Origin of the sequence: Zavarzinia sp., from assembly GCF_041650655.1 — a bacterium.
Taxonomy (GTDB): Bacteria; Pseudomonadota; Alphaproteobacteria; order Zavarziniales; family Zavarziniaceae; genus Zavarzinia.
On the sequence record NZ_JBAZKR010000028.1, the window covers coordinates 1 to 46,429 of the forward strand.

At 68.2% G+C, this 46,429-nt stretch carries 38 protein-coding genes; 8 read left to right on the forward strand and 30 right to left on the reverse strand.

Going from position 1 to position 46,429, the window contains the following annotated elements; translation table 11 throughout:
* The coding region (rimP, locus tag WC493_RS08405; protein ID WP_373064501.1) for a ribosome maturation factor RimP at positions 1–562 on the reverse strand (562 nt) is incomplete at its 3' end.
* A 344-nt stretch (positions 563–906) separates the two neighbouring features.
* On the opposite strand from rimP, the gene WC493_RS08410 reads away from it, so the two are divergent.
* From WC493_RS08410 to WC493_RS08420, 3 genes are read left to right on the forward strand one after another with little or no spacing between them, the layout of a single operon-like run.
* On the forward strand, positions 907–3,054 hold the full coding sequence (locus WC493_RS08410; protein WP_373064503.1) for a hydantoinase/oxoprolinase family protein: 2,148 nt from the start codon (positions 907–909) through the stop codon (positions 3,052–3,054).
* 19 nt (positions 3,055–3,073) lie between these two features.
* On the forward strand, positions 3,074–5,401 hold the full coding sequence (locus tag WC493_RS08415; RefSeq protein ID WP_373064505.1) for a hydantoinase B/oxoprolinase family protein: 2,328 nt from the start codon (positions 3,074–3,076) through the stop codon (positions 5,399–5,401).
* Between the two features lie 25 nt (positions 5,402–5,426).
* Positions 5,427–5,933 carry an acetone carboxylase subunit gamma gene (locus WC493_RS08420; protein WP_373064507.1) on the forward strand — a complete coding sequence of 169 codons (507 nt, stop codon included), beginning with the start codon at positions 5,427–5,429 and terminating at the stop codon, positions 5,931–5,933.
* A 63-nt stretch (positions 5,934–5,996) separates the two neighbouring features.
* Here the strand turns inward: WC493_RS08420 and WC493_RS08425 are convergent, their stop codons facing one another.
* The 17 genes from WC493_RS08425 to WC493_RS08505 all read right to left on the reverse strand — a co-directional run bounded on the left by WC493_RS08425 (position 5,997) and on the right by WC493_RS08505 (position 23,080).
* Complete coding sequence (locus tag WC493_RS08425) at positions 5,997–7,922, reverse strand: sigma-54-dependent Fis family transcriptional regulator (RefSeq protein ID WP_373064509.1); 1,926 nt, start codon at positions 7,920–7,922, stop codon at positions 5,997–5,999.
* A 220-nt stretch (positions 7,923–8,142) separates the two neighbouring features.
* Complete coding sequence (gene trmB, locus WC493_RS08430; protein WP_373064511.1) at positions 8,143–8,859, reverse strand: tRNA (guanosine(46)-N7)-methyltransferase TrmB; 717 nt, start codon at positions 8,857–8,859, stop codon at positions 8,143–8,145.
* A 1-nt stretch (position 8,860) separates the two neighbouring features.
* Positions 8,861–10,033 carry a methionine adenosyltransferase gene (gene metK, locus WC493_RS08435; RefSeq protein WP_373064513.1) on the reverse strand — a complete coding sequence of 391 codons (1,173 nt, stop codon included), beginning with the start codon at positions 10,031–10,033 and terminating at the stop codon, positions 8,861–8,863.
* Positions 10,034–10,128: 95 nt separating this feature from the next.
* Entirely contained in the window at positions 10,129–10,536 is a 408-nt protein-coding gene (locus WC493_RS08440) for a helix-turn-helix domain-containing protein (RefSeq protein WP_373064515.1), read from the reverse strand.
* Positions 10,537–10,613: 77 nt separating this feature from the next.
* Positions 10,614–12,176 carry an apolipoprotein N-acyltransferase gene (gene lnt, locus WC493_RS08445; protein ID WP_373064517.1) on the reverse strand — a complete coding sequence of 521 codons (1,563 nt, stop codon included), beginning with the start codon at positions 12,174–12,176 and terminating at the stop codon, positions 10,614–10,616.
* A 12-nt stretch (positions 12,177–12,188) separates the two neighbouring features.
* On the reverse strand, positions 12,189–13,085 hold the full coding sequence (locus WC493_RS08450; protein WP_373064519.1) for a hemolysin family protein: 897 nt from the start codon (positions 13,083–13,085) through the stop codon (positions 12,189–12,191).
* Positions 13,082–13,681, reverse strand: coding sequence for an rRNA maturation RNase YbeY (ybeY, locus tag WC493_RS08455; protein ID WP_373064521.1), 600 nt, complete (start codon positions 13,679–13,681; stop codon positions 13,082–13,084). The genes WC493_RS08450 and ybeY overlap by 4 nt, the downstream gene beginning before the upstream one ends.
* Positions 13,563–16,028, reverse strand: coding sequence for an HD family phosphohydrolase (locus WC493_RS08460; protein WP_373064523.1), 2,466 nt, complete (start codon positions 16,026–16,028; stop codon positions 13,563–13,565). The genes ybeY and WC493_RS08460 overlap by 119 nt, the downstream gene beginning before the upstream one ends.
* Positions 16,028–17,023 (reverse strand): PhoH family protein, encoded by a 996-nt coding sequence (locus WC493_RS08465; protein WP_373064525.1) that lies wholly within the window; start codon positions 17,021–17,023, stop codon positions 16,028–16,030. Before WC493_RS08465 ends, WC493_RS08460 begins: the two co-directional genes overlap by 1 nt.
* Positions 17,024–17,040: 17 nt before the next feature.
* Entirely contained in the window at positions 17,041–18,396 is a 1,356-nt protein-coding gene (gene miaB / locus WC493_RS08470) for a tRNA (N6-isopentenyl adenosine(37)-C2)-methylthiotransferase MiaB (RefSeq protein WP_373064527.1), read from the reverse strand.
* 184 nt (positions 18,397–18,580) lie between these two features.
* Positions 18,581–19,540: a lysophospholipid acyltransferase family protein gene (locus WC493_RS08475; RefSeq protein ID WP_373064529.1), complete on the reverse strand. Its 960-nt coding sequence runs from the start codon at positions 19,538–19,540 to the stop codon at positions 18,581–18,583.
* The gene (locus tag WC493_RS08480) at positions 19,537–20,007 is read right to left on the reverse strand and encodes a Fur family transcriptional regulator (RefSeq protein WP_373064575.1); all 471 of its coding nucleotides are present in this window, start codon (positions 20,005–20,007) and stop codon (positions 19,537–19,539) included. Before WC493_RS08480 ends, WC493_RS08475 begins: the two co-directional genes overlap by 4 nt.
* Positions 20,008–20,165: 158 nt before the next feature.
* The gene (locus WC493_RS08485; RefSeq protein WP_373064531.1) at positions 20,166–20,594 is read right to left on the reverse strand and encodes a MucR family transcriptional regulator; all 429 of its coding nucleotides are present in this window, start codon (positions 20,592–20,594) and stop codon (positions 20,166–20,168) included.
* 199 nt (positions 20,595–20,793) lie between these two features.
* On the reverse strand, positions 20,794–21,243 hold the full coding sequence (locus tag WC493_RS08490) for a GNAT family N-acetyltransferase (protein ID WP_373064533.1): 450 nt from the start codon (positions 21,241–21,243) through the stop codon (positions 20,794–20,796).
* Positions 21,240–21,890, reverse strand: coding sequence for a tRNA (adenosine(37)-N6)-threonylcarbamoyltransferase complex dimerization subunit type 1 TsaB (gene tsaB / locus WC493_RS08495; RefSeq protein ID WP_373064535.1), 651 nt, complete (start codon positions 21,888–21,890; stop codon positions 21,240–21,242). The genes WC493_RS08490 and tsaB overlap by 4 nt, the downstream gene beginning before the upstream one ends.
* Positions 21,891–21,914: 24 nt before the next feature.
* Positions 21,915–22,505, reverse strand: coding sequence for a malonic semialdehyde reductase (locus WC493_RS08500; protein WP_373064537.1), 591 nt, complete (start codon positions 22,503–22,505; stop codon positions 21,915–21,917).
* A gap of 23 nt (positions 22,506–22,528) precedes the next feature.
* Positions 22,529–23,080, reverse strand: coding sequence for a NifU family protein (locus WC493_RS08505; RefSeq protein WP_373064539.1), 552 nt, complete (start codon positions 23,078–23,080; stop codon positions 22,529–22,531).
* Between the two features lie 111 nt (positions 23,081–23,191).
* Between WC493_RS08505 and WC493_RS08510 the strand changes: the two genes are divergently transcribed.
* The gene (locus WC493_RS08510; protein WP_373064541.1) at positions 23,192–24,490 is read left to right on the forward strand and encodes an adenylate/guanylate cyclase domain-containing protein; all 1,299 of its coding nucleotides are present in this window, start codon (positions 23,192–23,194) and stop codon (positions 24,488–24,490) included.
* A 12-nt stretch (positions 24,491–24,502) separates the two neighbouring features.
* Here the strand turns inward: WC493_RS08510 and WC493_RS08515 are convergent, their stop codons facing one another.
* Positions 24,503–24,991 carry a universal stress protein gene (locus WC493_RS08515; RefSeq protein ID WP_373064543.1) on the reverse strand — a complete coding sequence of 163 codons (489 nt, stop codon included), beginning with the start codon at positions 24,989–24,991 and terminating at the stop codon, positions 24,503–24,505.
* 49 nt (positions 24,992–25,040) lie between these two features.
* Positions 25,041–26,015, reverse strand: a complete 975-nt coding sequence (locus WC493_RS08520; RefSeq protein ID WP_373064545.1) for a DUF2333 family protein — start codon at positions 26,013–26,015, stop codon at positions 25,041–25,043.
* 297 nt (positions 26,016–26,312) lie between these two features.
* On the opposite strand from WC493_RS08520, the gene WC493_RS08525 reads away from it, so the two are divergent.
* Positions 26,313–26,936, forward strand: coding sequence for a HigA family addiction module antitoxin (locus WC493_RS08525; RefSeq protein ID WP_373064547.1), 624 nt, complete (start codon positions 26,313–26,315; stop codon positions 26,934–26,936).
* A 207-nt stretch (positions 26,937–27,143) separates the two neighbouring features.
* Here the strand turns inward: WC493_RS08525 and WC493_RS08530 are convergent, their stop codons facing one another.
* The 10 genes from WC493_RS08530 to WC493_RS08575 all read right to left on the reverse strand — a co-directional run bounded on the left by WC493_RS08530 (position 27,144) and on the right by WC493_RS08575 (position 42,093).
* Positions 27,144–28,679: an ABC transporter ATP-binding protein gene (locus WC493_RS08530; protein WP_373064549.1), complete on the reverse strand. Its 1,536-nt coding sequence runs from the start codon at positions 28,677–28,679 to the stop codon at positions 27,144–27,146.
* Positions 28,676–29,353, reverse strand: coding sequence for a cysteine hydrolase family protein (locus WC493_RS08535; RefSeq protein ID WP_373064551.1), 678 nt, complete (start codon positions 29,351–29,353; stop codon positions 28,676–28,678). Before WC493_RS08535 ends, WC493_RS08530 begins: the two co-directional genes overlap by 4 nt.
* A gap of 12 nt (positions 29,354–29,365) precedes the next feature.
* A complete protein-coding gene (locus WC493_RS08540; protein WP_373064553.1) occupies positions 29,366–30,289 on the reverse strand; it encodes an ABC transporter permease in 924 nt (307 codons plus the stop codon).
* The gene (locus tag WC493_RS08545) at positions 30,286–31,332 is read right to left on the reverse strand and encodes an ABC transporter permease (protein WP_373064555.1); all 1,047 of its coding nucleotides are present in this window, start codon (positions 31,330–31,332) and stop codon (positions 30,286–30,288) included. The genes WC493_RS08540 and WC493_RS08545 overlap by 4 nt, the downstream gene beginning before the upstream one ends.
* A 13-nt stretch (positions 31,333–31,345) precedes the next feature.
* Positions 31,346–32,473: a BMP family ABC transporter substrate-binding protein gene (locus tag WC493_RS08550; protein WP_373064557.1), complete on the reverse strand. Its 1,128-nt coding sequence runs from the start codon at positions 32,471–32,473 to the stop codon at positions 31,346–31,348.
* Positions 32,474–32,897: 424 nt separating this feature from the next.
* Positions 32,898–33,896: a tryptophan--tRNA ligase gene (gene trpS / locus WC493_RS08555; protein ID WP_373064559.1), complete on the reverse strand. Its 999-nt coding sequence runs from the start codon at positions 33,894–33,896 to the stop codon at positions 32,898–32,900.
* Positions 33,897–33,949: 53 nt separating this feature from the next.
* The gene (gene murJ / locus WC493_RS08560) at positions 33,950–35,494 is read right to left on the reverse strand and encodes a murein biosynthesis integral membrane protein MurJ (RefSeq protein WP_373064561.1); all 1,545 of its coding nucleotides are present in this window, start codon (positions 35,492–35,494) and stop codon (positions 33,950–33,952) included.
* 9 nt (positions 35,495–35,503) lie between these two features.
* Complete coding sequence (locus WC493_RS08565) at positions 35,504–38,299, reverse strand: [protein-PII] uridylyltransferase (protein ID WP_373064563.1); 2,796 nt, start codon at positions 38,297–38,299, stop codon at positions 35,504–35,506.
* A gap of 102 nt (positions 38,300–38,401) precedes the next feature.
* Positions 38,402–41,119, reverse strand: coding sequence for a DNA mismatch repair protein MutS (gene mutS / locus WC493_RS08570; protein WP_373064565.1), 2,718 nt, complete (start codon positions 41,117–41,119; stop codon positions 38,402–38,404).
* A gap of 305 nt (positions 41,120–41,424) precedes the next feature.
* Positions 41,425–42,093: a GntR family transcriptional regulator gene (locus tag WC493_RS08575; RefSeq protein ID WP_373064567.1), complete on the reverse strand. Its 669-nt coding sequence runs from the start codon at positions 42,091–42,093 to the stop codon at positions 41,425–41,427.
* Positions 42,094–42,201: 108 nt separating this feature from the next.
* Between WC493_RS08575 and WC493_RS08580 the strand changes: the two genes are divergently transcribed.
* The 3 genes from WC493_RS08580 to WC493_RS08590 form a co-directional block, all read left to right on the forward strand.
* Positions 42,202–43,365: a benzoate/H(+) symporter BenE family transporter gene (locus WC493_RS08580; protein ID WP_373064569.1), complete on the forward strand. Its 1,164-nt coding sequence runs from the start codon at positions 42,202–42,204 to the stop codon at positions 43,363–43,365.
* A 133-nt stretch (positions 43,366–43,498) separates the two neighbouring features.
* Complete coding sequence (locus WC493_RS08585) at positions 43,499–45,760, forward strand: NADP-dependent malic enzyme (RefSeq protein WP_373064571.1); 2,262 nt, start codon at positions 43,499–43,501, stop codon at positions 45,758–45,760.
* Between the two features lie 19 nt (positions 45,761–45,779).
* Positions 45,780–46,429 (forward strand): PAS domain-containing protein (locus tag WC493_RS08590; protein ID WP_373064573.1); only part of this gene is annotated, 650 nt, incomplete at its 3' end.

A 46,429-nucleotide genomic window follows, 5' to 3' on the forward strand; every position in this document is an offset into this window, starting at 1 on the left:
CGGTATCGTCAATAGTCTCTTCGTCGCCATCATCCGCGACGGCGGCAACCTTGGCCACCTCGTCGGCGCCCGGCGGCAGCAGCGTGCCCTTCAGGCTGGCGGCGATCAGATCGTCGGTCAGCACGAGGCGCGCCTCGCCGATCAGCGGGAAGGGCAGGCGGTAATCCTGGCCATCGACCGTGATCAGCACATCCTCGCCGTCGATGCCGACCAGACGGCCGCGGTAGCGCTTGCGCCCCTCGACCGGCATCACCGTCTCGACCTTGGCTTCATAGCCGGCGAAACGGCGGAAATCGTCCAGCTTCATCAGCGGCCGGTCGATGCCGGGCGACGAGACTTCGAGGACATATTCGCTGCTGATCGGGTCTTCGACATCGAGAATGGCGGAGACCGCGCGGCTGACGTCGGCGCAATCCTCGACGGTCATGGTGCCGTCGGGCCGCTCGGCCATGATCTGAAGCACGGGACGCTTGGCCCCGCCGAAACGCACGCGCACGAGAAGGAAGCCCATCGCGAGAAGCGACGGCTCGATCATGGCGGCGATGCGGTTGGTGAGTTCCATTCCTGTCCTCAAACGACGAAGCGGGCCATCGGGCCCGCTTCGATCTCATCCCGAGGGTACCGTCGGGCTATGTGAGCTGTGATGTACAGCGCGGGGGCGAGACTTTCAAGTCCTAACCGCAACGCCCTGGCCCCGCCGTGTCGCCGCGTGACCGGAATCCGGTCACGCCTGTCCGACGTGACCAGAGCCCGGACATCGGACCTTGCCGCCGGACACGGCCCGTTTCGGCGCTTTTCCGCGCTTTCGCGCCCCGGCGGGGCCCGCGGGCCGGGCTGGCACGGCGCTTGCCCCTGTCGTCCGGCGCGGTCGGGAAAAAAAGCGGCCGCCGGAAAACGGGAGGAACCATGCAAAGCCAAGACAGCACCGTTCAGGTGATGGGCATCGACGCCGGCGGCACGATGACCGACACATTCTTCGTCCGGGCCGACGGCCGTTTCGTCGTCGGCAAGGCCCAGAGCAATCCGGGCGACGAATCCCTCGCCATCCTCGAATCCTCGCACGATGCGCTGGCCCAATGGGGCCGGGAGGTCGACGAGGTCTATCCGGAACTCGTGACCTGCGTCTATTCGGGCACGGCCATGCTGAACCGCGTCGTGCAGCGCAAGGGGCTCGACGTCGGCCTGATCTGCAACAAGGGCTTCGAGCAGATCCATTCCATGGGCCGGGCGATCCAGTCCTATCTCGGCTATGCCCTCGAGGAGCGGCTGCACCTCAACACCCATCGCTACGACGAGCCGCTGGTGCCCTATTCGAGGACGCGCGGCGTGACCGAGCGCACCGACGTCCAGGGCGAGATCGTCATTCCCCTGCGCGAGGATGAAGTGCGCCAGGCGACGCGCGAGCTGGTCGCCGCCGGCTCGAAGGCGATCGCCATCGTCCTCCTCCAGTCCCACAAGAACGAAGCCAGCGAGAAGCGCGCCCGCGACGTCTGCCGTGACGAGCTGAAGGCGATCGGCGCCGACATTCCCGTCTTCGCCTCGGTCGACTACTACCCGTCGCGGAAGGAAAGCCATCGCACCAACACGACGATCCTCGAGGCCTATGCCGCCGAGCCGTCGCGCCAGACCCTGAAGAAGGTCTCCGACCGCTTCAAGGCGCATGGCGCCAAATTCGACCTTCGCGTGATGGCGACCCACGGCGGCACCATCTCGTGGAAGGCGAAGGAACTGGCGCGCACCATCGTCTCCGGACCGATCGGCGGCGTCATCGGCTCGAAACTGCTGGGCGAGCGGCTGGGCTACGAGAATATCGCCTGTTCCGACATCGGCGGCACCTCCTTCGACATGGCCCTGATCACCAAGGGCAATTTCGCCATCGCCTCCGATCCGGACATGGCGCGCCTCGTGCTGTCCCTGCCCCTCGTCGCCATGGACTCGGTCGGCGCCGGCGCCGGCTCCTTCGTCCGGCTCGATCCCTATTCGGGCTCGATCAAGCTGGGGCCGGATTCGGCGGGCTACCGCGTCGGCACCTGCTGGGAAGGCAGCGGGCTCGACACCGTCTCGGTCTCCGATTGCCATGTCGTGCTCGGCTACCTCAACCCGGACAATTTCCTGGGCGGGGCGATCAAGCTCGACGTCGAACGCGCGCGCAAGCACATCAAGGCCCAGATCGCCGATCCCCTCGGCCTCTCGGTCGAGGATGCGGCGGCGGGCGTGATCGAACTGCTCGACCTGAACCTGCACGAATATCTTCGCTCGAACATCAGCGCCAAGGGCTACAACCCGACCGACTTCGTCTGCTTCTCCTACGGCGGCGCCGGTCCCGTGCACACCTATGGTTACACGGAAGGTCTGGGCTTCAAGGACGTCATCGTGCCGGCCTGGGCCGCGGGCTTCTCGGCCTTCGGCTGCGCCTGCGCCGATTTCGAATATCGCTACGACAAGAGCGTCGATATCGCGGTCGGCCCCGAGTCGGGTGACGAGGTCAAGGTCGAAGCCTGCAAGACCGTGCAGGAAGCCTGGGCCGAACTGGCGGCCAAGGTGATCGACGAATTCGTCATCAACGGCTTCCGGCCGGAGGACATCACCCTGCTGCCCGGCTACCGGATGCAGTACATGGGCCAGCTCAACGACCTCGAGATCACCTCGCCGATCACCGCGGCCTCGACCGCGGAAGACTGGCAGAAGATCACCGAGGCCTTCGAGGAGACCTATGCCAGGGTCTATGCCTCCTCCGCCAAGTCGCCCGAACTCGGCTTCTCGGCGACCGGCGTGATCATGCGCGGCCTCGTTGCCACGCAGAAGCCCGTGCTGCCGGAAGATCCCGACGGCGGGCCGGTGCCGCCCCAGGAAGCCTTCCTCGGCAAGCGGCCGTTCTACCGCCACAAGCGCTGGGTCGAGGCCGAGGTCTGGCAGATGGAAGCCCTGCTCGCCGGCAACGAGATCACCGGCCCCGCCATCATCGAATCCGCCTCCACCACCTTCGTGGTGCCGGACGGTTTCGCCACGACCCTCGACAAGCACCGCCTGTTCCACCTGCGGGAAGTGAAATAAGCACAAGGGAGGACGAGAGATGAACAAGATCCTGAACAAGGGTGCCGACCTCAACATCGGCCTGCTCGGCAACGGCAAGACGCTGAAGCAGTTCCGCGCCGAGGTGATGGCGCGCACCGCGACGAACGGGCATTACAACGGCCTCGAAAGGCTCGAGCTGCGCGAGAAGGACCCGATCGGTTACGAGAAGCTGTTCTCGAAGATCCGCGGCGGCCTCGTCCATGCCCGCGAGACGGCGAAGAAGATCGCCGCCTCGCCCATCGTGGAGCAGGAGGGCGAACTCTGCTTCACCCTCTACAACGCGGTCGGCGACTGCATCCTGACCTCGACCGGCATCATCATCCATGTCGGCACCATGGGTGCGGCGATCAAATACATGATCGAGAACAATTGGGAGGACAACCCGGGCATCAATCCCGGCGACATGTTCACCAACAACGACTGCTCGATCGGCAACGTCCACCCCTGCGACATCGCCACCATCGTGCCGATCTTCTGGGCCGGCAAGCTGATCGGCTGGGTCGGCGGCGTCACCCATGTCATCGATACCGGCGCGGTCACTCCGGGCTCGATGTCGACCGGCCAGGTCCAGCGCTTCGGCGACGGCTATCAGGTCACCTGCCGCAAGACCGGCGTGAACGACACCCCGCTGCGCGACTGGCTGCACGAGAGCCAGCGTTCGGTGCGGACGCCGAAATACTGGATCCTGGACGAGCGCACCCGCATCGCCGGCTGCCACATGATCCGTTCCATGGTCGAGGAGATCATCGAGGCCGAAGGGCTGGAGGCTTACGAGAAATTCGGCTTCGAGGTGATCGAGGAAGGCCGCCGCGGCCTGCAAAGCCGGCTGAAGGCCATGACCCTGCCGGGCAAATACCGGAAGGTGGCCTTCGTCGATGTGCCCTACGCCCATCCCGACGTGCAGACGCCGTCGGCCTTCGCCAAGATCGACACGATCATGCATTCGCCGGTCGAGATGACGATCCGGCCGGACGCGAGCTGGCGCCTCGATTTCGAGGGCGCGAGCCGCTGGGGCTGGCACAGCTACAACGCCCATCATGTCGCCTTCACCTCGGGCATCTGGGTGATGATGACCCAGACCCTGGTGCCGACCCAGCGCATCAACGACGGCGCCTATTTCGGCACCGAATTCAGGCTGCCCAAGGGCACCTGGATGAACCCGGACGACCGGCGCACGGGCCATGCCTATGCCTGGCACTTCCTGGTCTCGGGTTGGAGCGCCATGTGGCGGGGCCTCGGCCAGGCCTATTTCAGCCGGGGCTATCTCGAGGAGGTGAACGCGGGCAACGCCAATACCTCGAACTGGCTGCAGGGCGGCGGCATCAATCAGGACGGTGAAGTCCATGCCGTGAATTCCTTCGAAGCCTCGTCCTGCGGCACCGGCGCCGGCGCGATCAAGGACGGCCTGAACCATGCCGCCGCGATCTGGAACCCGGAAGGCGACATGGGCGACATCGAGATCTGGGAGATGGCCGAGCCGCTTCTCTATCTCGGGCGCAACGTGAAGGCCAATTCGGGCGGCTACGGCAAGTACCGGGGCGGTTGCGGCTTCGAGACCCTGCGCATGGTCTGGAAGGCGCAGGACTGGACCATGTTCTTCATGGGCAATGGCTACATGAACTCCGACTGGGGCTTCATGGGCGGCTATCCGTCCGCGACCGGCTATCGCTTCGAAGCCCATGACACCGGCCTGAAGGAAGCCATCGCGGAAGGCCGGCCGCTGCCGCTGGGCGGCGATCTCGACCCCTCGCATCCGACCTATGAGGCCTATCTCGCGGCCAAGGCGCGGGTAAAGCGCGACAAGCAGTGCATGACGACGGAGGACTGCTACGACAATTACGATCTCTATCTCAACTACCTGCGCGGTGGTCCCGGCTTCGGCGATCCGCTGGAGCGCGAGACCGACGCCATCGCCAAGGACCTGAACGAGGGCTGCCTGCTGCCCGAATTCGCCGCCAAGGTCCATGGCGCGGTGGTCGCCAAGGGGGCCGACGGGGCCTGGACGGTGGACGAGGTCGCGACCACCGAGCGGCGCGCCCATATCCGCAAGGAACGCCTCGCCCGCGCCAAGCCGGTGAAGCAGTGGATGGCCGAGGAACGCGAACGCATCCTGGCCAAGGATGCCTCGGTCCAGGTCCGGCACATGTTCGCCACCTCCTTCTCGCTCTCGGAGAAGTTCCTGAACGAGTTCCGCAGTTTCTGGAACCTGCCGGCCGACTGGACGGTGACCGAGGACGAGCTCGGCGTGCCGTCCTACGGCGCCAAATACCGCATGGACCTCTCCCTGATGCCGGATGTCACCACCGTCGTCCAGGTCGAGGAATGAGATCAGAGGAACAGGGAGAGTTACGATGTCCACCTATACCCGTGAACAGGTCGCCAATCTGGTCGACGGCAAGCTCGACTGGGACACCACGACCCGCATGCTGACCATGCCCAAGGACCAGGAGAGGTTCGAACTCTACCTCTCCGTCCTGCAGGGACGCGTGAAGTGGCACGACCGCATCGTCCTGCCGCTCGGCCCGCATCTCTACATCGTGCAGCAGGCCGCGACCAAGCGCTGGGTCACGAAGTGCGGCTGCGGCCATGTCTTCTGCGACTGGAAGGAGAACTGGAAGCTTCACGCCGCGGTCTATGTCCGCGACTCGGCGGAAGCGATGGCCGACGTCTATCCGGCCCTGATGGCGCCGGATACCGCCTGGCAGGTCTACCGCGAATACTACTGCCCCGAATGCGGCACCCAGCACGACGTCGAGGCACCGACCCCCTGGTACCCGGTGATCCACGACTTCGAGCCGGACATCGACGCCTTCTATGGCGACTGGCTCGGCCTGCCGGTGCCCGAACGGGTCGGCTGACGAAGCGAGACGAAGCGGTCGCCCCGGTGAAAGCCGGGGCGATCTTCTTTTGGGGGAGAGGGATCAGCCGCGCCCCTGGCGGGGCCGTGGAACGCCGTATTCGGCCAGGCGGACGTAGAGGGTGGAGCGGGCGATGCCGAGCAGGCGGGCCGCTTCGGCGCAATTGCCGCCGGTCTTTTCCAGGCAGGCGATCACCGCCGCCCGTTCGACGGCGCGGAGATCGCCGTCCGCGCTCTGGGTCGCCGGGCTGGCCGGCACGGGGGCGGCATATTCTGGCGGAATATCGTCGGCGCCGATGCGGTCGCCCCTGGTCAGCACCACCAGGGTGTCGACCATGTTGCGGAGTTCCCGCACATTGCCGGGCCAGGGATAGCGGAGCAGGAGGTCGAGCGCGCGGGGCTCGAAGCCGGTCGCCGGCAAGCCGAGGCGCGTTGCCGCCTTGGCCGCGAAATGCTCGGCCAGCAGGGCGATGTCGTCGCCGCGGGCGCGCAGCGGCGGCACCTGGATGCGGGCGGCGGCGACGCGGTAGTAGAGGTCGCGGCGGAAACGGCCGGCCTCCACCTCGTCGGCCAGGTTGCGGTTGGTCATGGAGACCAGGCGCATGTCGACCGGCCGGCCCTCGTGGGCGCCAACGGGGAAGACTTCGCCGTCCTCGAGCACGCGCAGCAGATAGGGCTGGAGGTCGAGCGGCATTTCGCCGATCTCGTCGAGGCAGAGGGTGCCCTGGTCGGCCGCCACGATCTTGCCGGTACGGCCCCGCTCGTCCGCCCCGGTGAAGGCGCCCTTGGCATAGCCGAAGAGTTCGCTGGCGATCAGGTCGCGCGGCATGCCGCCGCAATTGACGGGCACGAAGGGCTTGCCCGCGTCGCGGCTGGCGGCGTGGATGGCGCGGGCGAAGAGTTCCTTGCCGACCCCGGTTTCCCCCTCGATCAGGATGGGCAGGCCGCTCGCCGCCAGGCGGGCCGCCTTGTCGCGCTTGCGCCGCATGATCTCGCTCTCGCCCAGGATCTCGGCGAAATCGACGCGGCGGGGTTCCCGGCTGTTGCTGATTACGGCCGGGGCCGCGGGTTCGGCCGGGCGGCGGCGGGCGGCGCCGCGCGCCGCCATGACGACGATGGCGCCCAGCGCCTCCTCGCCCTCGCGCACGATTTCGGTGCGGGCGCCGGGCAGGCTGCGTTGCAGGATCTCGGGCCAGAGTTCGATCGGCACCGATTTGACCAGCTCGACCCGGTTGCCGATCACCAGCCCGCCGCCCGGCTTGCCCGCGGCATGGACCAGGAAGCCGCGCGGGTCCAGCACCAGCATGTCCTCGCTCGCCCAGGCCGGGCGCTTGGCGATGAAGCGGCGGAGCAGGGCCTCGTGGCGCATGCGCACGGCCCGGTCGAGGGCGGCGTTGACTTCCTGGGCGAGGGTGCCGGCCAGTGCCAGGCTCTGCGGATTGAAATGCTGAGCGGGACCGGAAATGTCGATCACGCCCATCACGTCGCCGCCGAGCGGGTCGCGCACCGGCACGGCGGCGCAGGTCCAGCGCTGCGCGCCCTCGCAGAAATGCTCCTCGCCGTGGATCTGGATCGGCCGGCCCTCGGCCAGGGCGGTGCCGATCGCATTGGTGCCGATGACGTCTTCCGACCAGCGGCCGCCACGTTCGAGGTGGTTTTCCCGCCCGCTGTCGATCACCCGGGGATCGCCTTCGGTCGCGATGATCGTCCCGCCCGCATCGGTCAGCACCATCATGGAGCGGGCGCCGCTCAGGAACAGGCGGGAGCGGTCCAAGGCCGCGCCGGCGGCTTCGAGCAGGGCCAGATTCTCGTGGCGGCGGCGATGCACCTCGGCCTCGCTGGCGAGCGGGGCCGTGCGCTTGTCGCTCTCGATCCGGAAGGCGGACGAACGGCGCCACGAGGCGGCCACCAGGCGGCGCACGCCTTCCTGCGGCTGTTCTCCCGTTTCGACGAAGGCTTCCCAGGCTTGCCTGACACGGCTTGCTTCCATCACGCCCTTCCCCCATCACGCCCTTCTCCGGGCCGTGGAGTTGTCGTGTTCAAAGCTCGAGTAAGCGGGATACGGTGCCGGTGCCGGGCCCTCTGCGGGCGGCGCGGGAAACATCTCGTTTCCCTCGCGGAATCCTGGCGTTACGGCCTCGAGCTCCTCCCATTTTTATGACCGAAATCTATCACGGGAGTTTCCGGGGCGCCAACCGGATTGCGCCGGCTCAGCGCCGACGGAAGCGCAGATAGGCGGGCTTGCGACCGGCGGCGATCGCCTTGGCTTCGTAGCGGGTGGGCGGCCAGTCTTCGGTGCGCGCCTGCCAGTCGGCCGGGCGTTCCGCCGTCCATTCGAAGGCGGGGTGGCGCATCACCTCGGCCAGGGTCCACTGGATGTAACCCATGATGTCCGACGCGACGCGGAATTCGCCGCCGGGGCGGAGTGCCCGGGCGATCAGGTCCAGGGTCTCCTGCTGGACGAAGCGGCGCTTGTGGTGCCGGCTCTTGGGCCAGGGATCGGGGAAGAGCAGGAAGACGCGGCCGAGGCTGCCCTCGGGCAAAGCGGCGAGCAGCAGGCGGGCGTCGTCCGCCAGCACCCGGACATTGCCGAGATTCTTTTCGTCGACATGGCGGAGCAGGCTGGCCATGCCGTTGACGAAGGGCTCGGCGCCGATCAGGCCGATCTCGGGATGGGCTTCGGCCTGGGCCGCCAGATGCTCGCCGCCGCCGAAGCCGATCTCGAACCAGACGTCTTCGACCGGAGCCGGGAACAGCGTCTTGGGGTCGAGGATGGTGCCGGCGGGCGGCAGCGGTACGGCCAGCCGGGCGAGGCCGGTTTCCAGGATGTCGGCCTGGCGGGCGCGCAGCTTGTGGCCACTGCGCCGGCCGAAGACCTTGCGGCGAAGCGCCGGCGCTTCGCCCGACGCTTCGTCCGCGTCGCTCATGTCAGGCGCCGAGCGCCGTCTTCAGGGCGGCGACGAGGTCGAGCTTCTCCCAGGAGAAGCCGCCGTCGGCTTCGGGCTCGCGGCCGAAATGGCCGTAGGACGAGGTCCTGGCATAGATCGGCTTATTGAGCTGCAGATGGGTGCGGATGCCGCGGGGCGAGAGGTCGATCACATCCATGATCGCCTTGCCGAGCTTGTCCTCGTCGACAGTGCCGGTGCCATGCAGGTCGACATAGAGGGCGAGCGGCTTGGAGACGCCGATGGCATAGGCGACCTGGAGGGTGCAGCGGTCGGCGAGCCCGGCGGCGACCACATTCTTCGCGACATAGCGCGCGGCATAGGCGGCCGAACGGTCCACCTTGGTCGGGTCCTTGCCCGAGAAGGCGCCGCCGCCATGGGGTGCTGCACCGCCGTAAGTGTCGACGATGATCTTGCGGCCGGTCAGGCCGGCGTCGCCGTCCGGGCCGCCGATGACGAATTTGCCCGTCGGGTTCACATAGAATTCCGCCTCGGGGCACATCCAGCCTTCGGGCAGGACCGCGAGCACATGCGGGCGCACGATCTCGCGCACTTCTTCCTGGCTCAGCGCCTCGTCGTGCTGGGTCGAGACCACGACCGAGGTGGCGCGCACCGGCTTGCCGTTTTCATAGGCGAGCGTCACCTGGCTCTTGGCGTCCGGGCCGAGGCCCGACTTCGGGTCGGCATGGCGGAGGTCGGCCAGGCGCTTCAGGATGCGGTGGGAATAGACGATGGGCGCCGGCATCAGTACGTCGGTCTCGCGGCAGGCGTAACCGAACATGATGCCTTGGTCGCCCGCGCCCTCGTCCTTGTTGCCGGCGGCGTCGACGCCCTGGGCGATGTCGGCCGACTGACCGTGCACGCGGCAGACCACTTCGGCGTTCTTCCAGTGGAAGCCGTCCTGCTCGTAGCCGATCTCCTTGATGGCCTGGCGGGCCTTTTCGATCAGCGTGTCGTGGGCGACCGGGCTGGCGCTCCGCACTTCGCCGGCGAGGACGACAAAATTGGTCGTCGCCAGGGTCTCGACCGCGACCCGGGCCTGCGGATCGGCGGCGAGGAAAGTATCGACGATGGTATCGGAGATGCGATCGCAGACCTTGTCGGGGTGGCCTTCCGAGACCGACTCCGACGTGAACAGGTAGTTAGAGCGCGCCACAATCAACCCCTGAAATTTGGGAAAACGGCCGATAGGCCGTCCAAGAAGGTCGATTTATTGGCAGGTGCGCGCGCCCCGGTCAAGCGCCGCCAGGATCATTCGGCGGCACTGCGCGCCGTTTCGGCCAGCGTGCGGATGAGGTCGATCACCTTGCGGCGCAGTTTGGGATCGTCGATTTCATAATAGGCTTTCAGGAGATCGATCGATTCCTTGCGGCTCAACTGCTCGTGTTCGAAAGCGGGGGCCGCCGGTTCCGCCAGGCCGGTGGCCGGTACCTCGCCGTCGCCGGCATAGCCGTCGAAGAAATAGGAGATCGGCACGTCCAGCACTTCGGCGATACGATGCAGCTTCGATGCTGAGACGCGGTTGGCGCCGCGTTCGTATTTCTGGACTTGCTGAAAGGTCAGGCCCAGAGCCTCACCCAGGCGTTCTTGACTCATGCCCATCAGGGTACGGCGCAATTTCACCCTGGCGCCGACATAAACGTCCACAGGATTAGGCATCGTCACTCCCGGTCCCCCTGCGTCACCTACTGATTTAGATGCGCATATTCTTGTATGCCGGTTGTGACGGGTGGCGGTCAAGCGGTGCCGCGGCGGAAGGCGAGGCCCGCGGCGATCAGGATTGCCGATAGGAGAAGCGGCAGCCACAGGCCGAAGCGAGCATAGGGCGTCGGCGGCAGGGCGGCGGGGAGTTCCCCGTCGATGATCCCCGCGACGCCGAGGCCGAGGGATTGCTCGACCCGGCCGTAAGGATCGACCAGGGCGGAAATGCCCGTATTGGCGGCGCGCGCCAGGGGCAGGCCCTGCTCGATGGCACGCAGCCGCGCCTGGGCCAGGTGCTGGGGCGGGCCGTTGGACGTGCCGAACCAAGCATCATTGGTGACATTGACCAGCAGTCCGGGCCGTTCGCCGGCCACCGCGGCCGCTTCCGGGAAGATCGCCTCGTAGCAGATCATGGGCAGCACGCGGGGCAGGCCGTCGCCGATGGTCAGCACGCGGGGCCCGGGGCCGGGGCTGAAATCGACCGGGCCGGCGGCCAGTTTGTCGAGGCCGACGAGGCCGAGCAGGCCGCGCAACGGCAGATATTCACCGAAGGGCACAAGGTGATGCTTGTCGTAGACCTCGGCCACCGTGCCATCATGTCGCAGGGCGTAGAGGGCGTTCCAGGCCAGGAACTCGTCTGCCATCCGGACCACGCGCACGGCGCCGATCAGGGCGATGCCGTTCTCCGCCACGATCGAGCCGAGAATGCCCGGCAATTGGGGCGAGGCGTCGAGCAGATAGGGCAGGGCCGACTCGGGCCAGACGACGATGCGCGGCCGCTTGCCGTCGGCCGTCGGCTGCAGGGAAAGGTCCATGTGGCGGCGGAAATTGTCCGCCCGCTCACCGTCGGCATGTTTCAGCTTCTGGTCGATCGCGGCCTGCACCAGGCGGATGGTCACCGCCGGCTCGAGCCGGGCCGCCGGCCCGCCGGGCAGCCGCCCGTAGCCATAGAAGGCGACGGCGAAGGCGGCACCGAGGCCGAGCACCAGCACGGCCAGCCGGGCCGCCATGAGATCCCGCGGCCGGCCGAGGAAGAGGGCGGGCAGGCCGCCCAGAAGGACGGTGAGACCGGACATTCCATAGGCGCCCAGCAGCGCGGCACCCTGGGCCATGACGGGCTCGTCGATCCAGGCGACCGCCAGGGGATTCCAGGGAAAGCCGGTGAGCACATGGCCGCGGGCGATTTCGAGCAGGGCCCAGCAACCGGCCAGGGCGAGCAACAGGCCGGGGCCGCGGCGCAGCAGGAGGCGGGCCAGACCGGCGGCCACGGCGGGGAACAGGGCGAAGACGGTGGGCAGGCCGAAGACGGCGAAGGGCAGCATCCAGCCGAACTGGGCGATGTCGACCAGCAAGGCCTCGCCGATCCAGTAGCAGCCGGCGACGAAATGGCCGTAAGCCCACCACCAGCCGGCGGTCGCGGCACGCCAGGGCGAGCCCGCCCCTTCGACCAGCAGGAAGAGCACCGGCAGGCCGACGAAAAGCGCCGGCCAGAAGCCATAGGGCGGCAGCGCCAGGACGGTGACGGCACCGGCGGCGGCGGCCAACAGGGCGCGCCGCCAGCCGGCGAGGCCGGCGATCTTCGCGACGGAGAGGGCCATGACGGGGGTCCGTTAATCCTCGACGGCGTCGGGGGCGATGCTGCGATAGATGCGCAGGCGCCGGATCAGGCGCGGATCGGCATCCACCACTTCGAATTCGAGGCCGGGGCTGAGGCCGATGCGCTCGCCCGCCTCGGGCACGCGGCCGGCCAGCGAGACCACGAGGCCACCCACGGTGTCGACTTCCTCCTCGAGGTCGTCGGGCACGAAGTGGAGGCCCAGCGCGGCCTCGACTTCGTCGAGCGGGGCCCTGCCGTCGGCGTCCAGCACGCCGTCCGGGCCGATCGAGAACATCGGTTCTTCGTGGATGTCGTGCTCGTCCTCGATGTCGCCGACGATCTCTTCGACCAGGTCTTCCATGGTCACCAAGCCGTCGGTGCCGCCGTATTCGTCGACCACGATGGCGAGATGGGAGCGTTCCGCCTGAATCCGTTCCAGGACGTCGCGGAGCGAGAGCGACGGCGGCACGAAGAGCACGGGGCGCAGGATCGCCGCGACGCTGAATTTCTCACGCGAGTTCCAGAAGCGCAGGACGTCGCGGACATGGACCATGCCGATCACGTCGTCGAGCGAATCGCGATAGACCACGAGGCGGGAATGGGCGCTGTCGAGGAACAACTCGATCAGTTTGTCGAGGCCGATGGTCTCGGGCACGCTGTGGATGTCCGCCCGCGGCACCATGACGTCGTCGACCGTCATCTCGCCGAATTCGAGCAGGTTGCGGATCATCTCCCGCTCGCCCTGGTCGGGGCCGTCGTCGTCGGCCGCGTCCTCGTGTTCCTCGATGATGTCTTCGAGGCTCTCGCGCAAGCTCTGCTCGGGCTTGCTGCGGGCCAGGTTCTTCAGCCAGCTCAGCCAATTGGCCGAGCCGGCATCGCGCGGAGATCGGCTGCTGCCGTTTTCGCTCATGGCAGGGCCTCCGCGCCGGGGGCATCGCCCGCCGCGTAAGGATCGGCAATGCCGAGCCCCGCCAGAATACGCACTTCGAGGGTCTCCATCTCCGCCGCCTCGGCCTCTTCCTCGTGATCATAACCGAGGAGATGCAGGACGCCATGCACGACGAGATGCTGCACATGGTCGCCCAGGCTCTTGCCCTGGTCCTGGGCTTCCTTGGCGCAGGTTTCGTAGGCCAGCACGATGTCGCCCAGCGGGCGCGGCGCCTCGGGCGGCAGCAGGCCGGCGACGGCGCCTTCGAGCCCGGGGAAGGAGAGCACGTTGGTCGGCTTGTCCTTGCCGCGGTAGTCGCGGTTCAGCGCGCGCACGGCGGCATCGTCGGACAGGCAGAGATCGATTTCGACCGGGCCGGCGGCGCCGGCCAGTGCCGCGCAACGGGAACGGCCCGCCGCCAGGGCCGCCTTGGCGGCTCGCGGCAGCGACTTGCGCAACTCAGGAAGCGCGGGCGCCCAGGCCCGGCTTTCGCTCCGCAGGCTCAGCTTCGGGCGAAGCGGCCTGGCCGGTGGTTTGACCGGCGCCGATCGGTGTCGGCTCCGCGGGGCGGGGGACATCGGGCGCGCCCTTGGCGGCGTTGGCGTCGTCATGGCGGCGTTCCGGGGTCGGCTCCTTCTTGGGGCTGGGCAGCGGCGGATATTCGATACGGGTGTGATAGACGCCGAGGGTGAGCACGCGCACGAAGGCGGCCTCGACCGTGGCGAGATCTTTCATGGTCAGGGCGCAGTCGTCGAGCTGGCGGTCGGCGATCTTCTCGGCGATCACTTTGGCGACGCGCTCGCGCACATCGGCCGGTTTCGGGTCCTTCAGGGCGCGGGTCGCCGCCTCGACCGTGTCGGCCAGCATGAGGATGCCGGATTCCTTGGTCCGCGGCCGGGGGCCGGGATAGCGGAATTCTTCCTCGTTCACCGTCTCGCCCGTGGTCTTGGCACGGTCCAGGGCGCGCTGGTGGAAGACGCGGAGCAGGGTGGTGCCCTGGTGCTGGGTCACGGCGTCGAGCACGGGGCGGCCCAGGCGATGCTTCCGGGCGATGTCGATGCCGTCCTTGATGTGGGCGAAGATGATGCGGGCGGACAACTCGGGCGGCAGGCGGTCGTGGACGTTGCCGCTGTGCTGGTTCTCGGCGAAATAGCTCGGCCGTTCCATCTTGCCGAGGTCGTGGTAGAGCGCCATCACGCGGGCCTGCAGCCCGTTGGCGCCGATCGCCTCGGCCGCCGCCTCGGCCAGGTTGGCCATCATGACGGAATGGTAATAGGTGCCGGGCGTGCGCAGCGCGAGCTGCTTCAGCAGGGCGTTGTCGGCCGAGGCGAGCTCGAGCAGGCGCATGTCCGTGGTCTCGTCGAACAGCCATTCGAGCAGCGGCAGGCCGGCCGTGGTAAAGGCCGAGATCAGCAAGGCGCCGACCGCGCCGGCGATCGCCGTGGCGATGAAATAAGACACTTCGTCCGGCGGCACGGTCGTGTCCAGCACCACCATGATGGGCACCAGGACGAGCTGTGCCGCGGCGATCGAAAGACCGATCTTGATGATGTCGGAACGGCGCCGGCAACGCCTGGCGGTCATGCCCGCAGCGAGCACGCCGACCAGGTAATGGGCCACGACCCAGATGTCGCCGTCGACCCGATAGGCCATGAGCAGCGACAGGCCGATACCGACCAGCAGGCTGGTCCTGGTGTCGATCACCAGGGCGACGATCACGGTCGCCAGGGCGACCGGCGGCAGGAAGGCCGCCGCGTCGTCCGGCACGCCGAGGCCGAGGGCGACGCCGCGTGCCGCATACCAGCAGGCCAGTGTGATCGTCGACGTGCCGAGCAGCACGGCCAGGGTGATGTAGATCTGCTTCCGGCCCAGGAAGGACGAGCCCCGGTTGGCCCGGAAGAAGGAGCCGCCGAGCAGGGTGAGGCCGAGCACCAGGGCGCCGACCGCCAGCGTCTCCGAGATGAAGGAGCGCTGGGCGCCGCCCTCGTTCAGCAGGCGCAGCCGGTCCTGGGCCGCCTTGGTCACGCGGTCGCCCTCGCGGATCACCACTTCGCCGATCGCGATGCGCACCACCACGGGTTCCACCGCGGCGGCGGCCTTGGCGCGCAGCGCCTCGGTCTTGGCTGGGTCGGCGGTCAGGTTGGGCACGGCGAGGGCCAGTGCCGTCTCGACCACGAAGGCGCGCAGCGCCCGGGCGCTGCCATAGGGCGCGTCGCCCGCGCGGGCCTGGACCAGGCGGCGGAACTGGGTGCTGTCCATGATGCCGGCGACCAGCGCGCGGTCCATGCGGTCACGGCCGGCGTCCTGCACGTTGACCGGGCCTTCCGGCGGCAGATCGCCCTTGTCGTCGATGATCATGCGGTCGAGGCCGAGGTTCAGCAGATAGCCGATGGCGCCCCCGACGTCGGCCGGATTGTCGAGCTTTTCGAGGGCGTCGAAAGTCGACTGGGGCACCGGCCGTCCGAGCGCTTCCTGGAAGGCGGCGCGGCGCTGGGCCGGCGCCAGGGTCATGTCGCGGGCGCGTACGGCCATGGTCTCGATCGCGTCGGTCACCCGCTTGGAGAGGCCGAGGTAGAGATCGGGATCATAGTCGAAGACCGGCAGGCTGGCCGCGGCGGCGGCGGCCCGGCGGGCCTCGGTCGCCGCCTTGTCCTCGACCGCGACGGCGCGTTCGGCGCGCACGGTCTCGGAGGCGATCGAATCGAGCGGCGGGATCGGCCGCTCCTTCTGCCCGGCCGGGGCATAGATCAGGGTGATGGCGATCACCACCAGGGCGAACAGCGGCGCATCCAGCCAGGGGCGCCAGCGCGTCCAGCGGTCTTCGGCCAGGGCCCGGATCGCGGTCGCGGAAAGCAGGGCGCGGGCACGTTGCAGGTCGGAGGCTTCGGTGCCCTCGGCGGCAGTCGGGGAAATCGTGGAGGCCATCAGCGGCCACCCTCCTCACGCAGGCGATAGGCGCGCACGATCCGGGTCACCAGCGGATGCCGTACCACGTCGCCCTCGCCGAAGCGGCAGAGGCCGATGCCTTCGACACCGTCCAGGGTTTCGATCGCTTCGACCAGGCCCGAGCGCACGCCGGGCGGCAGGTCGATCTGGCTCGGGTCGCCCGTCACCGCCATGCGGCCATTCTCGCCGAGGCGGGTTAAAAACATCTTCATCTGGCCTGTCGTGGTGTTCTGCGCCTCGTCCAGGATGACGAAGGAATTGGCCAGGGTACGGCCGCGCATGAAGGCGAGGGGGGCGATCTCGATCTCGCCCGTCTCGATCCGGCGCTGGACTTCGCCTTGCGGCAGCATGTCGTAGAGCGCGTCGTAGAGCGGGCGGAGATAGGGGTCGACCTTCTCCTTCATGTCGCCGGGCAGGAAGCCCAGGCGCTCGCCCGCTTCGACGGCGGGGCGCGACAGGACCAGGCGATCGACCCGCCGGTCGAGCAGCATGGCGACCGCGACGGCGACCGCGAGATAGGTCTTGCCGGTGCCGGCCGGGCCGAGGCCGAACACCAGTTCGTTCCGGCCGAGCGCCTCGAGATAGGCCGCCTGGGCCTGGGTCCGGGCCAGGATGGTGCGCCGCCCGGTGCGGATGCCGGGCAGGGGGGCGTTGGCCGGGATCTCCTCGCCCTCGGCCGCTTCGGCCAGGCGGACGGCGCCGTCGACGTCGCCCGGGCCGATGTCGTGGCCGCTCTCCAGCCGGCGGTAGAGATCGCGCAGCGCCCGCTTGGTGATTGCCGCCTGGGTGGGATCGCCGGTGATGGCGATCCGGTTGCCGCGCGACGAGACCGAAACGCCGAGAGCGCGTTCGATCCGGGCGAGGTGCAGGTCGTGTTCGCCGAACAGGCGCGACAGCAGACGGTTGTCGGGAAAGTCGATGATCAGCGGCCGGCGGTTGTCACCGGCGACGGAGGTTGTTTTCAGGCCTGCCATGGGCGCTCGATGCGGGCTCAGGCCGCCGCCTCGGCGGGATCCGTCAGGCGGCCCCCCAGGCTGTTCGGGTGGGCCGAGGTGATCGTCACCTCGACGATCTGGCCGGTGAAATGCGCCGGGACTTCGGCATGGACCGCCTGCATATAGGGGCTGCGGCCGACCATCTGGCCGGCATGGCGGCCCGGACGGTCGAACAGCACGGGCAGGGTGCGGCCGATGCAGGCATCGTTGAAGCGGCGCTGGCCCTCGGCGATCACGGCCTGGAGCCGGGCCAGGCGTTCCGCCTTCACCGCCTCGGGCAGGGAATCCGCCATGCCGCTGGCCGGCGTGCCGGGGCGCGGGCTGTATTTGAAGCTATAGGCCTGGGCGAAGCCGATCTCGGCAGCCAGCGCCAGCGTCGCCTCGAATTCCCGCTCGCTCTCGCCCGGGAAGCCGACGATGAAATCGGACGACAGCGCCAGATCCGGCCGGGCGGCGCGCAGGCGCTCGATGATGCGGCGATAGTCGTCGGCCGTGTGGCGCCGGTTCATCGCTTCGAGGATACGGTCGGCGCCGGACTGCACGGGAAGGTGCAGGAAGGGCATCAATTGCGGCAGGTCGCGGTGGGCGGCGATCAGCTCGTCGTCCATGTCTCGCGGGTGCGAGGTGGTATAGCGGATCCGCTCGATCCCCGGGATCTCGGCGATGGCATGGACCAGACGGCCGAGCGACCAGGTGCCGCCCTCCGCCGTTTCGCCGTGATAGGCGTTCACATTCTGGCCGAGCAGGGTGATTTCGAGCGCGCCGAGGCCGGCCAAGTGGCGCGCCTCTTCGAGCACCGCGGCGACCGGGCGCGAGGTCTCGGCACCCCTGGTATAGGGCACGACGCAGAAGGTGCAGAACTTGTCGCAGCCTTCCTGAATGGTCAGGAAGGCGGCCGATGCCTCGACCTGCTGCTGGCGGGGCAAGTGGTCGAATTTGGACTCGACCGGGAAATCGGTATCCAGTGCTTCGCCCCGGCTGCGATGGGCGCGGGCGATCAGCTCGGGCAGGCGGTGGTAGGCCTGGGGCCCGACCACGAGATCGACGGCCGGCGCCCGCCGCATGATCTCCGCCCCTTCGGCCTGGGCGACGCAGCCGGCGACCGCGATGGTCATGGGCGCACCGCCACCGGCTTCCCGTTCGGACCGGAGGTCGCGCAGGCGGCCGACGTCGGAATAGACCTTCTCGGCCGCTTTCTCACGGATATGGCAGGTGTTCAGGATGACCAGATCGGCTTCGGCCGCGTCTTCCGTCGTGGCGTAACCGATCGGGGCCAGGAGATCGGCCATACGACCGGAGTCGTAGACGTTCATCTGACAGCCGTACGTCTTGATACAGAGCTTTTTGGCCACTGAGAGCCTGTTCCCTGGGCAAATACCCGCGCCGCCCTACCCATGATCGCGCAGGACGTCGCGGCGGCTTTCCGCCTGCGGGCCTGCCGTGCCGACCTGGCGGCGGGGTGCAATCCAACAGCCCAAACAATTAAGGTTGCGGCGCGGAAGAGTCAAGGTTGGCGGCCCCGCCGGGGCCGGCGTTTCAGTCGAAGCGGCCCTGGATCTGGCGGGCGTGGCCGGCGCGGATCGCACTCTCGCAATGTCTGGCCAGGGCTTTGCGGCTGCCCGCCTCGGTCACGGTCAGGGGGGCGTGGAACTCGATCTCGGCGGTGATCGGGCCGAAGCCCAGGGCCTGGACCAGGTGGGGCGCCAATTCCATGTCGCCGAACCAGGTGAAGAAGGGCCGGTAGTCGCGCCCGATCGGCATCCCCTGGAGCTTGGTATAGCTGACCGTCACCGGCTGCACCACCACGGGGCCCAAGCTGCCGTCGCGCCGCGGCACTTCGATCTCGGCGGCGCCGAACAGCGCGCTCTTGAACGGCAGCACGCGGTTGCCGTCCGACGAGGTGCCTTCGGGGAAGAGGATCAGGTTGTCGCCGCCGCGCAGGCGCTCGACCAGCACGTCCCGGCTCTCGGCCGTGCGGGTGCGCTTCTCGCGCTGGACGAAGACGGTGCGCTGGAGCTTGGCCAGGAAGCCGAAGATCGGCCAGCCCTCGATCTCGCTCTTGGCCACGAAGGAACCGGGGATGACCGCCGACATCACCGGAATGTCGAGCCAGGACGAATGATTGGCGATGAAGAGAACGGCGCCCTTCTTGTGCCGCTTGCCATGGATCACAAGGCGGATGCCGAGCACCCGGCACAGCAGCTTGTGGAAGAAGAAGGGCAGCATGACCGACAGCCGGCGATCGACCACCAGGGCGAAGAGCTGGAGCGGCACCATGGTGAGCAACAGCAGGACGAAGAGGGTCAGCCGGAAGGTGGCACGCAGGCGGGCGGCCCGGCCGCGGCCCGGGGCCGCGGCGGCCGGCAGGTCGGGCAGCGGCCCGTCGGTGAATTCGAAAGGATTGCGGCGCGTGCGCTGGCCACCGAAACGGCGGGCCCGGCGCAGCGGCTTCGCGGTGCCCGCCTCGCCCGAGGTCGGCAGGGCGGCCTCGCTCATGGACGGCGCATCCCGCGCGCCAGGATGTCGGCCGCGCGGTCGAGTTCGCGTTTGTCGGCCCGGTCGAGCGGCACGCCGTAGAGTTCGAGGCGGTGATCGACCAGTCGGAAGCCCAGTTCGCGGGCGACGAATTCCTGCAGCTTCTCGATGTCTTCATTGCGGAATTCGACCACCCGGCCAGTCGAAAGATCGATCAGGTGGTCGTGATGGGCGTCCGGCACTTCTTCGTAGCGGGAACGGCCGTCACGGAAATCGTGGCGCTCCAGGATGCCCGCCTCTTCGAACAGGCGAACGGTGCGATAGACGGTGGCGATGGAAATCTTGGGATCGATCGCGATGGCGCGACGATAGAGTTCCTCGACATCCGGATGGTCGGCCGCCTCCGACAGCACGCGGGCGATCACCCGGCGCTGGTCCGTCATGCGCATACCTTTGGCGAGGCAGATGTTTTCGATACGGTCGGGCATCGTGTCGGGCATGGTCGATGGCTGTGACGGCGAACGGTGAATCGTCCGCAGTATGACCCGGCCCGCCGCCCGCGTCACCCTGCGCTGCGAATAATTCGCCGCTGCGGGCCGGCCGGGCGGCCCCGCGGACATCATGCCGCGGGGCTTCGGCGTATAAATCAGGCGCGGCGGGTGCGTTTGCGCCGTGCCGTGCCGAGGCCGATCTTCTTCGCGAGGTCGCGGCGCTGTTCGGCGTAGTTCGGTGCCACCATCGGATATTCGGGCGGCAGATCCCAGCGCTGACGATATTCTTCCGGAGTCATGTCGTAAGCGGTCTTGAGGTGGCGTTTCAGCATCTTCAGCTTCTTGCCGTCCTCGAGACAGATGATGTATTCGGGCGTCACCGACTTCTTGATCGGCACGGCAGGCTGCGGCCGCACCGGCACCGGTTCTTCTTTCGGCGCACCGATACCTGCCAGGGTAGCATAGACCTGCTGAATCAACTGGGGCAGGTCGGAAACGGGCACCGAATTGTTGGAAACGTGAGATGCCACAATATCCGCCGTCAAAGACAGCAGTTCACTGTGGGCGGCTTTTTCGTCACTCATTACCGTGGTCCCTTTCCCGCGCAACCCGATTTATCTCGATTCATGAGAATCACATTTGTTCTATAAGGCGCCGTTTTAAGGAAATCAATTCAATCTGCGCGCTTTTCAAGAAGACACGCTTTATTCCGCGCCAATTAGGGCAAGTGATCAGGAATTGGACAAGATTTGCCGGAAGAACCGGGCGCGGAGTCTCCAGCCATCATGTATGCAAGAGCGGGCGCGACATGATCAACGCATCGATCGCGCTGCCGTCGGCCCGGCGGTAATAGCGCCGGCGCCGCCCCACTTCGGAAAAGCCGCTACGCCGATAGAGCGAAAGGGCCGCTTCGTTGTCGATGGCGACTTCGAGAAAGGCGGTGGCGGCACCCGCCGCCGCCGCCGCGGCGAGGCCCGCTTCCAACAGGCGACGGCCGAGGCCGGCCCGGCGCGCCGCCGGCAGTACCGCCAGTGTCACCACCTCGGTCTCGTCCGCGGCCCGGCTCAGCAGGATGAAGCCGGCCGCCGCCGCCAGGACGATGGCGCCCGGCATGGCGGCCAGTCTGGCCAGTTCGCCGGCATCGAGGGGGGCGTCGGGAAAGGCCGCGCCATGGATGGCGGCGAGCGCTTCCATCTCCTCCGGGCCGGCCGGGAAGATGGTCTCGGCGCTCACGAGGCCGCCGGCAGCTTGGCGTCCGGCGCGCGCAGGTAGATGGGCTCGGGCGGGGGCGGCATCGCGTCGGGCCGCGCGGCGACCAGGGCGGCCAGCACCGCGGCGTCGGGGGCCGCGATCTCGACCATCGCGAGGTCGTGGCGGCCCGTCCGCTCGGCCACCAGGGGGGCGCCGCTGCCGGCGAGGCGGAGCGGGCCCGCGGGCAGCAGATTCTCGATTCCGTCGAGCGAACGCGCCTGGGGCGGCCCCATGGGGCTGCCGTCGGGGGCGAAGAGCTGGGCATAGACTTCGCCGCGGCGGGCGTCGATGGCGACCAGGGTCGGTCGCTCGTCGGGGGCGAGACAGGCCGCCATCACTTCGAGCGTGGAGAGCCCGAAGACCGGCCGCCCGGTGGCGAGGCCGAGGCCCCGCGCCGCCGAGACGGCGATGCGCACACCGGTGAAGGAGCCGGGGCCGAGGGTGACGGCGATGCGGTCGACGCCCACGGGGGCGATGCCGCCGCGCGTCAGCACGCCGCCGATCATGGGCACCAGCGCTTCGGCCTGGCCCTGGGGGCGGGCGTCGTCGGCGCGGGCGGCGAGAACGCCGTCACGCCACAGGGCGACCGAGGTCGGCCCCACGGCACAGTCGAAAGCCAATACGTTCACGGGCGGCGTTTCCGCCGGTCACCCTCAAGCGAGGGTGACCGCCTCCTCGAAGGGCAGGCGCGGACTGCGCGGGAACAGGCCCGCGGGGTCGCCATAGCCGAGGTTGACCAGGAAGTTCGACTTGATCCGCGTGCCGGCGAAGAAGGCTTCGTCGACCTTGGCATTGTCGAAGCCCGACATCGGGCCGGCGTCGAGGCCGAGCGCCCGGGCCGCCAGGATCAGATAGGCGCCTTGCAGGGTGCCGTTCCGGAAGGCGGTCGCCTGCTGCACCTCGGGGGCGGCGAACCAGTCCTTGGCGCCCGGCGCATGGGGGAACAGGAAGGGCAGCTTTTCGCCGAAGTCGAGGTCGTGGGCGACGATAACGGTGACCGGCGCGGCCATCGTCTTGTCCAGGTTGCCGGCCGACAGCGCGGGCTTCAGCTTCTCCTTGCCGGCGGGCGAGGTGACGAAGACGAAGCGGGCGGGCGAGGCGTTGGCGCTGGTCGGGCCCCATTTCACCAGGTCGTAGAGGGCGCGCAGGGTCGCCTCCGGGACCGGCTTGTTTGCCCATGCGTTATGGGTGCGGGCCTCGCGGAAAAGCTGGTCGAGGCTCGCGTCGTTCAAGGCTTCGCTCATGGGACCTCACGCGCAACAGAGGGTCAGACGGCCCGGACTTCGGTGACTTCCGGGATATAGTGGCGGAGCATGTTTTCGATGCCCGATTTCAGGGTCGCGGTCGAGCTGGGGCAGCCCGCGCAGGAGCCCTGCATGTGCAGATAGACGACGCCGTCCTCGAAATCGTGGAAGACGATGTCGCCGCCGTCCTGGGCCACGGCGGGGCGCACACGGGTTTCCAGCAGTTCCTTGATCTGTTCCACGATCTCGGAATCGGGGCCTTCCGCCTTGGCTTCGGCGGCCGCGGGGGCGGCATCGGCCAGCACCGGCTCGCCGCTCGCGAAGAATTCGACGATGGCGCCGAGGATGGCCGGCTTCAGGCCGTCCCAGCCGCTCTCGTCCTTGGTCACGGTGACGAAATCGGCGCCGAAGAAGACGCCGACCACGCCGTCGATGGCGAACAGACGTTTGGCCAGGGGCGAGCGGCCGGCGGCATCGGCATTAGGGAAATTCACCGTACCGGCGGCCATCACGTCGCGCCCGGGCAGGAATTTCAGCGTCGCCGGATTGGGGGTCGATTCCGTCTGGATGAACATGGCAAGCTCCTCATGCGTCCGGTCAAGGCGGACGATTACGGGCGATATAGTGCTCTACATGGCTGAAGCCTGACTTAAGATCAAGGAAACAGGAAGCCCTGCAAGGCAGCCATGCCGAAGTCGTCCGACGCCCCCCTGCCGCTCGACCAGATCTGGGACGAGACGATCGCCGCCGCGGCCGAAATCGCCCGTTTCGACCCGCTGCCTCCGCTCGCCCCGCCGGCCGGCTTGGCGGGCGACCCCGTCGCCGCCTTCCTGCTCGATCCCGCCGCCGCGGGCCAGACCCCGGCCCAGCTCATCGCCAGTCTGGGCGAACGCCTGGTGGCTGATGGACTGCCCATGCTCCGCGTCACGTCGGGCCTGCTCGCCATGCACCCACAGGTCTATGCAAGGACCTTCGTCTGGACCCGGGGGCAGGGGCTCGAGGATATTCCGCGCGGCTTCGGCATCGAGAATTCGGACTTCTACCGGGCGAGCCCGGTCCGCCTGATCCATCAGGGAGCGGACGGTTTCCGCCGCCGCCTGGAAGGGCCGGGCGCCCGCCTCGACTTTCCTGTGCTCTACGATCTGAAGGCGATCGGGGCCACGGACTACCTGATCCGGCCGCTCGATTTCGCCGCTCTACGGCGCTCCTTCGTGGCTTTCGCCAGCGATCGCCCGGGCGGCTTTTCAGGGGCGGAAGTGGCGCGGCTCGACGGCTTGGTGCCGCTCTTCGGGTTGCGCTTCGAGACGGCGATGCGGCGCCAGCTCGCCGATACTCTGCTCGGCCTCTATCTCGGGCGGGATGCGGCCCGCCGGGTCGCCACCGGCGGGGTCCGGCGGGGCGACGGCAAGGTGATCCGCGCTGCCATCCTGACCTGCGACATGCGCGGCTTCACCCGCCTCTCGGACATGGCGAGTCCGGGCGAGGTCATCGCTTTGCTCGATTCCTATCTCGACGCGGTCACCCTGGCGGTCCATGGCGCCGGCGGCGAAGTGCTGAAATTCATCGGCGACGGCTGTCTCGCCATCTTCCCGGCCGACGAGGGCACGGGCGCGGGCCCCGCCGGGCGCGACGCCTGTCGCCGGGCGCTGGGGGCCGCCTGCCGCGCCCTCGAGGCGATCGCCGCGATCGAGGACCTGCCGGAGGCGCTGGGCGCGGCCGGGCTCAAGGTCGGCTTCGCACTCAATTTCGGCGATGTCGTCTATGGCAACATCGGCTCGACCGAACGGCTCGACTTCACCGTGATCGGGCCGGCCGTGAACGAGGTCGCCCGGGTCGAGGCGCTGTGCAAGGTGCTCGACCGCCGTCTGCTGGCGACCAGCGCCTTCGCCCGCCAGCTCGATGCGCCGGACAAGCTCCGCTCCCTCGGCCTCCACGTGCTCCGCGGCAAGCGCGAGCCGACCGAGATCTTCACGACAGGCGACTGACGGGGCGAGTGATCAGGCGAGGTCGTCCACTTCGGCCGGCGTCAGCTTGCCGGGGACGAGGGTGATGGGAACCCGAAAACTGCCCGACATCTGGCCGGCCAGGGCCGAAACCAGGGGGCCCGGCCCTTCGCTGCCAGTGCCGGCGCCGAGCACCAGGATGCGGACCGAGGGATCCTCCTCGATCAGGCGGAGCAGCTCCTCCCGGCGCTGGCCTTCGCGGATGATCAGCTCGGGCGTCAGCGAGGCGATCTTCTGCACCTCGTCGGCGAGGTCGTGCAGGATCGACTCCGCTTCTTCGCGCGCTTCCTCGCGCATGATGTGCCGGACACCCAGCCACTGCGGCCCGTCCATCGGCTCGATGACATAGAGGAGGGCGACCTGGCCCTTGGTCTTGAGCGCGCGGCGCGCGGCATAGCGCAACGCCAGCCGGCATTCCGGCGTGTCGTCGACGACGACCAGGAATTTGCGCGTCGTCTCGGGGCGGGTCGCGATCTCGCTCATCGAGGTCCGGTACTTGAAGGAAGACCGGGAAATCGTGCCAAGGAGCGCCTCACTTGTCGAGGACTGCGGTGATTTCACGCAGCTGGGTGCGGGCGCGCAGCAGGAAGAAGCCCTGGGCCAACAGATGATTGGGCAGGAGCTGGCCGTCCGGCGCGCCGTTCCAGACCAGCCAGGGATTGAACGAGGCGACCTCGGCGAAGGAGGACACAGTCTCGTCCCACAGCGGCGCCAGGCCGCGCTCGGTCAGGATCGGATCGAAGTCGGCGCGCAATGCCTTCATCAGCAGGAAGTAGCCATAGGCCTCGCCCTTCACCCGATAGAAGAGGTCGTCGCAGGTGGTGTCGAAGACGTCGCCGCCCTTGTCGCGCACCTGCTTGTCGATCGCCGCCGAAATCGAGCCGATGTCGAGGGCGAAGCGCGAGACCATGGCCTGGAGATTGTCGGCCCGCTTGTCGAACACCGCCTTACCGGCGCCGACCGCCTCGTTGTAGGCGCGGAGCGCCTTCACGCCCTTGCGGTACTGCGCCTCCGACGTCGCGGTCGGCAGGATCGAGGTCGAGAGGTCGAAGACCCATTTCGTGCCCGAATATTGCAGCGTCGACAGAGCCTCGGCCAGGTTGGCGTCGACCTCGCCCGAGCCGCGTACCCGGCCGAGCTGGTCGCGCAGCTCGATCGCGAAGGTGGACACGGCGTCGACGATGCCCTGCTGGAAATTCGGCATGTTGTCGAGCACGCCGGAGGGGAAGAAGAAGGGATCGTTGGCGACCCAGCCGTTCTGATCGACCTCGCGCTCGACCAGGGCGGCGGCGATGGCGACGGCCTGCGACGCACCCGCTGGGACCGATGATGTTGCAGGTGCGAAGGCCGGATCGTCGTCGATCTTGTTCGCGAGCAACATGCCGATCGGATAATAGAGCAGCAGGACGACGGCGAGGAAGACGCCGAGCCCGCGCCACAGCCAGCGCCGTTTCAGCAGACCTCCAACCCTACCCGTCTCGCCTAGGAAGACCTTGCTCGCGGCCATGACCTGCTCCTGCTTGCAGCGCTGATGCGGATTCTTCGGCGCCGGAACATTGGCCCATCCCGCATTATTTCGGCAAGCGATTACTTGTGTAACTCAAATGGTCTATGCAACGGCGACTATTCGTGGTTACCTTGGCAGGCCGTCATGAGGGACGGCGGCGAAGCCATGTCGTCAGTTCCGGCGGTCCCGAGTTCGGACCGTCGCCGCGGCAGGGCATCGATTTCCACTTGGCACTGCGCGAGATGCGCCGAGTCCCGACACGAGGCATATCGGGGGGACGCGACAGGGGACATAACAATGGCCGCAAAAGGCAAGGCAGCGATCGCCGGTCCCGCCCACCCGGGCGTCGGTATCGCCGAGACCATCCTGACCAAACTCGGGCTGACCCAGGATCAGCTCGCGAAGCTGACCGGCGTGTCGCGCCGGACCATCAATCAGCTCGTCAATTTCCGCCGCAATCTGACCGCGGACATGGCGCTGCGCATCGCCAAGGTGACGGGGACCGACGCCCGCCATTGGCTGGAGCAGCAGATCACCTACGATCTGCACAAGACCGAGCAGGCCCTGGGCAAGATCCTGTCCAAGCTGCCGCATCACGCCTCGAAGCCGGCGACCCCGGTGGCCAAGGCCGCGCCCAAGGCCGAGCCGAAGAAGGCCGCCCCCAAGACCGCCAAGGCCCCGGCGGCCAAGAAGGCCGAGCCGGCGCCCAAGGTCGAGGCCCCCAAGGCCGAGCCGAAGAAGGCCGCCGCCAAGGCTCCGGCCGCCAAGAAGGCCGCTGCCAAGCCCGAGGCTGCTCCCAAGGCCCCGGCCAAGAAGGCCGCCGCCAAGGCCGAAGCCGCGCCCAAGGCGCCGGTGAAGAAGGCCCCGGCGGCCAAGAAGCCGGCCGAGAAGAAGGCGGCCCCGAAGGCCAAGAAGAAGTAACGCGGCGGCGCGAAACCCGCGCCGTTCCGTCATGCCCGGTCTGTCCCTGCGGTGTCATGGCCGGGCGTGATCTGCACCAGCGCATCCCCCCTTTATCGTCATGGCTGTGCTTGACGCGGCCATCCACGATCGCTCGTTGTTGACGGTGTTCGCGTGGATGCCCAGGACAAGCCCGGGCATGACGTGGCGGGGTGGTCCGGCCGGCCTTCAGTGGTGGCCGGCCATGTAGCTGCCGATCACCGAGATGTCGACGTTCTGGTTCGGCGTCTCATAGGCGATCCTGCCTTCCGACATGACCAGGATGCGGTCGGCCAGTTCGATCAGCTCGTCGAGATCTTCACTGATCAGCAGAACGGCAGCGCCGGCATTGCGCGCCGCCAGGATGCGCGAGCGGATCTCGGCCACGGCGGCGAAGTCGAGGCCGAAGCAGGGATTGGCGACGATCAGCAGGTCCACCGCGCCGGTCAGCTCGCGCGCCAGCACGGCACGCTGCACGTTGCCGCCCGACAGCGTCGCGATCGGCGCTGCGGGCGATGTGGTCTTCACTTTGTAGCCCGCGATCATGGCGACCGCGTTTTCCGCGATGCGGCGGGCATTGAGCAGCAGGGCCGGTCCCTTCGGCCCCTCGTCGAAGATGCGGAAGGCCAAGTTTTCGGCGACCGACATCTTGGGCGCGCAGGCATTGCGGAGCGGCTCCTCCGGCAGCAGGCGGACCTTGTGGGCCTTGGTCTCGGCCCGCGTCGCCCCGTAAGCCACGCCGTGGACCAGGACTTCGCCCGCGGCCGGCGGGCGCTGGCCGCCCAGCACTTCGACCAACTCGCGCTGGCCGTTGCCCGAAATGCCGGCGATGCCGACGATCTCATGGCGGTGCACGTCCAAGACATCGAGATCGACCTGACGCAGCCCCGTCCGCCCGATCACTTCGAGCTGGCGGAGCGAGAGCACGGGCGGGCCGTCGTCCGGCGCGCCTTCGCGGGCCCCTGCGGTGCGCGGCACCGCGGCACCCACCATCATGGACGCCATGTCCTCGACCGCGAGATCGGCGACCAGGCCGCCCCCGGCGAGCTTGCCCCGGCGCAGCACCGTGACCCGGTCGGCATATTTGGTCACCTCGCGGAACTTGTGGGTGATCATCAGGATCGACAGGCCCTGTTCGCGCGTCATCTGGCCGAGCAGGGTCAGCACCTCGTCCGCCTCGTCCGGGGTGAGCACGGACGTGGGCTCGTCCAGGATCAGGACCCTTCGGTCGAGATAGAGCTGCTTCAGGATCTCGGTCTTCTGCCGTTCGCCGGCCGACAGGCGCTCGACCGGCTGGTCGATCGGCACCCGGAACGGCATGCGCTCCAGGAATTCGGCGATCGCGGCACGTTCCTTCTTCCAGTCGATCACGGCGGGCACGTCGACCCTGGACATCACCAGGTTCTCGGCCACGGTCATCGAGGGCACCAGGGTGAAATGCTGGTAGACCATGCCGATGCCGAGCTTGTGGGCGTCGCGCGGGTTCTTCATCTCGCGCTCGATGCCGTCGACCAGGATGGCGCCCTCGTCGATCCCCTGGTAGCCGATGACGCATTTGACCAGGGTCGACTTGCCGGCGCCGTTCTCGCCCAGCAGGGCGTGGACCTCGCCCTTTTCGAGCCGCATCGAGACTTTTTCGAGGGCGGTGAAGGTGCCGAAGCGCTTGGTGATCTCGAAGGCTTCGACGGCCGCCTCGGGCCGGGCCTGGTCCGGCGGCGTGCTCATGGCAGGCCCGCCAACAGGGCGGCCGAGGTGGCGACCGCACCGAAGACACCGCCCTGCATCTTCACCATGGAAAGGGCGGCCAGGTGGTTCTCGTATTTCGTGGCGCCGCAGCAATCCTCGACCAGCAGGCATTCGAAGCCGAGGTCGTTGCCTTCGCGCATCGTCGTGTGGACGCAGACGTCGGTGGTGATGCCGGTCAGGATCAGGTTGTCGATCTTCTTCTGCTTCAGGATCAGGGCGAGGTCGGTCGCGCAGAAGGAACCCTTGCCCGGCTTGTCGATGATCACTTCGCCGGGCAGGGGCGCCAGTTCGGGGATGATCTCCCAGCCCGGCTCGCCCCGGACCAGGATCCGGCCGCAGGGGCCGGGATCACCGATGCCGGCGCCGATCCGCTGCGAGCGCCAGCGCTTGTTGGCGGGAAGATCGGCGAGGTCCGGCCGGTGGCCTTCCCGCGTATGGAACACATGGTATCCCTTGGCGCGGAAGGCTTCGAGCAGCTTCGAAATGGGCTCGATCGGCGCCCGGGTGAGCGACAGGTCGTAACCCATGCAGTCGACATAGCCGCCTTTGCCACAGAAGTCGGTCTGCATGTCGATCACGATCAGGGCCGTATTGTCCGGACGGAGATCGCCGTTCCAGGGCCAGGGATAGGGATCGGCGTCGATATGGGCCATGGACGGGCTCCGTTACTTGGTGATCGACAGTTCGCCGGGGGCGCCTGCGAGGGAGCGCGTGGGCGAGGCGGTGGCGATCATGATGGCGAGGGTCAGCACATAGGGGGCGGCATAGAAGAGGTAATAGCCCTGGGTGACGCCGACCGATTGCAGCGCCGGGCCGAGGGCGCCGGCACCGCCGAACAGCAGGGCGGCGAAGAAGCAGGTGAGCGGATTCCAGCGCGCGAAAATGACCAGGGCGACCGCCATCAGCCCCTGGCCCGAGGAAATCCCCTCGTTCCACGAGCCGGGGTAGAAGAGCGACAGATAGGCGCCGCCGACGCCTGCCAGCATGGAACCGAAGGCGGTGCAGAGAACGCGGATCGCATTGACGTTGTAACCCATGGCGCGGGCGGCATCGGCACTGTCGCCGACCATGCGGACAACCAGGCCGAGGCGGCTGTTGCGCAGGCCCCACCAGAGCAGCAGGGTGACCGCGATGCCGATCAGGAACAGGACGTTGATCCTGAGCGCCGCCTGGAGCTGCGGCAGGTCCGACCAGGTACCGAAGTCGATCGCCGGCAGGGGCGGCGCGCTCGGCTGGATGAAGGGTTTGCCGAAGAAGAAGGCGAGCCCGGTGCCGAGCAGCATGAGCGCGATGCCGAGGGCGATGTCGTTCACCTTGGGCAGCGAACAGACGAGGCCGTGGAACAGGCCGAACAGAACGCCCGCGAAACCGCCGGCGAGCAGGCCGATCCAGGGCGAACCCGAGAGATAGGCGGAACCATAGGCGGCCATGGCGCCGAACACGAGGGTGCCTTCGAGGCCCAGATTGATGCGGCCCGATTTCTCGGTCACGCATTCGCCGAGGCTGACGAAGAGGAAGGGGGTCGATACCCGGATCGCCCCGCCCAGCACGGCGATGGGCACGGACCAGAGACCGATGTCGTCACTCATGCGGTCTTCTCCTTGAACAGGCGAAGCCGGCCATAGACCGTCTCGCTCAACAGGATCACCACGAACAACATGCCCTGCAGCACCAGGACGGTGGCGTCCGGCAGGCCCATGCGCCGCTGGACGAGGCCGCCCGCCGCCGCGATGCCGCCCAGCAGGATGGCGACCGGGATGACGGCGAGCGGATTGTGGCGCGCCAGGAAGGCGACCAGGATCCCCGTATAGCCGTAACCGATGGCGAGCGAAGCATTGGCGCTGCCCTGCACGGCGGCGACCTCGAACATGCCGGCGAGGCCGGCGCAGGCGCCGCCCAGTCCGGTCATGGTCAGGATCAGCCGGCCGACGGGCAGGCCCTGGATCTGCGCCGCCCGGACATTGGCGCCGGTGACGCGCGCACCGAAGCCGAAGGTGGTGCGCTCGATCAGGAACCAGGCCAGCACGCAGGCGATCAGGCCGGCGACCAGGCCCCAGTGCACGTCCATGCCCGGGATCGGGCCGATCCGGAAGGCCTCGTCGATCGGCCGTGTCGAGGGCTTGTTCAGCGAGGCGGGATCGCGCAGCGGCCCTTCGACCAGATGGTTCATCAGGGCGACGGCGATATAGGCCATGAGCAGGCTGGAGATCGTCTCGTTCACGCCGCGGTAGTGGCGGAGGGCGCCGATCGCGCCGATCCAGAAACCGCCCACCGCCATGGCGGCGAGCCCCATGGCGGGCAGGCCGACCACGGCGGGCGCCCCGCTCACGACGTCGGCCATGGCGGCGGCGGCGAGACCGCCCAGCACCACGGCACCCTCGCCCCCGATGATGACGAGGCCGAGGCGGGCCGGCAAAGCGACGCAGAGCCCGGCCAGCAGCAGCGGGGCGGCGCGCAGCAGGCTGTTCTGCAGCGAGAACCAGCTCCCGAAGCCGCCCTTGTACATGAGGCCGTAGAACTCGAACGGCGATTTGCCGAGGGCGAGCAGGAACAGCCCGAAGAGGGCGAGGCCGAGGATCAGGGCGGCGACCGGGATCGCCACCCCCTCCAGCCTGGCTGCGTATTTCGCCAAGACCGGAGCCTCCTTACGACGTCGAGCCGATCACGCCTTCCACGAGATAATTCATGCTCTCCAGCTCGACCGCGGTCTCGACATAGGATTTGCCGGCGGCGACCACCTCGTTGCCCTTGTTGTCCTTGAGCGGGCCCTTGATCACCGAATAGCCGCCCTTCAGGATTTCGGCCTTCACGGCGTCGGCATTCTTCTTGGCGGCATCGCTCACCGCCGGGCCATAGGCCGACATCTTGATGAAGCTGTCGGACAGGCCGCCGCGCACGAAATTGGGCAGGGCCTCGCCCTTCAGGGCCTTTTCCGCGAACATCTTGTAGACCGTGGCCCAGTTCCATTCGGCGCCGGTCAGATATTTCTCGGGCGCCAGCGCCGCCTGGCTGGCGTGATAGCCGCAGACATAGGCGCCGCGCCGTGCCGCCGTCTCGACGACGACCTTCGGCCCGTCGACATGGCAGGTGATGACGTCGGCGCCCTGGTCGGCCAGGGCGTTGGTGGCCTCGGCTTCCTTCACCGCCAGCGACCATTCGCCGGTGAAGATCACCTGGCAGGTGATCGACGGGTCGACCGAGCGGGCGCCCAGGCAGAAGGAATTGATGTTCAGCAGGACCTGGGGAATCGGCTTTGCCGCGACGAAGCCGATCTTCTTCGACTTGGTCGTATGGGCGGCGACGATGCCGTTCAGATATTGCCCCATGCCGATATAGCCGAAGTAGGAACCGGCGTTCATCGGGTGCTTGGCCTTGTCCCACAGGCCGCCGCAATGGCGGAACTGCACGTCCGGGAACTTGGCGCACATGGCCAGCATATGGGGGTCGAAATAGCCGAAGGAGGTCGGGAAGATCAGCGAGGCGCCGTCGAGCTGGATCATGCTCTCCATCGTCTTCTGGACGGAGACGGTCTCGGGTACATTCTCTTCCTCGACCACGGTGATGCCGTCCATCGACTTCAGCACGGCGGCACCCTCGGCATGGGCCTGGTTGTAACCGAAGTCGTCCTTGGCGCCGACATAGATGAAGCCGATGGTCAGGCCGGCCGCACGGGCCGGGCGAAGGGGCAGGCCGGCACCGACGACGCCAAGGGCCGCTGCACTGGCGCCGGCGGCGAGAATGCCGCGCCGGGTGATCGGATTGCCGCTGCTCATCACACTTCCTCCTGTTGCGCCAGACCCGCTCCGGGGCCGCAGGGGGAATTGTATGCAATGCATGTGCCAGCGAAATCGCCCGGAAAGGCGCGGCTTTTCGCGCAAACCTGCGCCATTGCCGCGCGTCGATCGTGAGCAGGATGATTAAATTTTAGGCGAGTTTATGCAAATGGCGGCCGGGCGGGCAATGGTGCCGGCGGACGCCGACTGTAGCCATCGCGAACGGTCGCCGCGGACTTCCTGTCCCCATGCCGTCATGCCCGGGCTCGTCCCGGGCATCCACGTCGGGACGAGTCTCAGTCGTCGACGGGGGAGGCAACTTGACGGCGTGGATGGCCGGGTCACGCCCGGCCATGACGAATTCAAGATGTTGGGGGGCGCGCCGGGAGAAACCCAGGACCTCGCCCGAAGGCCAGCCGCCGCCCTAGAGGAAGCCGACGATCCGCTTGGTCTCGGCCAAGATCGGGGCGGCGATGGCGTTGGCCCGTTCGGCGCCGTCGGCCAGGATGCGGTCGATATGGCCGGGGTCGGCGAGCAGGCGGCGCATTTCGGTCGAGAGCGGCGAGAGCACGGCGATCGCCCGTTCGGTCAGCGCCTTCTTGAAGTCCGAAAACTGCTTGCCGGCGAAATCGGCGACCGATTTGGCCAGCGGCTCGTCGCCGAGGGCGGCATAGATGGTCAGCAGGTTGGCGGCTTCCGGCCGGGCACCCAGTTCCTCGACCGTCTCCGGCAGGGGCAGGGGATCGGTCTTGGCGCGGCGGATCTTCTGGTCGATGTCGTCGGCGCCGTCGGTCAGGTTGATGCGCGACTGGTCGGAAGCATCCGACTTCGACATTTTCTTGGTGCCGTCGCGGAGCGACATCACGCGCGTGGCTTCGCCCAGGATCAGCGGCTCGGGCAGGGGGAAATGCTCGACCTCGTAATCGTGGTTGAACTTGATCGCGATGTCGCGCGCCAGTTCGAGGTGCTGCTTCTGGTCCTCGCCCACGGGGACATGGGTCGCCTTATAGGCGAGGATGTCGGCCGCCATCAGGTTCGGATAGGCATAGAGGCCGACCGAGACATTCTCCCGGTCCTTGCCCGCCTTCTCCTTGAACTGGGTCATGCGGTTGAGCCAGCCCATGCGGGCGACGCAATTGAAGATCCAGGCGGTCTCGGCATGGGCCGGGACCTTGCTCTGGTTGAACAATATGTGGTTGACCGGGTCGATGCCGGCGGCGATCAGGCTGGCCGTCACCTCGCGGGTCGCCCGGGACAGGTCGGCCGGGTCCTGCCACACCGTGATCGCATGCATGTCGACGACGCAATAGATGCACTCGTGGCCGTCCTGCAGCTTCACCCAATTGCGGATGGCGCCCAGGTAATTGCCGAGATGGAGGTTGCCGGTGGGCTGGACGCCGGAGAAGACGCGGGGCTGGGACATGGCTCGAGGCTCTGTTGCTGGGTCGCCCCTTATGGCGCTTGGCCGGCCTATGGTCAACCGCGGCGGATCAGGCGGCGGAGGTCGTCCCGGTCGATCGCCCCGGTGAGCAGCGAGGCGAGCAGGAAGGAGAGCCCGCCCGCCCCGACCAGGGCGACCAGGGCGCCGATCCGCCACAGCAGCGTGCCAGCGAAATAGGGCGCCAGCAGCCAGTCGAGGGTGAGCAGCACGGCGACCATGATGGCCGTCGCGACGACCAGTCGGATGCCGCGCCGGATCAGCCGGGCGTCCGGGCTGAAGTTGCCGCGCTTGCGCAGGATGTGGACGAGCTGGAACATGTTGAGCCAGGCCGCCACCGTCGAGGCGAGGGAAAGGCCGGCCTGCTGCATCGGCCCCATCAGGCTGAGCGCGACCACGAGATTGACCCCGAGCGCGATGGCGGCGAGGCGCATCGGCGTCCGCGTGTCTTCCCTTGCATGGAAGGCGGGGGTGAAGACCTTGGTCGCCGTGAAGGCGGGCAGGCCCAGTGCCAGCATGGCCAGGGCCCGCGCCGTCTGTTCGGTATCGTGGGCGTTGAAGGCGCCGTGCTGAAAGAGGACGCCGATGATCGTCTGCGGGATGGTCGCCAGGGCGGCAGCGGCCGGCAGGGTCATGAACATGGCGCCTTCGAGGGCGCGGTTCTGCGAGGTCAGGGCCGAGCCGATGTCGCCCGCCGCGAGCTGGCGCGAGAGGAGCGGCAGCAGCGCCGTCGAAATGGCGATGCCGATCACCGCGAGCGGCAACTGATTCAGTCGGTCGGCATAGAAGAGATAGGAGACCGCACCCGAGGGCAGCAGGGAGGCGATCATCGTGTCGATCAGCACGTTCACCTGATAGATGCCGGCGCCGATCACGGCCGGCATCAGCAGGCGGAAGAAGCGCCGCACATGCTCGTCCAGCCGGGGCATGAAGAGATAGAGCTTGATGCCGATGCGGCGCAGGTGAATGGCCAGCCAGATGAATTGCGCCATGCCGGCGACCGTGATGGCGACCGCCTGGTTATGCGCCGGATCGAGATATTTGAAGGGTAGCAGCAGGGCGCCGCAGAGCACGAGATTGAGCAGGATCGGCGTCGCCGCCGGGGCCGCGAAACGCTGGTGGGCATTGAGGATCGCGCCCAGCAGCGAGACCAGGCTGATATAGCCGAGATAGGGAAAGGCGAGCTGGGTCAGGACGACCGCGAGGTTGAATTTCTCCGGCTCGTCGACGAAGCCGGGCGCCAGCACATGCATGAGCTGCGGCATGAAGACGATCGCCAGGGTGACGAAACTGGTCACCGTGAGGACCAGGAGGGTGGCGATCTCGCCGGCGAAATGGGCGGCACGCTTCGGCCCGTCCGGTCCCACCAGGATGCGGGAATAGAGCGGCACGAAGGCCGCACTGAAGGCGCCTTCCGCGAACAGGGCGCGGAAGAAATTGGGCAAGCGGAAGGCGATCATGAAACAGTCGGCCGCCATGCCGGCGCCCAGGATCGCCGCGAACAGCGTGTCGCGCAGGAAGCCGAGCAGCCGGCTCACCATGGTCACGCCACCGATGGTGGCGACCGAACGCATCAGGGCCATGAAGGGGGCCTATTTCGCGGCGCTGCGCTTGGCCGGGCGGACGGGGTCGGCGCCGGCCGCCGCCGGCACGCCGGTATAGGCCAGCACTTCGGTGAGCCGCCGTTCGATCGCCTTCAGCTTGCCGCCGTGCCGGACCTTGTGGCCGAACAGGTCGGAGACATAGAAGACGTCGACCGCCCGTTCGCCATAGGTGGCGATATGGGCGGAGCGGATGGTCAGGTTCAGGCTGAACAGGGCGCGCGTCAGTTCGAACAGGAGGCCCGGGCGGTCGCGCCCATTGACTTCGATCACGGTGAGCCGGCTCGAGGCGTTGTTGTCGATCAGCACGCGGGGCACGACCTTGAAGGCCATGGTGCGCTTCGACGGCGGGGTCCGGTTTTCCAGCACTTCGCGCGGGCGGACCCGGCCCATCAGCACCTGCTCGATGGTGGTCGACAGTTTGGCCAGCCGCTCTGGCCGGTCGAAGGGTCCGCCCTCTGCGTCCTGCAAGGTGAAGACGTCGAGCGCCATGCCGTCGTTGGTGGTGAAGATCTTGGCGTCCATGATCGAGGCGCCGCACACCAGGATGGCGCCGGTCACCCGGGCGAACAGGCCCGGATGGTCCGCGGTATAGAGGGTGACCTCGGTCACCGCGCGGAAGCGGTCGATCCTCGTCGCCAGGGTCAGCGGCGCCTCCTCACGGTCGGCCTCGCGGATCAGGCGGGCGTGGCGCTCGGCGCAGGCGGGGTCGGTCGACAGGAAATAGGATTCGGTGCAGCGCCGGAAGAAGGCATCCAGGTCGTCCTGGCTCCAGTCCTTCAGGCGGGCGGCGATCTCGCCCTTGAGGCGGCTCAGGCGTTCGCGGCTGGCGGCGGCATGGCCGCCCGAGAGCAGCGGCTCGGTCTCGTAATAGAGGGTGCGGAGCAACTGGCCCTTCCAGGCGTTCCAGATGCCGGGGCCGACGGCGCGGATGTCGGCCACGGTGAGCACGGTCAGCAACCGCAGGCGTTCCGGACTCTGCACCAGCTCGGCGAAATCCTGCACCGTCTTGGGGTCGGAGAGGTCGCGTTTCAGGGCGGTGTTGGACATCGCCAGGTGATGGCGCACGAGCCAGGCCACCATCTCGGTCTCGGCATCGCTCAGGCCGAAGCGCGGGCACAGGCGCTGCGCCACTTCGGCGCCGATCACCGAATGGTCGCCACCGCGCCCCTTGGCGATGTCGTGGATCAGCACCGCGCAATAGAGCGTTCGGCGCGAGACGAGCTTGTGGATGATGTCGTTGGCCAGCGGCAATTCCTCGGCCAGGACGCCGCGTTCGATGTCGGCCAGAACGCCGATCGCCTGGATGGTGTGCTCGTCGACCGTATAGACATGGTACATGTCGTATTGCATCTGGGCGACGACACGGCCGAAATCCGGCACGAGGCGGCCGAACACGCCGGCCTCGTTCAGGCGGCGCAGCGCCGTCTCGGGATCCTTGCGGCTGGTCAGGATCTGCAGGAACAGGGCGTTCGCCTGCGCATCGGTGCGCAAGGCCGCGCCGATACGCTTCAGGTTCTTGGTGATCAGCCACAGCGCATGGGGATGGATGTCCAGCTCGTGGCGTTGGGCGACCTCGAAGAGGCGGATCATGTCGATCGGCGCCACTTCGAACTGCTGTTCCGCGGCGACCGACAGGCGGTTGCCTTCGACCAGGAAGCCTTCCAGCGTTTTCGCCCGGCGCGACAGGTTCAGGAGTTTCAGTTTGGTCGGCTTGCGCCGCGCTTCTTCCTCCAGGTTCGCACAGAAGATGCGGGTCAGCGCGCCGACATCCTTGGCGAAGAGGAAATAGTGCTTCATGAAGCGCTCGACGCCCCTGGTGCCGGCGTGGTCGGTATAGCCGAGGCGGCGGGCGAGTTCGGGCTGGACGTCGAAGGTCAGGCGTTCCTCCGGCCGGCCGGTCAGGAAGTGCAGGTGACAGCGCACGTTCCAGAGGAAATTTTCCGCCTTCACGAAGCGGCGGTATTCGTCGGCCGAGAGGACGCCCTTGGTGACGAGTTCGGCGGCGTCGTCCACCCGGTGGACATATTTGGCGATCCACCAGAGGGTGTGCAGGTCGCGCAGCCCCCCCTTGCCCTCTTTCACGTTGGGCTCGACCGTGTAACGCGAGTCGCCCAGGCGGCGGTGGCGCTCGTCGCGTTCCTTGAGCTTTGCCTCGGCGAAGGCGGCGCCTGTGCCGGCCATCACTTCGCGGCCGAAGCGCTCCTTCAATTCGGTGTAGAGCTTCTGGTCGCCCCACAGCCAGCGCATCTCGAGCAGCGCGGTGCAGATCGTCTGGTCCTGGCGGGCGAGGCGGATGCAGTCGTCGACCGAGCGGGTGGCATGGCCGACCTTCAGCCCCAGATCCCACAGGGTATAGAGCATGTATTCGATGACCTGCTCGTGCCAGGGCGTCTGCTTATAGGGGAGCAGGAACAGGATATCGACGTCCGAGCCCGGCGCCAGCTCGCCCCGTCCATAGCCGCCGAGAGCGACGAGGTCGAGCCGCTCGCCCGCGGTCGGATTGACCAGGGGATAGATATGGCCGAGCACGAAGTCATAGAGCGTGCGCACGATCTGATCGACCAGATGGCAGAGGCCGGCCGCGGTCTCGCGCCCACTCGCCTCGTCCGCCTCCAGCCGGCGCCGGCATTCCGCCCGTCCGTCCGCCAATGCCTTCTTGAGGCGTTGCACCAGGCCGGCCCGCATCGCTTCCGGCGTCGCCGCTTCGGCGGCAATGGCCTCCAGCGCTTCGATCAGTTCCTTCCGGTCGACGATCGCTCGGCGGTGCTTGACGGTGATGTCCATTCGGTCCTCGGGCTCCTCGACCCCTATAGGTAAGGCAGGGAGGGCTGGAAGTCGATACGGCGACCAGTCGCGGCAGCCTACCGGCGCCGGGTTTCCCGTCGCTTAATGCGGCCCGCCTGTCGCGATTCCCTTCAGGCGATAGAGCGCGTCCAGCGCTTCCCGGGGGCTCATGTCGTCCGGGTTCAGCGCTTTCACCGCCTCGGCCAGCGCCGCCGCCTTGGGGTCGGCGGGGGCTGCGGCCGGTTTCGGGCGCGCTGCGACGGCGGCGAAGAGGGGCAGGTCGGCGGCCAGCGCGGCCATGTCGGGCCGGCCTCCAGCGGGGCCGGCGGCACCCGATTCGAGGCGGTGCAGGACGTCTTCGGCGCGGGCGATCACGGCGGGCGGCAGACCGGCCAGCTTGGCGACCTGGATGCCATAGGAACGGTCGGCCGTGCCTTTGACGACTTCGTGCAGGAAGACGACATCGCCCTTCCATTCCCGGACCTTCACGGTATGGGCGGCGACATCGGCCAGTTTCTCGGCCAGCACGGTCAGCTCGTGGTAATGGGTGGCGAAGAGGGCGCGGGTGCGGTTCACGTCGTGCAGATGTTCGATCGCGGCCCAGGCGATCGAGAGCCCGTCGTAGGTCGCGGTGCCGCGGCCGAGCTCGTCCAGGATCACCAGGCTCCGCGCGGTGGCCTGGTTCAGGATCGCCGCCGCCTCGACCATCTCGACCATGAAGGTGGAGCGCCCGCGGGCGAGGTCGTCGGCCGCGCCGACGCGGCTGAACAGCCGGTCGACCGCGCCGATCTCGGCCCGCGCCGCGGGCACGAAACTGCCCATCTGGGCCATCACCGCGATCAGCGCGTTCTGGCGCAGGAAGGTGCTCTTACCCGCCATATTGGGGCCGGTCAGCAGCCAGAGCCGAGAGCCTTCGCCGAGGTCGCAATCATTGGCGACGAAATCGCCCTCCCGTCCCGGGCCGAAGCCGGCTTCGACGACGGGATGGCGGCCGGCCTCGATCGAGAAGCCGGTGCCGTCGTCGACATGGGGGCGGGTGTAGCGCCGCCGCTCGGCGAGTTCGGCCAGGCCGGCGGCGACGTCGATCTCGGCGAGGCCGGCCGCGGCATCGCCGATCGTGCCCGCCGCCGCCATCACCTGTGCGACCAGGCCGTCGAAGATTTCGACTTCGAGGGCGATCGCCTTGTCGCCCGCGCGGGCGATGCGGTCGGCCAATTCGCTGAGCTCTACCGTGGTGAAGCGGACGGCGCTGCCGAGGGTCTGGCGATGGATGAAGCGGGCATCCGCCGCCATTTTGTCGGCATGCAGCGGCGTCACCTCGATGTGATAGCCGAGGACATTGTTGTGGCGGATCTTGAGGGCGCCGATCCCGGTATCGGCCCGGAGCCGGCCTTCGAGGGCGGCGACCAGGCGGCGGCCCTCGTCCCGCAGGCTCCGTTCCTCGTCGAGGCCGGGGTGCCAGCCGGGGGCGACGAAGCCGCCGTCGCGGGCCAGCGCCGGCGGCTCGGCCACCAGGGCTTCGGTCAGGCGCGCGGCCAAGTCGCCATGATCGCCGAAGCGGTCGAGCGCCGCTTCGAGCCCTTCGGGTGGCGGCGCCAGGTCGGCGGTGGCGAAGAGCGCCGCCACCTCGGGCAGCAGGGCGAGGCCCTGGCCGATGGCGGCGAGATCGCGCGGCCCGCCGCGGCCGAGGGCGAGGCGGGCGAGCGCCCGTTCGAGATCCGGCAGGCGGCGCAGCGCTGTCCGGAGATCGCGGCGGAGCTGGTCCTGGCGGAGCAGGTGGTCGACCATGTCGAGCCGGCGGTCGATCGCCGCCGCCTCGGTCAAGGGGGCGGAGAGATATTGGCGGAGCAGGCGGGCGCCGGCCCCGGTCACCGTCTCGTCCATCACCGCGAGCAGGCTGCCGCTTCGGCCGCCGTCCGGCCCCTGGATCAACTCGAGGCTCCGCCTTGTGGCCGCGTCGATCGCCATGGTCGAGCCGGCGGCGACCCGGCGGGGTGGGCGCAGGCGGGCCAGTTTGCCCTTCTGTGTGAGCTCGACATAGGCGAGCAGGGCGCCCAGCGCTGACAGTTCGGCCCGTCCGAAGGGACCGAAGCCGTCGAGCGTGCCAACCCCGAAAATCTCCTTGAGCCGGCGTTCGGCGGCCCCTGAATCGAAGCGGGCGGCGGGCAGGGGGGTGACGCGGTCGTCGAAGGCGCCGTCCAGCGCCCGGATCGCCGGATCGTCCAGCCGCCGGTCCGACAGCAGCAGTTCGCCCGGGGCGAGACGGGCCAGTTCGGCGCCGATCTGCTCGGGCGGCACCGCCATCACCTCGAACAGTCCGGTCGAGACGTCGGCCCAGGCCAGCGCCCATTTGCCCTCCGCCCCGCCCAGGGCGGCCAGCAGGTTGTTGGCGCGGGCGTCGAGCAATGTCTCTTCGGTCAGGGTGCCGGGGGTGACGATGCGCGTCACCTCGCGGCGGACCAGGGTCTTGCCGGCGCGCTTGCGGGCTTCGGCCGGGTCTTCCGCCTGCTCGCAGATGGCGACCTTGAAGCCCTTGCGGATCAAGCGTGAGAGATAGGCGTCCGCGGCATGGACCGGCACGCCGCACATGGCGATGTCCTGGCCGAGGTGCTTGCCCCGCTTGGTCAGGGTGATGTCCAGCGCGGCCGAGGCGGCTTCGGCATCTTCGAAGAAGAGTTCGTAGAAATCGCCCATGCGATAGAACAGCAGGCAGCCCGGATGGGCCGCCTTGATGGCCAGATATTGCGCCATCATGGGCGTCGCGCCGCTCAGGTCGAGGGCGTCGGCGGCATCCGATTCGGGAAGGGCGTCGATCGACATGGCGGCACTTTAGGGGGCTGCCGCGATGACGGCCAGAGGCATGAATCAGCCCTGCGCGGGCCGCTTACGCCCCGTCGGCCCGGCTCCTGAGTCGCGTCGGCGTGGTTCAAGGAAATCGGGTGGTTTCATAACATCTCGGCCGCCTCCCGATCGTCATGGCCGGGCTCGTCCCGGCCATGACAGGTTTACTTAGGGAGGACGGAAGGAAAACCGCCCAGAGGCCATGGCGTAGCTCGCTCGTTTCCGTGACCAGGCAGTCCTGCCCTAGGCTTGGATGACGAAGATCGGGTATGCCCAAACGCATGCTACCGGGCGGCGAAGAAGGCCTCGATGTTGCGGGCCGCGGTTTCGACATGGCGGGTCACGATCGCGCTGGCCCCGGCGGCGTCGCCGGCGCGGGCGGCGGCTAGCAGGGCGGTGTGTTCGTCCTGGGCCATGTGGTCGCGGCCGAGGGCCGTGAAATGGAAGCGCAGGTAGCGGTCCGCGGCGGCCAGATGCTGCTCGACCAGGGCGAGCAGGCGGGGCCGCCCGGCCCTGGCATAGAGAGTCAGGTGGAAGCGGCGGTTGAGCTCGCCCAGGCGGGCGATGTCTTCCTCCGAGTCCATCTCGGCGATCAGGGCCTCGGCCCGGTCGAAATCCGCCGCGGTCAGATGGGGCAGGGAGAGGCGGAGTGCCGCCGGCTCCAGCGCCGCGCGGATGGCGTAATGGTCGGCCGCGTCCTCGGCCGAAATATCGGTCACCACGGCACCCTTGTGGGGCGCGAAATCGATCAGGGCCTGGGCTTCGAGCTGGCGCAGCGCCTCCCTGACCGGCATGCGCGAGACGTCGAAGGCGGCCGCCAGTTCCTCCTGCCGAAGGGCAGTACCGCCGGGCAGCGCCCCGGTCAGGATCGCTTCCCGCAATACCGCTTCGACGAAGGCGGTGGCGGTTCTGAAGCGCGGGCGGTCGCGCTCGATCAGGCGGGTGATGTCCATGGCGGCACGAGACCATGGGGGCGTGCCGGATTCAAGCAGATTGTCGATTGGATCCAATCCTGTTAGGAAGAGCCCCTGTTTTCGAGATCTCTTGTGCCGGGGATGGCGATGGTCGAGCGGCGGGAATGGGTGCGGCCCCTGACGGCGGGGCTGATGGCGGCGGTGGTCGGCTTCGCTTCCTCCTTCGCCGTGGTGCTGGAGGGCTTGCGGGCCATGGGGGCGAGCCCCGGGCAGGCGGCTTCCGGTCTGCTCGCCCTCTGCCTCGCCATGGGGCTGCTCGGAGCGGTGCTGAGCGCCCGATTGCGCCTGCCGGTCTCGATCGCCTGGTCGACCCCGGGGGCGGCGCTGCTCGCCACCACGGCGGCGCCGGCGGGTGGCTTCGCCACGGCCGCCGGTGCCTTCCTGGTCGCCGGGCTGCTGGTCGTGGTGGCCGGGCTGTGGAAGCCGTTCGGGCGGGCGGTTGCGGCGATTCCGGGGACGATCGCCGGGGCCATGCTGGCCGGCGTGCTGCTCGGCCTCTGCCTCGCGCCCTTCAAGGCGATCGGGGCGATGCCGGCGCTGGCCCTGCCGATCGTGATCGCCTGGGGCGTCATGATGCGGCTCAACCGGCTCTGGGCCATGCCGGTCGCCCTGCTGGTCACGGTGGCGGCGGTGCTGATCGACGGCTCGGCCGCGGCCGAACTGCCGGCGGGTGCGCCCCTGCTGCCCCATCTCGAAGTCCTGATGCCGGTCTTCGACGGCCAAGCCATCGTCGGCATCGGCCTGCCCCTGTTCCTGGTCACCATGGCGTCGCAGAACGTGCCCGGCCTCGCCGTGCTCAGGGCCAACGGCTATCACCCGGTGCCCGGGCCGCTGTTCGTCGCCACCGGCGCGGTTTCCATGTTGGCGGCGCCGCTGGGCGGCCATGCGGTCAACCTGGCCGCGATCACCGCCGCCCTCTGCGCCGGGCCGGAGGCGGCGGAAGATCCGCGCCGGCGCTGGCTCGCCGCGGTGGTCGCCGGTCTCGCCTATGTGGTGATCGGGGCGGCGGCGACCGTCGCCACAGTGATCGCCGCAACGGCCCCGCCGGTGTTGATCCAGGCGGTCGCCGGCCTCGCCCTGGTCGGTGCTTTCGGCGGTGCCCTGACCGCGGCGCTGGCGGTGCCGGCTGAGCGCGAGCCGGCCCTGATCACCTTCCTGGTGACCGCTTCCGGCATCTCGTTCTGGGGTATCGGCGGGGCCTTTTGGGGCTTGCTGGCGGGCGGCGTGTTCTGGGTCTGGCTGCGCCGCTGATGACAAGAAATGAAAAGTTTTTGTGTCCCTCTAGACAATAAATGGAAAGGATAGGATAGTCCGCTCCCGCCGCGCCGCCGGCTGAGCCATTCCAGGGAGCAAGGCACCCCCTTCGGGTGCCGTCGAAAAAGACATGAGCACCAAGCGTACCGCCGTCTCGGACCAGGAAGCCCTGCTGTTCCACGCCCAGGGCCGCCCGGGCAAGCTCGAGATCGTCGCCACCAAGCCGATGGCGACCCAGCGCGATCTGAGCCTCGCCTATTCGCCGGGCGTCGCGGTACCCGTGCACGCGATCGCCGCCGATCCCTCGACTGCCTATGACTACACGTCGAAGGGCAATCTGGTCGCCGTGATCTCGAACGGCACGGCGATCCTCGGCCTCGGCAACCTGGGCGCGCTCGCCTCGAAGCCGGTGATGGAAGGCAAGGCGGTGCTGTTCAAGCGCTTCGCCGACGTCGATGCGATCGACCTCGAGGTCGACACCGAAGAGGTCGAGGAATTCATCAATGCGGTGAAATACCTGGGGCCCAGCTTCGGCGGCATCAACCTCGAGGACATCAAGGCGCCCGAGTGCTTCATCATCGAGAGCCGCCTGCGCGAGATGATGGACATCCCGGTCTTCCACGACGACCAGCACGGCACGGCGATCATCGCCGCCGCCGGCCTGATCAACGCCCTCGACCTCGCGGGCAAGTCGATCAAGGACGTGCGGGTCGTGGTGAACGGCGCCGGCGCCGCCTCGATCGCCTGCATCGAGCTGATCAAGCGCCTCGGTCTGCCGCACGAGAACGCGATTCTCTGCGATTCCAAGGGCGTCATCTACAAGGGCCGCACCGAGGGCATGAACCAGTGGAAATCGGCCCATGCCGTGACCACCGACCGGCGCACGCTCGAAGAAGCCATGAAGGGGGCCGATGTCTTCCTCGGCCTTTCGGTCAAGGGCGCCGTGACCTCGGCGATGGTCGCCGGGATGGCGCCCCAGCCGATCATCTTTGCCATGGCCAACCCGGATCCCGAGATCACGCCGGAAGAGGTCGAGGCGGTGCGCGGCGATGCCATCGTGGCGACCGGCCGCTCCGACTATCCGAACCAGGTGAACAACGTCCTGGGCTTCCCCTATATCTTCCGCGGTGCCCTCGATGTCCGCGCCCGCACCATCAATGACGAGATGAAGATGGCCGCCGCCAAGGCGCTGGCCGAACTCGCCCGCGAAGACGTGCCGGACGAAGTCGCCGCGGCCTATGCCGGCACCCGCCCGCAATATGGTCCCAAATACATCATCCCGGTGCCCTTCGATCCCCGCCTGATCAGCCGGGTGCCGCCGGCCGTGGCCAAGGCGGCGATGGATTCCGGCGTGGCGCGCCGCCCGATCATCGACATGGACGCCTATGGCAACGAGCTGAAGGCCCGGCTCGATCCCGCCGTCGCGCTGTTCCAGCGTGTCTTCGACGAGGTGCGCCAACAGCCCAAGCGCGTCGTCTTCGCCGAGGGCGAGGAAGAGAAGACGATCCGCGCCGCTCTCGCCTTCCGCAACTCGGGCTATGGCACCCCGGTGCTGGTCGGCCGCGAGGACCGGATCAACGCCGCCCTCGAAGCCATGGGACTCGACGCGGAGGCGGGGCTGGAGATCCACAACGCGCGGAACTCCACTCATAACGTCCGCTATACCGAATTCCTCTATGCCCGCCAGCAGCGCCGCGGCCTGATGCACCGCGACTGCCAGCGCCTGGTCAACAACGACCGCAACATCTTCGCCGCCTGCATGGTGGCGAATGGCGATGCGGATGCCATGGTGACCGGCCTGACGCGCGGCTATGCGGCCGCGCTCGAGGACGTGCGGCGGGTGATCGACCCGCTGCCGGGCCGGCGCGTCTTCGGCCTCTCCGTGGTGATCGCCAAGGGCCGCACGATCTATCTCGCCGATACCGCGGTCGACGAGCAGCCCTCGCCCCAGGCGCTGGCCGATATCGCGCGCCAGTCGGCCGATGCCGTGCGCCGCTTCGGCCGCGTGCCGCGCGTCGCCTTCCTGTCCTATTCCAACTTCGGCAACCGGCCGCGCACCTCGTCCAACACGGTGCGGGAGGCGGTCGCCCTGCTGGACCAGGAGGAGACGGATTTCGAATACGACGGCGAGATGATGGCCGATGTCGCGCTCAACCGCGAACTGATGGCGCTCTATCCCTTCAGCCGGCTGACCGAACCGGCCAACGTCCTGATCATGCCCTCGCTCTCGACCTCCATCACGGTCGCCAAGATGATGAAGGAAGTGGGCGGCGCCACGGTGATCGGGCCGCTGCTGCTCGGCATGTCGCAGGCGGTGCAGATCGTTCCGCTGGGTACGGCGGTCTCGGACCTGGTCAATCTCGCGGCGCTCACCGCCTATATGGCGCGGTGAGCGGAGCCTCGGTCCGGCCATGGCGCTGATCCGGCGCCCGTTCGCTATCATCCTGCCGGCGGCCGGCCTCGGCCTGGCCGCCGTGCTGTGGCAGACCGGCGACCTTTCGGGGCGGGGCTTCGTGGTCGCGGGCGCCGGCCTGGCGCTCGCCGCCGTCGCCGGCACGCGCTGGCGTCCGCGCCGGCCAGGTGGTGCCGCACCGCTGGCGCCGGAGAACGCACCCGACGAATCGGCCGAAGCCCTGGCCCGCCTCGAGGAACGGCTCAAAGCCGCGAGCCGGGAGTTGAAGGAAGCGGTGGCCGGCCACCGTGCCGTGCTCGACCTGCTGCCCGACCCGCTGATTCTGATCGATGCCGAACATCAGGTCAGGCTGGCCAATCGCGCCGCCCGCGCCATGTTCGGCGAAGAGCCTGTGGGCCGGCCGCTGGCCGCCATGCTGCGCCATCCCGAGATCCTGGAATCGGTGGACGATGTGATCGCGGGCGACGAGCCGGCGGCCGAGATCGAGATTTCCCTGCCCGTTCCGGTCGCCCGCGAGCTGATCTGCCGGGTCGTCGCCTTCGACAAGGTGCGGCCCGAAGGCGTGGTCGCCGCCCTGGTCTTCCGCGATCTCACCCAGTCGAAGCGGGTCGAGCGCATGCGGGCGGATTTCGTCGCCAACGCGAGCCA

What these genes read in the sequence shown, in the direction of transcription:
- mutS (WP_373064565.1), bottom strand. Translation starts at nt 41,119, where the DNA reads ATGTCGATCGACGCCCTTCCCGAATCGGATGCCGCCGACGCCCTCGAC.
- WC493_RS08550 (WP_373064557.1), bottom strand. Translation starts at nt 32,473, where the DNA reads ATGAGCAGCGGCAATCCGATCACCCGGCGCGGCATTCTCGCCGCCGGC.
- WC493_RS08480 (WP_373064575.1), bottom strand. Translation starts at nt 20,007, where the DNA reads ATGCCCGACCGTATCGAAAACATCTGCCTCGCCAAAGGTATGCGCATG.
- WC493_RS08540 (WP_373064553.1), bottom strand. Translation starts at nt 30,289, where the DNA reads ATGAGTGACGACATCGGTCTCTGGTCCGTGCCCATCGCCGTGCTGGGC.
- WC493_RS08415 (WP_373064505.1), top strand. Translation starts at nt 3,074, where the DNA reads ATGAACAAGATCCTGAACAAGGGTGCCGACCTCAACATCGGCCTGCTC.
- WC493_RS08420 (WP_373064507.1), top strand. Translation starts at nt 5,427, where the DNA reads ATGTCCACCTATACCCGTGAACAGGTCGCCAATCTGGTCGACGGCAAG.
- WC493_RS08440 (WP_373064515.1), bottom strand. Translation starts at nt 10,536, where the DNA reads ATGCCTAATCCTGTGGACGTTTATGTCGGCGCCAGGGTGAAATTGCGC.
- WC493_RS08465 (WP_373064525.1), bottom strand. Translation starts at nt 17,023, where the DNA reads ATGGCAGGCCTGAAAACAACCTCCGTCGCCGGTGACAACCGCCGGCCG.
- trpS (WP_373064559.1), bottom strand. Translation starts at nt 33,896, where the DNA reads ATGTCCCAGCCCCGCGTCTTCTCCGGCGTCCAGCCCACCGGCAACCTC.
- WC493_RS08580 (WP_373064569.1), top strand. Translation starts at nt 42,202, where the DNA reads ATGGTCGAGCGGCGGGAATGGGTGCGGCCCCTGACGGCGGGGCTGATG.
- WC493_RS08410 (WP_373064503.1), top strand. Translation starts at nt 907, where the DNA reads ATGCAAAGCCAAGACAGCACCGTTCAGGTGATGGGCATCGACGCCGGC.
- WC493_RS08520 (WP_373064545.1), bottom strand. Translation starts at nt 26,015, where the DNA reads ATGGCCGCGAGCAAGGTCTTCCTAGGCGAGACGGGTAGGGTTGGAGGT.
- WC493_RS08485 (WP_373064531.1), bottom strand. Translation starts at nt 20,594, where the DNA reads ATGAGTGACGAAAAAGCCGCCCACAGTGAACTGCTGTCTTTGACGGCG.
- murJ (WP_373064561.1), bottom strand. Translation starts at nt 35,494, where the DNA reads ATGGCCCTGATGCGTTCGGTCGCCACCATCGGTGGCGTGACCATGGTG.
- WC493_RS08450 (WP_373064519.1), bottom strand. Translation starts at nt 13,085, where the DNA reads ATGAGCGAAAACGGCAGCAGCCGATCTCCGCGCGATGCCGGCTCGGCC.
- trmB (WP_373064511.1), bottom strand. Translation starts at nt 8,859, where the DNA reads ATGAGCGACGCGGACGAAGCGTCGGGCGAAGCGCCGGCGCTTCGCCGC.
- WC493_RS08585 (WP_373064571.1), top strand. Translation starts at nt 43,499, where the DNA reads ATGAGCACCAAGCGTACCGCCGTCTCGGACCAGGAAGCCCTGCTGTTC.
- WC493_RS08575 (WP_373064567.1), bottom strand. Translation starts at nt 42,093, where the DNA reads ATGGACATCACCCGCCTGATCGAGCGCGACCGCCCGCGCTTCAGAACC.
- WC493_RS08530 (WP_373064549.1), bottom strand. Translation starts at nt 28,679, where the DNA reads ATGAGCACGCCGCCGGACCAGGCCCGGCCCGAGGCGGCCGTCGAAGCC.
- WC493_RS08525 (WP_373064547.1), top strand. Translation starts at nt 26,313, where the DNA reads ATGGCCGCAAAAGGCAAGGCAGCGATCGCCGGTCCCGCCCACCCGGGC.
- lnt (WP_373064517.1), bottom strand. Translation starts at nt 12,176, where the DNA reads ATGGCCCTCTCCGTCGCGAAGATCGCCGGCCTCGCCGGCTGGCGGCGC.
- WC493_RS08460 (WP_373064523.1), bottom strand. Translation starts at nt 16,028, where the DNA reads ATGGCCTCCACGATTTCCCCGACTGCCGCCGAGGGCACCGAAGCCTCC.
- WC493_RS08505 (WP_373064539.1), bottom strand. Translation starts at nt 23,080, where the DNA reads ATGTTCATCCAGACGGAATCGACCCCCAATCCGGCGACGCTGAAATTC.
- WC493_RS08475 (WP_373064529.1), bottom strand. Translation starts at nt 19,540, where the DNA reads ATGAGCGAGGCCGCCCTGCCGACCTCGGGCGAGGCGGGCACCGCGAAG.
- WC493_RS08565 (WP_373064563.1), bottom strand. Translation starts at nt 38,299, where the DNA reads ATGGACATCACCGTCAAGCACCGCCGAGCGATCGTCGACCGGAAGGAA.
- WC493_RS08510 (WP_373064541.1), top strand. Translation starts at nt 23,192, where the DNA reads ATGCCGAAGTCGTCCGACGCCCCCCTGCCGCTCGACCAGATCTGGGAC.
- WC493_RS08535 (WP_373064551.1), bottom strand. Translation starts at nt 29,353, where the DNA reads ATGGCCCATATCGACGCCGATCCCTATCCCTGGCCCTGGAACGGCGAT.
- ybeY (WP_373064521.1), bottom strand. Translation starts at nt 13,681, where the DNA reads ATGTCCCCCGCCCCGCGGAGCCGACACCGATCGGCGCCGGTCAAACCA.
- WC493_RS08500 (WP_373064537.1), bottom strand. Translation starts at nt 22,505, where the DNA reads ATGAGCGAAGCCTTGAACGACGCGAGCCTCGACCAGCTTTTCCGCGAG.
- WC493_RS08425 (WP_373064509.1), bottom strand. Translation starts at nt 7,922, where the DNA reads ATGGAAGCAAGCCGTGTCAGGCAAGCCTGGGAAGCCTTCGTCGAAACG.
- WC493_RS08515 (WP_373064543.1), bottom strand. Translation starts at nt 24,991, where the DNA reads ATGAGCGAGATCGCGACCCGCCCCGAGACGACGCGCAAATTCCTGGTC.